Below are 56,672 nucleotides of genomic sequence, written 5' to 3' on the forward strand. Positions count from 1 at the left end.
GCGTTCCACGCCAGCACGCCCGCGAGGCGCCCCTTCTGGCCGCTATGCAGCGCGCCTCGCGCATCGATCGCGGCGGCGAGCACGCCCGCGCCCAGCAGCAGCCACAGCGTCGCCGGCACGCTGCCGGTCTGGATCATGGCCAGAGTCAGCGCGCCGTACGCGACGAACTCCCCCTGCGGTATGAAGATCACCCGCGTCACGGCAAACACCAGCACCAGCGCGAGCGCGAGCAGCGCATAGATCGCACCGTTGGTGATGCCGTCCTGTGCGAGCAACAGCGCTATCTGGAAATCCATGGACGAACCCCGACCGTCCGCGACAAGGCGCGGAAACACAAGAGATGGAAGGAAGAAAGCCGCGTGCGCGCCGCGGCCAGGCGCACGCTAGGCGGACTTCAGGGACGCCGTGCCGGAACGCAGGACAAGGGAACCGGGAACGGGTTCGCCGGGAGGGGGCCCGGCGGCGGGGGCGGTGGTCATTGCGTGTTGTCTCCGTTTTTTTGGCCGCACCGAAGCGGGTGCGGCGGGTGGCGGTCTCTGTGGCCGCTCTCGCGTCTTGCTCCCGCAGGCGTACGCCCTGACGGTGCCCGACCAAGCTACAGACTCGCAACAACCTTGTCAAACACTTGTTCAAGTAGTCTAATTACCAGCATGGGATCGCCGTGGCGCTACCCGCGCCCGGCAGTCTCCTCCGGACATGCAGCCCGGAGCCCTGCACGCTATGATTCCCGCCCGACAACCAATTTCCGCCACGCCCCTGATGACATCCGCTTCGGCCGTCACCCACGACGATTCGACTTCTTCCTCGACCGAGGCCGAGATCCTGCGGCTGTCGCGCGAGGAACCCGGACTCGGGCAGGCCGCCGTCGCGGAACGCCTGCGCCGCGCCGGCCTGACGATCTCCGCGTCGGGCGTGCGCTACATCTGGCAGAAGCACGGGCTGGAGACCACCGCCAAGCGCCTGCAGGCGCTCGTGGACGCCACCCCGACAGGCCTCGCCGCGCTCACCGACACCCAGCGCGAGCTCCTCGAACGCGGCACGCTCAGCGCGCAGCTCGCAAGCTGCGCCGGAGACGGTTCGGGTGACAAGGACGAGCCGCTCGATCGCCGCCAGATCATCCTCAGCGCCGCCGCCGAACTCTTCTCCGACCAGGGCTACGATCGCAGCTCGATCCGCGACATCGCGCGCAAGGTCGGCCTGCTGCCCGGCTCCGTCTACCACCACTTCGCATCCAAGGACGAGCTCTACCTCGCCGTCCACCGCGAAGGCTTCAAGCGCGTGATGAGCACGATCACACGGGAGATCGAAGCGCTTTCCGATCCCTGGGAGCGCCTGCGCCGCGCCTGCGAGGTGCACGTCGCGCAGATGATCGAAGGCCCGGCGGTCGAACGCATCACCGGGCACAACCTCGCGCTCATCGGCAATCAGGAGCTCCTCGCCAAGATCCAGCCCGCGCGCGAAGCCTACGAACAGCTCTTCCGCGACCTCATCAACGCCCTGCCCGTCGCAGCCGGCACCGACCGCTCGCTGCTGCGCCTCTTCCTGCTCGGCGGCATGAACTGGGTATACCTGTGGTATCGCGAAGGCCGCCGCACCCCCCGGCAGATCGCCGATGCGATGGTCGAGATGGTGCGCCGGGGCGTCGCGCCGTCCTGAGCCCCCACCACCACCGGGGCCGGCGCCCCGTTTCCTTGCCTTTCCGCCCCGATCCACCATAGTTGAAACGGATGATCGGAGACGGCCATGTTCAAGGACAGGGAAGACGCCGCACGCCAGCTCGCGGCAATGTTCAAGGGGCGCCCGCTGAAGGATCCGCTGGTGCTGGCGATACCGCGCGGCGGCGTCGTCACCGGCGCCGTGCTCGCACGCGAACTCGGTGCGGAACTGGACGTCGTCCTCGCCCGCAAGCTGCGCGCGCGCTATGACCCCGAACTCGCCGTCGGTGCGATCGGCGAGGACGGCGAGGAGTACCTCGCCGACTTTGCACGCTCGGTGATCGGCATCGATGACGAATACCTCCAGCGCGAGCGCGCCCACCAGATCGCCGAGATCGACCGCCGCAAGGAACGTTTCCGCGCCGTGCGCCCTGCGGCCGAAATCACCGGACGTTCGGTCATCGTCACCGACGACGGCGTGGCGACCGGCGCGACGATGCTCGCGGCGCTGCACGTGATCCGCGCGCAGCAACCGCACGAGCTGATCGTCGCTGTCCCGGTCGCACCGCCCGAAACGCTGGACACCCTCGCCCGCCACTGCGACCACGTCGAATGCGTGCTGAAGCCCGCGTGGCTCGGCGGCATCAGCGGCTTCTACGGCGACTTCACGCAGGTCGAGGACGAGGAGGCCTTGCGCCTGCTGCGCGACTACCGCCGTCCCGCACCCCAACCGTAGCCACAAGCGTCCCGATCGCGCGGCGGCGACTTGCGCCGCGCCCGACGCCGCAACCACGCCTTGCGTCCCTCCTCCAGCGCCACCATCGCGAGCGCCAGCGGCAGCATCCGCATCCACGTCCCGGCATCCAGCGGCGCCGTGCCGAAGATGGCATTGCCGACGGGCAGATAGACGATCGCGGCGATCAGCACGAGTTCCGACCCCAATCCCCACAGCAGCAGCGGATTGGCTGCCAGACCCGGGGGCCAGGCCGCCCGCCGCACGTCGCGGCACAGGAACAGGTTCGCGACCTGCATCACGACGATCGTCGCCAGGCAGGCCGTGGTCGCCTCAAGATACAAAGGATCCAGCCGGCCTAGCCCCACGCCGCGCACCCAGCCACCCGCCGCGAGCACACCGAAGAACACGGCGAGCGACGCGGCCGCCTCCAGCACGCCAAGGAAGAGGTAGGCACGCACGATCAGCGCCCCATCCACCAGACGTGCGCTGCGCGGGCGCGGCGGCCGCGTCATCAGTCCCGGTGATGGCTGCTCGGCGCCGAGCGCGAGCGCCGGCAGCATGTCGGTGCCGAGGTCGACGGCCAGGATCTGGATCACCGTCAACGGCAGGGGGACGCGCAGCAACACGAACACCAGGCCCGGGACCAGTTCGGGAATGTTGGACGTGAGGATGTAGGTCAGGAACTTACGCAGGTTCTCGAACACCGCGCGCCCTTCCTCGATCGCGCTGACGATGCTCGCGAAGTGGTCGTCCAGCAGCACCATGTCCGCTGCCTCCTTGGCGACGTCGGTGCCGCCGCGCCCCATTGCGATGCCGATGTCCGCCGCCCGCAGCGCCGGCGCATCGTTCACGCCGTCCCCCGTCACCGCGACCACCTCGCCGCGCCGCTGCAGGGCCTGGACGACGCGCAGCTTGTCCTCGGCCGTGACGCGCGCGCAGATCACCTCCGGGCTCTCCAGCGCCAAGGCGAGCTGTGCCGTGTTCATGCGCGCAAGATCCTCGCCGCGCAGCACCCGCGGGGCATCCCCGGTGAGGCCGATCTCGCGCCCGATCGCAACGGCCGTCGCCGCGTAGTCCCCGGTCACCATGATCACGCGGATGCCCGCCGCGCGGCAGCGGACCACGGCTTCGCGCACGTCCGGCCGCGGCGGATCCTCGATGCCGGCGAGTCCTTCGAGGATCAGGTCCCGCTCGGCCGTGTCGTCGGCCACCGTCTCGCCGGCATCGAGCCGGCGCCGCGCCAGCGCGATCACCCGCAGACCCCGCCGCGCCATTGCGTCCAGCGCGCCACGGATGACGTTCTCGTCCACCGCCGCGAGTCCTCCGTCGGGGGCGCGCTGCAGCGCGCAACGCGGCACGACGAGCTCTGGTGCCCCTTTGCACAGCAACCAGACGTCGCTTCCATCCTCCGCCGCCACCGACATGCGGTTGCGCCCCGTCTCGAACGGCAGCTCGGCGACCCGCATGCCCGACTCGCGCACGCCCCATGCCGCGGCACACTCGACCAGCGCGACTTCCATCGGATCCCCCGCGTAGCCGCCTTCGGCATCCGCGTCGGCCCGCAGGCTGTGGCACCCCGCCGCGACCGCCAGCAGCCCCGCCAGCTCCGCCGTCACGCCCGCCCCATTCGCGCCCTCCGCCCCTTCCGGGCGCGCCATCCGCACCCTGCCTCCGGCCATCAGGTTCACGACGCGCATGCGGTTCTCGGTCAGCGTCCCGGTCTTGTCGGTGCAGATCACCGTCGTCGCGCCGAGCGCCTCGACCGCCGGCAGGTGGCGCACCAGCGCATTGCGCCGCGCCATGCGCTGCGTCGCCATCGCGAGCGACAGGGTCACGGTCGGCAGCAGCCCCTCGGGCACGTTCGCAACGATGATCGCGATCGCGAACAGCGCGCTGTCCCAGAAGGGCACGCCGATCGCGCGCCCGACGAAGAAGAACACCACGCCCAGCGCCGTGGCCGCGAGCGCGACCAGCCGCGACAGGCGGGCGATCTCCAGCGCCAGCGGCGACGGCCGCTCCTCCGTGTGCTGGCTCAGGTGCGCGATGCGGCCGAACTCGGTGTGCATGCCGGTCGCGAAAACCACAGCCCGCGCACGTCCGGCCACGACGGAAGTCCCCGCAAGCACGAGGTTGCGCGCATCCTCGGCCCCTGCGGCCTCCACCGCTTCGGCCACCCGCCCCACCGGCCGCGACTCGCCCGTCACCGTCGCGGCATTCACGCGCAGGCCCAGTGCCTCGATCACGCGGCAGTCAGCCGGAACGTTGTCGCCCGCTTCCAACGCGATCACGTCGCCGGGCACGAGATCCTGCGCCAGCACCGTCTCCAGTTTCCCGTCGCGACAGGCCAGTGCGCGCTGCGGCAGCAGCGCCGCCAGCGCCTCGATCGCCCGCTCTGCGCGGTACTCCTGCCAGAACGAGAAGCCGCCGTTCACGAAGATCACGCCGACGATCGCCGCGGCAAGCGCACCCATGCCCTGCCCCGGATCGAACCGGTCGGCGACCAGCGCAAGCGCCGCGGCAATCCACAAGATAATCGCGAAAAAATGGGTGAATTCGCGGGCGAAACGCAGCGCGAGCAGCTGCCGCGGACGGGCCTCGACGCGGTTGCAGCCGAAGGTCGCAAGGCGACGCGCGGCCTCGGCGACGCCCAAGCCCTCGCGCCCCGTTGCGAGCCCCTCCAGCACCTGCTCGACCTGTCCGCGCCAGATATCCATCCCTGTCCCCGGTCCGCATCGTGCCGCAGGCTCCTCCTGCCCGACCCTTTCAGGCTCTGCGACCTGTTTTCAGCATGGACCGCGATAGCCGCTGCGCAATGGCCGCAGGGATCGGATCCGCGTGAAAATTGCACACTTCAACAAAATAAGCGTTGCCTTATGCCACGCAGGCCTACGTAGACGCCGAATCTTCCGTTACTATCACTTACAGATTACTATCGGCAGGCAGTAAGCGTGCGGCGCCCCCGGGCGAAGCGCGCAGGCGGCAGTACCCATCACGGACAGTGGGAATCGGCGATCGAATAATCGAGCCAATGCGCGATCTACAGCTTCCGCAAACCGTCACCGCTGCAATCGAAGGCGCGAACGTCCCCCCGTTGCCGCAGGTGCTGCTGCGCCTGATCCAGCAGCTCGACGACGAATCCTCGACGATCGACGCCCTCGCCACCATCGTGAGCCAGGATCCCGCGCTCAGCGCACGCATCCTGACCGCAGCCAATTCCGCCGCGTTTTACCGCAGCACCCCTGCGAGCGACATCAAGTCCTGCGTCTCCCTGCTCGGGACCCGCATGGTGCGCTCGATGGCCACCTGCCTCGCGGTCAAGCGCCTGTTCGACACCGACCCCGGAACCGTCGCCGTCGATCTCACCGACTTCTGGCGCCATTCGCTGCTGGTGGCCGAGACGAGCCGCGCGATGGCGGCCGCGACCGGCTATCCGCACCCCGGCGAGGCCTATCTCGCCGGGCTCCTGCACGATGTGGGCCAGCTCGTGCTCACATCGTCGCTGGGGGAACAGTACGCGTGGCTGCTCTCGCAGACCGGCGACGAAGACAAGCTGATCGAGCTCGAACGCGCCAGCCTGTCCACCGACCACTGCGAAGTGGGCACCTGGCTCGCCGACCAGTGGCGCCTCGACAGCGGTCTTGCCGATGCGCTGCTGTTCCACCATGCGAGTGCAGAGGAGATCGCCACCGCCTCGAACCTGCCCCGCCTGGTGTGGTTCGCCGACGCGCTCGCGCGCGGCGTGTCCGGCCTCGCCCCGTTCGAGGAACTCGCCGCGACGCTCTTCGGCACCGATTCGGGTTTCGACACGGGACGGATCCTGGCCCGCGCCCTCGACCACGTGCAGGTCATCGCCACCGCGATGGGAGTCGCGGCACGACCGGAGGCCGACGACGCCACCCCGCAGCGCACGCTCCCCAACGTCACGATCCTCGCCCCCGCCACAGCCCCCCATGAAGCGGACCGCGCGCTGGCCGAGCGCATCCGCGACATGGCGGTCATGCACCCCTTGCAGCAGGACCTGTTCGAACTCGCCAGCGAGACCGAACTGCTGAACGCCCTGCGCGAATCCGCGCGCATCCTGTTCGAACTGCCGCGCATGGGCTTCCTGCTCATCGACCGCGACTCGGGCGAGCTGACCGGCGGCGACATCGCCGGCCAGGCCGCCATCTTCCGCCAGACGCGCATCCCGCGCGGCACCGACGCCGGGCTCGCGACGCGCGCGATCGCCGAGCGCGAAGTCCGCAGCAGCTTCGACGACGCCCGACCGTCACGCGAATCCCTGCTCGACCGCCAGCTCGCGCGTGCGTTCGGCAGCGAAGGCGTCCTCGCGGTCCCGATGGTCGGCAAACGCCGCACCGTCGGCGTCATGCTTTTCGCCCTCGGCCACACCGACCAGATGCGGCTCAAGCGCCGCACGCCCTGGCTGCTGAACTTCGGCCGCATCGGCGGCGTGTGCGTCGAGGCGTGGCAGGACGCGACCGCCTGCCGCAAGCAGGCCGAGGACGAAGCATCCGCAGCCTTCCGCCGCCAGGCACGGCGCATCGTGCATGAAGCGGGCAACCCGCTCGGGATCATCAAGAGCTACCTGCGCATCCTCGACCAGAAGCTGCCGGAAAACAGCGACGTGCGACACGAGATCGACGTGCTGCGCGACGAGATCGACCGCGTTGCCGGCATCGTTCGGCGCATGAACGAGGTGCCGACACCGACCGGCACCACGACGTCCGTAGCGGTCAACGCGCTGGTGCGCGAACTGCTCGCCCTGTACGGCGCTCCGCTGTTCGGCGACAAGGGCATTGCCGTCACCAGCCGGTTCGGCGACGACGCAGAACACGCGGCCTGCGACCCCGACAGCCTGAAACAAATTCTCGTTAACCTGTGGAAGAACGCCGCCGAGGCGACGCCCCGAGGTGGGCGCTTCGATATCTCCGTGCTCGACGGCGTCGTGCAGAATGGGCGGCGATACGTCGAGATCCGCATGGAAGACACTGGTGCCGGGATGCCCGAGGAGGCGATCCGCAACCTGTCCTTCCCGGATCAGGCGCACAGCAGTGCCGACCGCGGCCACGGCCTGTCCATCGTGGGCAGCATCGCAGCCAGGATCGGATGCAGAATTACATGCCGCAGCAAGGCGGGCGCGGGCACGACGCTCTCGCTCCTGCTGCCGTGCGTCCAGGTTTCATGATGCTTGCGAGCCAGCGCGCTGCGTGACACTCGCTCCGGAGAAATTCCATGGAGATTGGCAAGAGCCTGTTCACGGCAGCCAAGGCCTCGACGGCCGCGCAATCCCTCGCGCGGGTGCTGATCGTCGACGACGAACCGCGCATACGTGACGCCTACGGAGCGCTCCTGGCCGCGGATGGACGCGAGATCCTCGCCTGCGCCAACGGCGCCGACGCCATCGCACAGCTCGGCAGCATCGACGTCGATGTCATGGTGCTGGACCTGCACCTGCCCGACATGCATGGCACCGAGATCATGGCGTGGATGGGCGATGCCGGCATCGACACCTCCGTAGTCGTCTTCAGCGGCGACGACGCGATCGATTCCGCGATCCTCGCAATGCGGCGCGGCGCCTGCGAGTTCATCCGCAAGCACGCCGACCCCGAGGACCTGATCCGCACGGTCGACAAGGCCATCAGCCGACGCCGCCTCGAACGCGAGAACGCGCGCATGACCGCGCGCCTCGAAGAGTCCGAACGCCTGCACCGCTTCCTCGTCGAATACTCGCCCGACATCATCTACACGCTCGACCCGGAAGGCCGCTTCGTCTTCCTCAACCGCCGCATCGAATCCCTGCTCGGCTACAACCGCGGCGAGCTGGTGGGCAAGCACTACTCCGTGATCGTGCACCCCATGGACCTGGAGCAGGCTCGCAGTGCCTTTGCCGAGCGCCGGGTCGGCCTGCGCGCGACGACCAACCAGGAAATCCGCCTGCGCTGCCGCAACCTCGACGTGCGCAGCTTCGAGAACCGCACCATCGTCGCGATGCTGAGTTCGCAGGGCATCTACCAGCAGGAAGTCGATGAAGGCGACCAAGGCGAAGCGAAGCGCTTCGTGGGCACGGCCGGCGTCCTGCGCGACATCACCGAGCGCAAGCACGCCGAGGAGACGATCAGCTACCAGACCTATCACGACCTCCTCACCGGCCTGCCCAACCGCGTCCTGTTCCGCGACCGCCTCAACCTCGCGATCAGCCAGGCGCGCCGGCGCGGCGAAGTGGTCGGGCTGATGTACATCGACCTCGACCGCTTCAAGCTCGTGAACGATACCCACGGTCAGCTCGAAGGCGACGAATTGCTCAAGAGCGTCGCCCGGCGCGTGCGCGAATGCCTGCGTGCCGGCGACACGATGTCGCGCCAGAGCGGCGACGAATTCACCATCCTGCTGCCGGACATCTCGGACGCGGAGGCCGTGCGCACGATCGCGGAAAAAATCACCGCGGCGCTGAAGACGCCGTTCACCGTCGGCGGGCGCGACTTCCGCTGCACGGCAAGCATCGGTATCGCGGTATTCCCCGACGACGCCGAAACGCCCGACCACCTGATGCGCGACGCCGACATCGCGATGTGCCAGGTCAAGGTGCAGGGCAAGAACGGCTTCCTGCGCTACACACCGGAGATGAGCCGCAATCACAGCGAGCGCGTGGACCTCGACAACGAGCTGCGCATCGCGATCGAAAGCGGCCAGCTGATACTGCATTACCAGCCGCAGGTCGACATCCGCCTCGGCCGCGTCACGGGCGTCGAGGCGCTAGTGCGCTGGGAACACCCAGAACGCGGCCTGCTCGGGCCCAACACCTTCATCCCGCTCGCCGAGGAAGGCGGCCTAATTTTTGCGATCAGCGACTGGGTCCTCGACGAAGCCTGCCGCCAGCAGGCGAGCTGGATCAAGCGCGGCCTCACCAACCTGAAGGTTGCCGTGAATATCTCGCCCCTGGAGTTCACCCGCGCCGACATCGTCGAGCGCATCCTGCAGCCCATCCGCACCCACCAGCTGCCACCCGGGAGCATCGAGATCGAGATCACCGAAAACATGCTGATGGATGACGCCGAAACGGTCATCGCGAAGGTCCAGGAGCTGCGCACGCATGGCCTGCGCATCTCGATAGACGACTTCGGCACGCGCTTCTCGTCGCTGAATTACCTGCGCCGCTTCCCCGTCAATACCATCAAGATCGACCAATCCTTCGTCCGCGACCTCGAGACCACCGGCAGCCAGTCGCCGGTGATCAGCGCGATCGTCGGCATCGCCCGCGGTTTCGGCCTCAACGTATTGGCCGAGGGCGTCGAAACGGAACATCAGATCGATGCGCTGCGGCTGCACGGCTGCGACGTGATGCAGGGCTTCCGCTTCAGCCGGCCGGTGCCGCCGGAGGAGGTCGTGCGCTACATCGCCGCCCAACAGGCGCTGGAAACCACCTGAACGCCGCGCGACGGAACGGCCCCATCAGCGCGCGGGCGCTGCGCCGACCTGCACGATTCCGCCTTCCACACGCACCGCAAAGGTCGCAACAGGCTCGCACGCCGGCGGCGTGAGCGCCGCGCCCGTAACCAGCGAGAAGCGGGCACCGTGGCGCGGGCAGATCACCTCGTCGCCCTCCGTCACGCCCCACGACAAGGCCTCCTCCTCGTGGCTGCAGCGGTCCTCAATCGCGTAGAAGCGCCCACCCACGTTGAACACGGCGACTTCGCGCCCGTCCTCCAGCGCGACGACACGAACCGTTCCGTCGGCGAAGTCCTCCACCTTCGCGACGTCCACCCATTCCGCCGTCACAGCAGCCCCAATTCGAGGCGCGCGGCCTCGCTCATCTGCGCGGCCGACCACGGGGGGTCCCACACCAGCTCGACACTCGCCTCGCTGACGCCCGCCACCTCCTCGACCGCGCATTGCACCGTGCCGGGGAAGGTCTCCGCGACCGGGCAGCCCGGCGCCGTGAGGGTCATGCGCACGGCGACCCTGCCGGACTCCTCATCGACGTCGAGCCCGTAGATCAGGCCGAGGTCGTAGATGTTGACGGGGATTTCCGGGTCGTAAACGGTGCGCAGCGCGGCGATGACCTCGGCCCGCAGGCCCGTCTCCGGCGCCCCCTTCGCCTCTTCGGCCTTCAGCTTCTCGGCGCGGTGCAGCCAATCGAAGATGCCCATCTTGCGCCTCTTTCCCTTCCGTTCCCGCTTATCCATCTGCCGCCGGGGGCGGTTCCGCGCCCTCTTGCTCGTCCCGCTCGGTCGTCACCGGCACGGACTGGTCGCGCAGCGCCGCGAGCAGCGTATGCCACGCGAGCGTCGCGCACTTCACGCGCGCGGGGAATTCCGCGACGCCCGCCAGCACCTCCAGTTTGCCGAGCGGCGCTTCCTCCGCGGCCCCCTGGCCGGTCACCAGCGCATGGAAACCATCGAACAGCGCCTGCGCCTGGGCCTCGGTCTTCCCCTTCAGCGCCTCGCTCATCAGCGACGCCGACGCCGTCGAGATCGCGCAGCCGGTGCCCTCGAAGCGCACGTCCTCGATCACCCCGTCGCGCGTCTTCACGAACAGCGTGATGCGGTCGCCACACAGCGGGTTGAAGCCCTCGGCCTTGTGATTGGCATCCGCGAGCGCGCCGAAATTGCGCGGGCGCCGGCCGTGATCGATGATGAGTTCCTGATACAGGTCGCGCAGTTCAGGCATCGCCGAACACCTCCCGCACCTTCTCCAGCGCGGCGAACAGCGCCGCGACGTCCTCGTGCGTGTTGTACAGCGCGAACGACGCGCGCACGGTCGCCGCGACGCCGAAGCGCTCCATCAGCGGCATCGCGCAGTGGTGCCCGGTACGCACGGCCACGCCCTCGTGGTCGAGGATGGAACCGACGTCGTGCGCATGCACGTCCGCGAGCACGAAGGACAGGATCGCGGCCTTCTCCCGCGCCGTGCCGATCAGGCGCAGCCCCGCAAACGCGCGCGCCCGCTCCGTCGCATCGCGCAGCAAGGCGCTTTCGTGGGCCGCGATCGCATCGAAGCCGACGTCGCGCACGTAGCGCATCGCCTCCGCCAGCGCGATCGCGCCGGCGATGTTGGGGGTACCCGCCTCGAACTTGTACGGCAGGTCATTGTAGGTCGTGCGCGCGAAACTGACCTGCCGGATCATGTCGCCGCCGCCCTGCCACGGCGGCATCGCCTCCAGCAGCGCACGGCGCCCGTACAGCACGCCGGTGCCGGTCGGCCCGTACAGCTTGTGGCCCGAGAAGGCGTAGAAGTCGCAATCCAGTGCCTGCACGTCGATCGCCAGATGCGGCACTGCCTGCGCGCCGTCGAGCAACGCCGGCACGCCGCGCGCGTGCGCCAGCGCGATCAGCTCGCGCACCGGGTTGATCGTGCCCAGCGCGTTCGACACATGCGTCAGTCCGACGATGCGCGTGCGCGGCGACAGCAGGGCCTCGAAGGCTGCCACATCCAGCTCGCCGCGGTCATCGACCGGCACCACCTTCAGTACCGCCCCGCTGCGTTCGCACACGAGCTGCCACGGCACGATGTTGGAATGGTGCTCCATGCCGGTGATCAGGATCTCGTCACCGGCGCGGAGACGCGCCCCGAAGCTGTTGGCTACGAGATTGATCGCCTCCGTGGTGCCGCGCACGAACACGATCTCCTCGCGCTGCTCCGCGTTGAGGAAGTCCCGCGCGGTGTCGCGCGCAGCCTCGTAGGCGTCGGTCGCCTCCTGGCTCAGGCGATGCACGCCGCGATGCACGTTGGCGTTGAGGTGCGCGTAGTAATGCGCCTCGGCATCGATCACGCACTGCGGCTTCTGGCTCGTCGCGCCGTTGTCGAGATACACCAGCGGCCGGTCGTTCACCGTGCGCGAAAGGATGGGAAAATCGGCACGCCGACGTGCAATCCCGCCCGCCGCGCCCCCGGCGACTTTCTCGGCCGCCCTGCCCAGCGCTGCACGTTCCTTCGGGTCGTCGTGCATGGTCGGCCTCCTCACATCGCCTCCGGCAGCGCGCCCGGCAACAGCGATTCGAGCCGCGCCCGCAACGGGCCGTGTTCGATACCCGCGAGCGCATCCGCGGCAAAGGCCCGGATCAGTAGCGCCCGCGCATCGCTTTCCCCGATGCCGCGCGCACGCAGGTAATGCAGCTGGTCCGCGTCGAGCTGCCCGACCGTCGCGCCGTGCGCGCACTTCACGTCGTCGGCCCAGATCTCGAGCTGCGGCTTGGTGTCCACTTCGGCCTCTTCGGACAGCAGCAGGTTGCGGTTCGACTGCAGCGCGTCGGTACGCTGCGCATCCGGCCGCACGATCACGCGGCCGTTGAACACCGCCCTCGCCGCCTCGTCGAGCACGCCCTTGTACAGCTCGCGGCTGGTGCCCCGCGGCGAGGCGTGGTCGATGCAGGTATGGTGGTCGATGTGCTGCCGCCCGCTCCCCACGTACAGGCCCGCGAGCTTCGCATCGCACCCTTCGGCGCCGAGACGGGTCGTGATCGCGGCGCGCGAAAGCTGTCCGCCGAAGGCGAGCGCGTGCGACAGGAAGGCGCTGTCGCGCCCCTGCTCGGCGGAGACGTTCGCGAGATGGAAGCTCCTGCGCCCTTCCTGCTGCAGTTTCGTGTGCGCAATGCGCGCGCCGCGGCCGAGCACGATGCGCGTCAGCGTATCGCTCAGATAGCTCGCGCCGTCCGGCCCGACATGATGCTCGATCACCGTCGCGCTCGCGCCGTCTCCGGCGCGGATCAGGTTGCGCGGGAAGTTCGCGATGTCGCCTCGAGTGGTAACGAAGAGCAGATGCACCGGCGCTTCGAGCGCGACGCCCGCGGCGAGGTCGATCCACGCACCGTCGCTCCAGAACACGGAGTTCAAGGCGGCAAAACCGTCCGCTGCCTCGTCAGCGGCAGCGAAGAAGGCCTCCGCATCCTCCGTCCACGTATCGAGCGCCTGCGCCAGACTACCGATCCTCGCACCCTCAGGTAGCGTTGCCGGCAGCGGCATCGGCTGCGACAATCCCGGCACGAAACGGCCATCGACGAACACCATGCGGTGCGTGCCCTCGATCGCGTGGTGCAGCACCACCGTGCGCGCGTTGCCCGGCACGTCGGCCACCGCGTCCACGCCGAACGTCCGCCGCGCGATCGCCGCGACGCTGGTGTATTTCCAGTCCTCGTCGCGCGTCGTCGGCAGGCCGAGCGCGGCAAACCGTTCAAGCGCCTCGTCGCGGCTGCGCCGCAACCACGGCAGGGCCGCCCCCGGAAGCTGCACCGCCAGCGACGGATACGCCGACAGGAATCCCGGCACGCAGGGTTCTTCCGGACCAATTCTCATCCCGGCCCCCCCACCGATGCGGCGTGGCGCTTCTGCGCTTCCGCCTCCACCCAACCATAACCGCGCCGCTCCAGCTCCTGCGCCAGATCCGGCCCGCCCGACAGCGCGATCCGCCCCAGCGCAAGCACATGCACGCGATCGGGCCGAATGTAGTCGAGCAGGCGCTGGTAGTGCGTCACGAGAACCATCGCACGCTCGGGGCTGCGCATCGCATTGACGCCGTTCGCGACGACCTTCAGCGCGTCGATGTCCAGGCCCGAATCGGTCTCGTCGAGTATCGCCAGCCGCGGCTCCAGGACGGCCATCTGCAGGATCTCATTGCGCTTCTTCTCGCCGCCCGAGAACCCCTCGTTCACCGCCCGGTACAACAGGCTCTCGTCCATGTCCATGAGCTTGAGCTTGCCCTTCACCAGCGCGAGGAAGTCCACCGCATCGAGCTCGGCCTCGCCGCGGTGCCGGCGCATCGCGTTGAGCGCCGCCTTCAGCAGATAGATGTTCGCGACCCCGGGGATCTCCACCGGATACTGGAATGCGAGGAAGATGCCCTCGCGCGCGCGTTCCTCCGGCGCCAGCGCGAGCAGGTCGCGCCCCATGTAGCGGATCTCCCCCTGCGTCACGACGTAGCCTTCGCGCCCCGCCAGCACGTGCGCGAGCGTGCTCTTGCCGGAACCGTTGGGCCCCATGATCGCGTGCACCTCGCCCGCACGCACCTCAAGGTCCAGTCCGCGCAGGATGGGCTTGTCGTCGACCGTGACGTGCAGATTGCGGATCTCGAGCATGGTGCTCTCCCTCAGTTGCGTCCCCTCATCCGATGCTCCCCTCCAGGCTCACACCCAGCAGCTTCTGCGCCTCGACCGCGAACTCCATCGGCAACTGCTTGAACACCTCCTTGCAGAAGCCGGACACGATCAGCGACACGGCATCCTCGGCCGAAATCCCGCGGCTCTGGCAGTAGAAGAGCTGGTCCTCGCCGATGCGTGAAGTGGAGGCCTCGTGCTCGACACGCGCCGTCGGGTTCTTCACCTCGATGTAGGGGAAGGTATGCGCCGCGCAGCGGTCGCCGAGCAGCAGCGAGTCGCACTGCGTGTAGTTGCGCGCCCCCACCGCACTCTTCGCGACCTTCACGAGACCGCGATAGGCGTTGCTGCCATGCCCCGCCGAGATGCCCTTGGAGAGGATCGTGCTCCGCGTGTTGCGCCCCAGATGGATCATCTTCGTGCCGGTGTCGGCCTGCTGCCAGTGGTTCGTCAGCGCCACCGAATGGAACTCGCCCACCGAATTGTCGCCGCGCAGGATCACGCTCGGATACTTCCACGTGATCGCCGAACCGGTCTCCACCTGAGTCCACGAAATCTTCGAGTTCGCCTCACGGCAGTCGCCGCGCTTGGTCACGAAATTGTAGATGCCGCCCTTGCCCTCCTTGTCGCCCGGATACCAGTTCTGCACCGTCGAATACTTGATCTGCGCCCCTTCGAGCGCGATCAGCTCGACGACGGCGGCGTGCAACTGGTTCTCGTCGCGCATCGGCGCCGTGCAACCTTCGAGGTAACTCACGTAGGCGCCGCGGTCGGCGATGATCAACGTACGCTCGAACTGTCCGGTGTTGCGCGCGTTGATGCGGAAGTAGGTGGACAGCTCCATCGGGCAACGCACACCCGGCGGGATGTAGCAGAAGGACCCATCCGAGAACACCGCCGAATTGAGCGCAGCGAAGAAGTTGTCGGTGTAGGGCACGACCGAGCCGAGGTACTGCTGCACGAGCTCCGGATGGCTCTGCACGGCCTCGGAAAAGGAGCAGAACACGATGCCCAGCGACGCGAGCTTGTCCTTGAAGGTCGTCGCCACCGACACGCTGTCGAACACCGCGTCCACGGCGACACCGGCAAGCAGCTCGCGCTCCTGCAGCGGCACGCCGAGCTTCTCGTAAGTGCGCAGCAGTTCGGGATCGACCTCGGCGAGACTCTTCGGCCCGTCCGCCTTTCCACGCGGCGCCGAGTAATACACGATGTCCTGGTAGTCGATCGCCGGATGGCGCACGGTCGCCCAGTGCGGTTCCGTCATCGTGAGCCAGTGGCGGAACGCCTTCAGCCGCCACTCGAGCATGAAGGCCGGCTCCTGCTTCTTCGCCGAGATCACGCGAATCACGTCCTCGGACAGGCCGCGGGGCACGGCATCGACGTCCATCGGCGTGTAGAAGCCGTGGCGGTATTCCTGGCTGATCAGCTCGTCGAGCTGCACGGGGCGCTTGCCCATTCCGCGATCCTCCATGTCCGAAGCGCATGGCCATCCTCGGTTGGTGGACCCGGTCGCCCGCGTTTCGTTCCGGGCCATTCCCACGCGCTTGGCATGGTCTCTGCAATTCATGAACAAATAGCTCGCAAACTATCGCCCCATCCAGTTTAATTACAAGTGAAGCACCGGAAATCCGGAACGAATATCTGGATGCAGGAGAACCATTGCGATGCCCGCCATTCCTCCGCTCGAGCCGCGACAGCTGTGCACCCGCTGCGCCTCCGAGTTCCTCGACTTCAAGACCACCGAAACCCTGCCCGAACCCGACGAGATCTTCGGCCAGGAACGCGCCGTCGACGCCGTGCGTCTGGCGCTGGAGATCGACGCTCCCGGCTACAACCTCTTCGTCCTCGGCGAACCCGGCGGCGGGCGCCACGCCGCGGTGCGCCGCCTGCTGGAAGCCCACGCCGCCACACAGCCCGCGCCCGGCGACTGGATCTACATCAACAACTTCGCCGAACCGAACTACCCCCACGCGTTGCAGCTGCCGCCCGGACGCGGCGCCCAGTTCCGCGACGACATGCAGCAATTCGTCTCCGAACTCGGCCAGGCCATCGCCGCCGGCTTCGACAGCGACGAATATCGCGCGCGCATCGAATCCATCCAGGACGAGTTCAAGCAGCGCGAGGAAAGCGCCCTGCGTGCACTGGGCGACGAAGCGAGCGACAAGGGCATCGCCTTCCTGCGCACCCCGCAGGGTTTCGCCTTCGTGCCGATGAAGGGTGAGGAGAGCCTGGACCCGGAAGCCTTCAACGCCCTGCCCGAGGACGAACGCGAACGCATCGGCAAGCTCATCGAAGGCCTGCGCGAAAAGCTGCACAAGCTGCTGCAGCAGTTCCCGCGCCAACGCCGCGAAATGCAGGCACGTATCCGCGACGCCAGCCGCGAGACGCTGGAGCTCGCGGTCGGCCACCTCATCGAGGAACTGAAGGAGCGCCACGCGGACCTGCCCGCGATCCAGACCTTCCTCGACAAGGTGCTGCGCGACGTCGTCGAAGTCGGCCAGGAACTGCGCGAACAGGCGAGCAAGAGCGATTCGTCCGGCCCGTCCGAGGGCGGCATCTCGGCGCAGCGCTACCAGGTCAACCTGGTCGTCGACCAGGATGGACGGAAGACTGCGCCGATCGTGTTCGAGGACCACCCGACCTTTCCCAACCTCGTCGGCCGCGTCGACCAGATCGCCCACATGGGCACCCTGGTCACCAATTTCACGCTGATCCGCGCCGGCGCCCTGCATCGCGCCAACGGTGGCTACCTGATCCTCGACGCCGAAAAAGTGCTGACCCAGGCCTATGCGTGGGAAGGCCTGAAGCGCTCGCTGAAGTCCGGACAGGTACGCATCGAGTCGCTCGCCCAGGTCTTCGGCTGGGTCGGCTCGCTCCCGCTGGAGCCGGACCCCATCCCGCTATCGGTTAAGGTCGTGCTGGTCGGCCTGCGCCGCCACTACTACCTGCTGAAGGCGCTCGACCCGGAATTCGACGAACTCTTCAAGATCGGCGCCGACTTCGAGGACGCCGTCGAGCGCAATCCCGACAACACGCGCCACTACCTGCGCAAGGCAGCTGCGCTCGCCCGCCAGCAAGGCCTGCTGCCGCTCGACCGCGACGCCGCCGGCCGCCTCGTCGAGTACGCCTCGCGCCTCGCCGAAGACGCCGGCAAGCTGTCGACCCGTACGCGCGAACTCGCCGACCTGTTGCGCGAAGCCGACCACGTCGCACGCGCCGCGGGCCACCCCGCCATGCAGCGCCCCGACATCGAGGCCGCACTCGCGGCCCGCATCGAACGCGCCGACCGCCTGCGCGATGCCGTCCACGACGCCGTCCTGCGCGACACCCTTCTTATCTCGACCAGCGGCGCCGAAGTGGGCCAGATCAACGGCCTCGCGGTCATCGACCTCGGCGACTTCATGTTCGGCCGCCCCACGCGCATCACTGCGACCGCACGGCTGGGCGACGGCGACGTCGTCGACATCGAGCGCAAGGCCGAACTCGGCAAGTCCATCCACACCAAGGGCGTGATGATCCTGTCGGCCTGTCTCGCGTCGCGCTACGCGCAGAATCGGCCCCTGTCGCTGTCAGCCAGCCTCGTGTTCGAACAGTCCTACGGCCCGGTCGAAGGCGACAGCGCCTCGCTCGCCGAACTGTGCGCACTGCTGTCCGCATTGTCGGGCGTGCCCATCCGCCAGTCGCTCGCGATCACCGGCTCGATCAACCAGCACGGCAAGGTGCAGGCGATCGGCGGCGTGAACGAGAAGATCGAGGGCTTCTTCGACATCTGCAAGGCACGCGGGCTCACCGGCGAGCAGGGCGTCCTCATCCCCTCCTCCAACATCAAACACCTGATGCTGCGCGACGACGTCGTGCAGGCGGCAGCCGCGGGGCGCTTCCACGTCTATCCAGTGACCACCGTCGACGAGGCGATCACGCTCCTCACCGGCATCGCGGCCGGCGAAGCCGATGCCCGGGGCGCCTACCCCGAAGGCAGCGTGAACCAGCGCATCGAGGCCCGCATCAACGAACTCATCGCCCTGCGCAAGGAATTCGGCGGCGGCAAGCGCAGCGCCAAGGGCAATGGCAAGAGCGCACGGACGCAGGAGCCGGATGGAGGTCTAAAGTAAGGGAATCGGCCCGACCCTGAACGCCCGTTCGGGCCGCGCCTGTCGAAGCCCCCCAATTGCCCTTCGACGAGATCCGGGCGAACGAAGGCGTATTGGACGCCGATTGGACGCCGGGCTGATGATGGAAAGACCCGAGGTGCACGATGCAAAGCCCCCCCGCACCGATCACCCTGCAGCCCGGCGATGCGCTGCTCATCGTCGATGTGCAGAACGACTTTCTCCCGGGCGGCAGCCTCGCCGTACGGCAGGGCGATGACGTCGTTGCGCCGCTGAACGCACTGATCGCCCGCTGCACGCAGCTCCGCCTGCCCATCGTCGCCACGCGCGACTGGCACCCGACGGACCACTGCTCGTTCCGCGAGCGCGGCGGTCCATGGCCGCCACACTGCGTCGCCGGCACCCCCGGCGCTGCCTTCGCGCTGCCCCTTGCCCTGCCCGGATCCGCCACCATCGTCTCCAAGGCGGTCACCCCGGACCTCGACGCCTACTCCGGCTTCGGCGGCACCGACCTGCACGACCGGCTCCAGGCCGCAGGCGTGCGCCGCCTGCTCGTCGGCGGGCTTGCCACCGACTACTGCATCCTGAACACCGTGCGCGACGGCCTCGCCAACGGCTACGAAGTGATTCTGCTCACCGACGCGATCCGCGCCGTAGACGTCACGCCCGGCGACGGTCAGCGCGCCATCGACGAAATGACGCGGCTCGGCGCACGCGCGATCGCATCCGCCGACATCGGGAATCCCGCATGAACCCGTCCGCCTCCGCGCTGCTCACCGACCTCTACCAGCTCACGATGCTGCAGGCCTATTTCGACGGCGGCATGACGAAGACGGCATCGTTCGAATTCTTCGTTCGACGGCTGCCCGAACACCGCAACTTCCTCGTCGCGGCCGGGTTGGAACAGGTCCTCGACTACCTCGAGACCCTGCGCTTCAGCGACGAGGAACTCGCGTGGCTCGCCGACTGCGGGCGCTTCCACCGCCGCTTCGTCGATTGGCTCGCAACGCTGCGCTTCACCGGCGACGTCGAAGCGATGCCCGAAGGCACGGTGTTCTTCGCCGACGAACCCATCCTGCGCGTCACCGCCCCCCTGCCCCAGGCACAGCTCGTCGAGACCCGCATCATCAACCTGCTGCAGTTCCAGACCATGGTCGCCTCCAAGGCCGCGCGCTGCACGCTCGCCGCCCACGGCCGCCTGCTGGTCGATTTCGGCCTGCGCCGCGCACACGGCGCCGAGGCGGGCCTGCTCTCCGCGCGCGCGAGCCATCTCGCCGGCTTCGACGGCACTGCGACGGTCGCGGCCGGCATGAAATGGAGCATCCCGCTGTACGGCACGATGGCCCACTCCTTCATCCAGGCCCACGACGACGAAGCCGTCGCGTTCGAGCACTTCGCCCGCTCGCAGCCCACGGCGAACACGATGCTCATCGACACCTACGACACCGAATCCGCCGCAAGCAAACTCGCCGCCCTGGCCGCCCGCCTCGCGCCCGACGGCATCGCGATCCAGGCCGTGCGCATCGACAGCGGCGACCTCGCCGAGCACGCCCGCCGCGTGCGCGCGATCCTCGACGGAGAAGGCCTGCCCAAGGTGCGCATCTTCGTCAGCGGCAACCTCGACGAATACGCCGTGCGCGATCTGGTCGCCTGCGGTGCGCCGATCGACGGCTTCGGTGTCGGCACGCGCATGAACACCTCGGCGGACCAGCCTTGGCTCGATTGCGCCTACAAGTTGCAGGAATACGACGGCCAGCCGCGGCGCAAGCGCTCGGAAGGCAAGGCGACGTGGCCCGGCCGCAAGCAGGTCTACCGGCACCGCGACACCGACGGCTGCCTCGCCGGCGACCTGCTCACGACCATCGACGATCCCGCGGACGGAGAGCCCCTGCTCGTCCCCGTGCTGCACGCCGGCAAACGCCTCGCCCCATCACCACCGCTCGCCGCGGTGCGCGCCCACGCTGCCGCAAACCTTGCGGCGCTCCCACCCCACCTGCGGCAGATCGCCCCCGCCGAAGCGCCGCCGGTCACCGTTTCCGAGACCCTGCACAAGCTCGCGGAAACCGTCGACCGGCGCCTGGAATCCACCTCGCCGTGGCGCACTGAAGCCGGCACCCGACAGGAGAACCCGTCATGAGCCTGACACTCACATCGATCGTCTTCGAACATGGAAAGGCGATACCGGCCGCGTACACCTGCGAAGGCCGCAACGTGTCGCCCCCGCTCGCCTGGAGCGGCGCCCCGCCGGGCACACGGAGTCTCGTACTGATCGTCGATGACCCCGACGCCCCCGATCCCGCTGCGCCCAAGATGACCTGGGTACACTGGGTGCTGTACAACATCCCCACGACTGCGGAAGGTCTGCCCGAAGCCGTTGCAACGGCAGCCCTGCCGCCCGGCTCGCTCGAAGGCCTCAACGACTGGAAACGCACCGGCTACGGCGGCCCCTGCCCGCCCATCGGCCGTCACCGCTACTTCCACAAGCTCTACGCGCTTGATACCGTCCTGCCCGATCTCGCGCACCCGACGAAGACCCGCCTCGAAACCGAAATGCGCGGCCACGTCCTTGCGCAGACAGAACTCATCGGTACCTTCCAGCGCCACTAGCGCGAAGACGATCAGTCCGGCAACTGCAGACTCAGATCGCCGACCGGCACGTCCCCATCGAGCACGCGCAGGACCACCTCACAATGGTCGTGCGCGCCGAGTTCAATCTGCACAGTGGCGAGCGAACGGTCCGAATCCCCTTGCAAGGCGAGATGCCCGCCCTGGCGTGTGCTTGAGCGACCGGAGGGCCCTTCCTTGCTCGTGCTCATTTCGTAGCGGAGCGCGCGGCCCGCATCTGCGGCAACGTGAGGCACCACCGTCCACCGGTTGCCGTCCCTCGTCACCTCTGCCCAGAGACGCACCCCGGAAGATGCAGCCATGGCGTCAATCCCTCCCGCCAACAGCAAGATCAGAGCACATCGCCACCACGGCACGTCCATGGAATAACCGCCGACAGACTTCATTGGTCGGGTGTTCCCGGGGGCCAATCCCCCGGCAACACCCTCCGGATCAGGAAAGATCAGTTCTGCACGACCTTCGCGAAGTTGCCACCACCACCCGACTGATTGACGGTCGCGACATGATTGAAACCGCTCTGATCCACGATCGCCAGATTATGGCTCGACGATCCACCGAAGCCCGACTGGTTGATGGTCGCCACCAGCAGGGTTCCGGTCTGCGAAATCGCCGCGTCATTGAACAGGCCGGACTGATTGACCGTCGCCAGGTTATCCGCACCGAGCTGGCTGATCTGAGCCGTGGAATTGATTGCGTTGGTCTGTGTCACGACAGCGCCGTTGAGATCCCCCGTCTGAACGATCGAGGCACTCGAGCCATCGCTGATCGCGGTCTGCGACACCGACGCGTTGTTGCCGGTCCCCGTCTGCGAAATCGAAGCGGAGGCGAACCACGAATCGTCCTGCAGCGTCGACGCATGCTGGTTGGCCCCCAGCTGGTTGATGGTCGCACTATCCCCCTGCGTCACGTTCTGGACGATCGTCGCCGAACTGTCCGGCCCCGTCTGATTGATCAACGCCGTATTGGTCGCGGTACCCCCGCCGAATGCCACGCCACTCTGCGTGATCGAAGCGACGGAACGTTGCGAGAGATCGATCTGGTTGATCGTGCCCACCGCATTGGTCGCCCCGTTCACTTGATTGATGCTCGCGACGGCTCCATCCGTCATCGCGCCGCCGGTATTGGTACCGAGCTGGTTGATCGTCGCATTATCGTTGCTGCCCTGTTGAAGAATCGCGGCACTGGCCACGTTCGCCCAACCGGCGGGAGAATTGTCCTGCGTGATCGCTGCAGCATTCGCCGTGCCCGCCTGGCTGATCGAGGCCTGGGCGGCAATCAGGTCGTGCTGACTGATGGTCGCGGTGTTGAAGGAGCCCGTGCTCGACACGTTCGCCGCCGGACCATTGACGAAGATCTGGTTCACCGTGGCCGTATTGGACGTACCGTCCTGCATTACCGTTGCCGTCGTCAGCAAACCAAAGTTGGCATTGCTTTGCGTAACGTTGGCGACGTTGTCCGCCCCGTTCTGGCTCACCGTGGATTCCGCCGCCCAAGCGGACGAAGCCATCCCATAGGCGGCAAGAATGGCGAATGCGATCGTGCTGAGTTTTCTTTTCATGATTGAATCTCCGGACCTTTGTTGGCTGACTGCTCATGTTTTGGGGAAAGTCCCTAAGCTCGGCCTTCCCCGACCCCTTGCTCGAATTCAGGGCCGAGCACCCCTTGTTCAATTCTGTTGCGTGACCCGCGCCACGTTGTTGTTGCCCGTCTGCGTAACGATTGCCCGCAGCCCCTCGCCCAACTGGATGATCTGTACGAGGTTATTGACGCCCCGCTGTGTCACCACCGCCTCGTCGCCCGAACCTGCCTGAACGACACCCGCCTGGTTGCCACGCCCGTCCTGGGAGAGAAACACCTTGTTGAAGTCCCCCGACTGGACGATTTCAGCCAGGTTGCGATCGCCGACCTGACGCGCGGCGATCACATGCTGCCCGCCCGTCTGTACCGCGGAGAGCTCATTCGCCTTGCCCGCCTGCAGGATGTCGGCCACGCTCTGGCCTGACGAAACGCTGCCGCCGAGCTGGGTCGCTTGAAGACTCGCGGCACCCGCCAGTTCGTCATCGGGCGCCAGATCCCCAAGCATCCCGGCGGCGACCGGAGGCGATGCAACCAGCGACGCCAGCAAAGTGCCGACGACCATTGCCTGACGGACGAAAGGAAGAATCACCGAATGCCCCTGCGCGATTACGATGGGCGCAGCTTGCTCCGCCGTCGCCGGCCCGCACAATCAGGCAAGCAGCGGTGGCAACCGGTGGTCAGGTACTACGATGTTTTTCCGAATACCGAAAACGCGCCTCGGAATAAGGCATGAGAGCAGCCGCCAGGCGGCAACGAACTCTGTTCATGCAAGAGCGGGTAGATGCCCTATGCGGACGTCCCCGAGCGCGATTCCGCCTCCGACTTTCGTCGTAAGACGATCGGGTGAAGTATCACCATCACCATTTTCTAATGCCATGTAAATAGCCAAGAAAATGTGAAATCAGTAACATTATGTAACTGTGATACATGTCACGCACATACGAAAGAAAAAAACACTGACCTGAGCGGTCCCACTAATGTGTATCGGACTCGATCACAGATGATCTGGATCGCCCCCGAGACAGACCTTTCCGGCAACGCCTCACTGCAGGACGCAGGCAGGGCTGCCCGTGAGCATTTCTTGCCCGTGGTTGCCGAAAGGACGACAAGGGAGATCCGGGATGAATTGCGGCCGTCCTTCAAGGAACAAGCCGGTTTGCGCCACCGGCAGAAAACGGGGCCGGGACAGCGATCCGTAACGGGCGGCCACCGATGGAAACAGGAGAATCATGTCGACACATGCGCCCAACACCGCCTTCACGGTGACTAAAGGCGTGGTTATCGTCGGCCGCCCCAGCCTGCAGAACAAGCTGCTGGCCACGCTCCTGGAGCGCCATCTGGGAAGCCGGTGCGTCGTTGCCACCCTTGATGAGGCCGGGTGGCCGCAGCATACGGCCGAGTCCGTCGCCCTGCTCGATATCGGCCTATCGGCGAACGACCAGATCGACACCCAGATGGCGGTGCTCGGCGACGATACCTTGGTCAGTGCGGTTGCACTGTTCAATGCCGACCGCGACATACCGAGCGCACGGCTGCTTCGCTGGCCCAAGTTCAAGGGCCTGTTTCATCGCGACACGTCGGAGGAGCAACTCCTCAAGGGCGTTCAGGCAATCAGCAACAACGACTGGTGGGTACCGCGCAAGATGCTCACCGATTACGTCGAAGACACGCGCTCCGCGCGGCGCCTGCAGCCCGCCGGTGCCACCCCCCTTACTCCCAAGGAAATGCAGAGTCTGCGCCTGATGAGCGAAGGGGCCAGCAATGCGGACATCGCCCGCACCCTGAAAGTCAGTCCCCACACGGTGAAAACCCACGTCTACAACCTGTTCAGGAAGATCAAGGTCACCAACCGGGTGCAGGCAGCGTCCTGGGCCATGGAAAACCTCGAGCCGATGGCACGGGATGGCAAATGATCAGGATTATCCGGGCCGCAGCGCTTCTGATCTGCTTGTGCCCACCGCTTCCGACGGTCGCCGCGGACGAAGATGAACCGATCGACAGCGGCGCCCTGACTGAATTGGCCAACGGCACCCTGGAGCAGGCCACAGGCTTCATTGTCGATCGGACGATCACCCATTTCGGCGGGGAATTCGTACGGCAATTCGCGCAATTCTGGCGCGCCCAGGCGGATACCGGATCGGTCGACCTCACCATCGTCGAGAAACCGTCCGCCCGCTGGGGCAGCACGATATTCGTCGAGCACAACAACCGGCCTGTCGCACGGGTATTCCTGCAGGCTGGCAGCAGCAACTCCATCCGGCCGCTGGCCCAGAACACGGCGCAGTACATGGCGGGGCGCATCGCCAACATCGCCCTGCTCAGCCGCCTCTCGGTCGATCCGGATCTTGGAAAAGAGGAACTGCCGTAAGCGCCACGCGAGCGATACGGCCCTTGTCATTCCCCACGGAGAAACAGCATGAAGCACTGCCTGAATAAAGGCACGGCAAAGATATTGACGGCCTTGACCCTGTGCAGCTGTCCGCCCGCGGTCTTGGCAACGAACCTCGTCTATGCGCCGGTAAACCCGTCGTTCGGCGGCAATCCGATCAACGGATCCGTACTGCTGAACAACGCAAACGCCCAGAATCGCCATACGGATCCATCGGCGAACAAGAGCGCCTCGGGCTACAAGCCACCCACGGCGCTGGAAACGTTCAATCAGCGGCTGCAATCGATGATCCTCGATCGCATCGCCACGAGCGTCACCGGAAGCATCTTCGACAGCAATGGCGACCTGAAGGCCGGCACGGTGGAGACAGACGCCTTCAGCGTTTCCATCGTGGACCTCGGCGGAGGCGTGCTGAAGATCACCACCATGGACAAGGCGACCGGAGCGTCGTCGACATTCGAAATCGGCACGGCGCCTTGAGGAGGAGGGCCATGAACCAAAGAAAGAACCACCGTTTGCAGGCTCGGTTACGGCCGCTTCTGGGAACCATCGCCGGCGTACTCCTGCTTTCGGGCTGCTCCGTCCTCGACACGCAACGCCAGGCGGTCCTCGACGCCAGGGGACAGCCGGCCGAACTCACGCCGGGCACCGGGATGAGCCGCGACCTTGCCAGCCTGCCGCCACCCAAAGGAAAGATTGCCGCCGCAGTCTATGGATTCCGGGACCAGACCGGACAATACAAACCCACCCCCGACAGCTCCTTTTCCACGGCTGTCACGCAGGGCGCGGCGTCCTTGCTGATCAAGGCAATGATGGACTCGAATTGGTTCATTCCGGTCGAGCGCGAGGGTTTGCAGAACGTCCTCACGGAACGCAGGATCGTCCGGGCCCTCGACACGCAGCAGGCCAACGGCGCCAATCTGGTGGGATTATTGCCGGCCAGCATTCTCCTCGAAGGCGGCATCATCACCTACGAGACGAACGTGCGGACCGGTGGAGCCGGCGCCCGCTACATGGGCGTCGGGGCGTCCGAGGAATACCGCACCGATCAGGTGACACTCAACCTGCGCGCCGTAGATATCCGCACCAGCCAGATCCTCGTGAGCACATCCACGACCAAGACGATCTATTCTTATAAACTGAGTGCCGATGTATTTCGCTTCGTATCCTTCAAACGACTGCTTGAAGGGGAAATCGGATACACGCGCAACGAGCCGGCTCAGTTGTGTGTCCAAGAAGCCATCGAGGCAGCCCTGGTCAACCTGATCGTCCAGGGCGTCAAGGACAACCACTGGTCGCTGAAGAATCCGGAGGACATGAATTCGCCACTACTCCAGCACTATCTGGCGACCCAGAACCGGTGGCTCGACAAGGCCGACGAAGGCCGCCTGCCACAGCCCCTAGAGGTGCCGGCGATTCCGCCTCCGTACGGCAGTTAGGACACCGCGCGGGCTGAGCGCGGGCACCCAGGCGATCGAAGGAGGTGATTTCCATGAAACAACTACCAATCATCGCGACACTGCTAACCTTGGCCATTTCACTCCCGGCACAGCCCGCGGCCGCACAGGACGCCGCCCTGCAACAGGGCGAATTTCAAGGTGTGCCCTACCTCTCCGGCGGCGTGAGTCTCGAAGAGCGCGAGCAGCTGTTCTTCACGGCTGCCGACTACAACCTCAGGCTTCTCTTCGCGGAGAAAGGCGGCTCTTACCTCTCGGATACCGAAGTCGTCGTGACGACCCGCGACGGACGCAAGGTGCTCGAACTCATTGCGCAAGGCCCGTTCGTATTCGCCCGCCTGCCGGCCGGCGAATACCGCGTCGCCGCAACCAACGCCGGAAAGCAGCAGGTGCGCGACCTGCAGCTTTCCACCAAGGGCCAGCGGCAAGCAGCGTTCTACTGGTAAGGACGGCCGGTCCGTATGCTCCCGGCCGGTCCCCCGACGCTCAGGACGAGCGGCAGACCTCCTCGAGGACGCGGCGCACCCGCATCATCGCCTCCTGCAGCACCACCTCGATGCTGCTGAACTGGATCCCGGTCTCACTCGCGCCGCGACCGGCGGCGAAGTTCGCAACCACGTTGATCGCCGCGTAAGGCAGGTCCAGCTCTCGCGCCAGGGCCGCCTCGGGCATTCCCGTCATCCCGACCAGATCGGCGCCGTCACGCTCCAGGCGGTTGATCTCGGCCGCCGTCTCGAGACGCGGCCCCTGCGTCGCCGCATACACGCCGCCGTCGTACATCGCCTCGCCTACTGCTGCCGCAGCCGCGAGGATGCGCTGGCGCAGCGGCTCGTCGTAGGGATGGGTGAAATCGATGTGATGCACCGCCGACTCGCCGCCTTCGAAAAAGGTGCTCTTGCGGCCCCACGTGTAGTCGATGATCTGGTTCGGAATCACCATCGCCCCCGGCCCGAATTCCGGACGGATGCCGCCCACCGACGCGACCGACACGATCGCCGACACCTTCGCATGCTTCAGCGCCCAGATATTGGCCCGGTAGTTCACCTGGTGCGGAGGAATCGTGTGGCCGTAGCCGTGGCGCGCGAGGAACACGACCGGCTTTTCCGCCAGCTTGCCGAACGTGAGCGCACCGGACGGTTCACCATAGGGCGTGCGCGCAACTTCGCGCCGGGTAATTTCGAGGGTCGAAAGCTGGGTGAGTCCGGTCCCGCCGATGATCGCGAGCATGAAGCCTGTCTCCTTGGAAAACGGCGCAGATTCTAGCATGCGGCCCTCGCCGACCTCGGCCGGAGGCGCAGGCAATCCTCCTGCGTCCGCCTCCGACAGCCCCCGCGGAAGCCCGTTCCGGAACCACCGCGACGCTCCCGCCACCGACGTCACATGCTGCGACGCCGCACCGCGTGCTAAAATTAAAAACTTTTCAAAGACTTCCGGCCCCAAATGTCCCGCTCCATCCGCAACATCGCCATCATCGCCCACGTCGACCACGGCAAGACCACGCTCGTCGACCAGCTCCTGCGCCAATCCGGCACCTTCCGCGAGAACCAGCAGGTCTCCGAACGCGTGATGGACTCCAACGACCTGGAGAAGGAGCGCGGCATCACCATCCTCGCCAAGAACTGTGCAGTCCAGTACGGCGATACCCACATCAATATCATCGACACCCCGGGACACGCCGACTTCGGCGGCGAAGTCGAACGCGTGTTGTCGATGGTCGACGGCGTGCTGCTGCTGGTCGATGCGGTCGAAGGCCCGATGCCCCAGACCCGCTTCGTCACCCGCAAGGCACTCGCCCTGGGCCTCAAGCCCATCGTCGTGATCAACAAGATCGACCGTCCGGGCAGCCGTCCGGACTGGGTCATCAACCACACCTTCGATCTGTTCGACAAGCTCGGCGCCACCGAAGAGCAGCTCGATTTCCCAGTCGTCTACGCCTCCGCGCTGAACGGCTACGCGATGCTCGACGCCAGCCAGCCGGGCACCGACATGAAGCCGCTGTACGAAGCGATCCTCGAACACGTGCCGCAGCCTGAAGTCGACGCCAACGGCCCGCTGCAACTGCAGGTCTGCTCGCTCGACTACTCGACCTACATCGGCCAGCTCGGCATCGGCCGCATCAAGCGCGGCAGCGTCCGTCCGAACCAGGAAGTCGTCGTGATGTACGGCGAGGAAAACCGCGGCAAGGCAAAGATCGGTCAGATCCTCACCTTCAAGGGCCTCGAGCGCAGCCAGGCCGACTACGCCGAGGCAGGCGATATCGTGCTCATCTCGGGCATCGACCAGGTCAACATCGGCGTCACGATCTGCCACCCGGACAAGCTCGAGGGTCTCAAGCCGATCGCCGTCGACGAGCCGACCCTGACCATGAACTTCATGGTCAACTCGTCACCGCTCGCCGGCCGCGAAGGCAAGTTCGTCACCAGCCGCCAGATCCGCGAGCGTCTCGAAAAGGAACTGCTCAAGAACGTCGCGCTGCGCGTCGAATACACCAACGACTCCGACGTGTTCCTGGTCTCCGGCCGCGGTGAGCTGCACCTCACCATCCTGCTCGAGAACATGCGCCGCGAAGGCTTCGAACTCGCAGTCGGCCGTCCGCGCGTGGTGTTCCGCGACATCGACGGCGTGAAGTGCGAGCCGTACGAAATGCTCACCGTCGACGTCGAGGAAGAGCACCAGGGCGGCGTCATGGAAGAGCTCGGCCGCCGCCGCGGCGAACTGCAGGACATGCAGTCCGACAGCAAGGGCCGCACCCGTCTCGAATACCGCATCCCCGCCCGCGGCCTGATCGGCTTCCAGGGCGAATTCCTGACACTGACGCGCGGCACCGGCCTCGCCAGCCACGTGTTCGACGACTACGGTCCGATGGCGGGCGCGATGGGCGAACGCCGCAACGGCGTCCTCATCTCGCAGGACGACGGCCAGGCCGTCGCCTACGCGCTGTGGAAGCTGCAGGACCGCGGTCGCATGTTCGTCACGCACAACGATCCGGTGTACGAAGGCATGATCATCGGCATCCACTCGCGCGACAACGACCTCGTCGTGAACCCGATCAAGGGCAAGCAGCTCACCAACGTGCGTGCCTCGGGCACTGACGAAGCGGTGCGCCTCGTCCCGGCGATCCAGCTGACGCTGGAATCCGCGATCGAGTTCATCGCCGACGACGAACTGGTCGAAATCACGCCGAAGTCGATCCGCCTGCGCAAGCGCTACCTGACCGAAAACGAGCGCAAGCGCGCCGCGAAGGCCGAGTCGATGTAAGAACACCGTCTCCGGTTTGTTGGAGACGTGAAAAAAAGGCGCTGCGATGCAGCGCCTTTTTTGTTTCCGGGAGCCGGGAAGCCTGGCCTCCCTCGCTCCGTCTTTCGCGCTTACTTGCGCCCGGCCAGATAGGCCGCGAAATCCGCGCCGATCTCGGGATGGCGCAGGCCCAGTTCGACCGTCGCCTTCAGGTAGCCGAGCTTCGAGCCGCAGTCGTAGCGCACGCCATCGAATTGGTAGGACAGCACCGCCTCTTCCTTCAGCAGCGAGGCGATCGCATCGGTGAGCTGCAGCTCGCCGCCCGCGCCCGGCTTGATCGAGCGCAGGTGATCGAAGATGTGCGGCGTCAGGATGTAGCGGCCGACCACCGCCTGGGTCGTCGGCGCATCCTCGGGCTTCGGCTTCTCGATGATGCCGGTCACGCGCTGCACGTTGCCCTGCTGGCTATCCGTACTGACGATACCGTACTGGCGGGTATCCTCGCGTGGCACGTTCATCGTGCCCAGCACCGAGCAGCGGTGGTAGTTATACACGCCCACCATCTGCTGCATGATCGGCTCGGCCCCGTGGTTGTCCAGCAGGTCGTCCGCGAGGATCACCGCAAACGCCTCGTCGCCCACCACGGGCGCCGCGCACAGCACCGCATGGCCGAGACCCAGCGCCTCCGACTGGCGGATATACACGCAGTTCACGCCCTTCGGCACGGTCTTCTTGACGATCTCCAGCAGCTCCTTCTTGCCGCGCGCCTCGAGCTCGGTTTCCAGCTCGTAGGCCTTGTCGAAGTGGTCCTCGATGGAGCGCTTCGTGCGGCCGGTGATGAAGATCATGTCGGTGATGCCCGCCGCGACCGCTTCCTCGACCGCATACTGGATCAACGGCTTGTCGACGATCGGCAGCATTTCCTTCGGGCTGGCCTTCGTGGCCGGCAGGAAGCGTGTGCCCATCCCGGCTACCGGGAATACCGCCTTGGTGACCTTTTTCATTGGATGACTCTCCCTTGTTTCGTCTTTTGGTTCAGCGCGGCGTATGGTCCGTGCCATATCTTCAACCTTGTTCGAGCAGGCGTCGCAGTCCATCCTCGTCGAGGATCGCGACGCCCAGTTCTTCCGCCTTCGCGAGCTTGGAACCGGCTTCCTCGCCCGCAACCACGTAATCCGTCTTCTTCGACACCGACCCGCTGACCTTGCCGCCGTGCGCCTCGATCAGGGCCTTCGCCTCGTCGCGACTCATCGTTGGCAAGGTACCGGTCAGCACGAAGACCTTGCCGCTCGCGCTGCCCGAGACCGGAGCCGCGGGTTCGCCCTCTTCCCACGTCACCCCCGCCGCGCGCAACTGCTCGATCACCTCGCGGTTGTGCGCCTCAGCGAAGAAGCCGGCAATGCTCTGCGCGACCACTGGCCCGACATCCGGCACTTCGACCAGGCGCTCGGGCACCGCATCCATCAGCGCGTCCAGCGAACCGAAATGCCGCGCCAGATCCTTTGCCGTGGCCTCGCCGACATTGCGGATGCCTAGCGCGAAGATGAAGCGCGCCAAGGTCGTGTGCCGGCTCTTCTCGATCGCCGCAAGCAGGTTGGCCGCCGACTTCTCGGCCATGCGCTGCAGGTTCGCCAGTGCCAGCACGCCCAGCTTGTACAAGTCGGCCGGCGTCTTCACGATGCCGGCCTCGACGAGCTGGTCGACCAGCTTGTCGCCCAGCCCCTCGATGTCCATCGCGCGCCGCCCGGCGAAATGCAGCAGGGCCTGCTTGCGCTGCGCGGGACAGAACAGCCCGCCCGTGCAGCGTGCCACCACTTCGTCCTCGGCCTTCTCGACGTGCGACGCGCACACCGGGCAGCGCGTCGGCATCACGAAGACCCGCTCGCTGCCATTGCGCCGTTCGACGACCGGACCGACGACCTCCGGTATAACGTCGCCGGCCCGCCGCACGATGACCTGATCGCCGATCAGCACGCCCTTGCGCAGGATTTCCTCTTCGTTATGCAGGGTCGCGTTGGTCACCGTGACGCCGCCGACGAACACCGGCTTGAGGCGCGCGACCGGCGTCAGCGCGCCGGTGCGGCCGACCTGCACCTCGATGTCGAGGAGCTCGGTGATCTCCTCCTGCGCCGGGTACTTGTGCGCGACCGCCCAGCGCGGCTCGCGCGTGACGAAGCCGAGCTCACGCTGCAGGTCGAAGCGGTTGACCTTGTACACGACGCCGTCGATGTCGTACGGCAGCCTGTCGCGCAGCGCTGCGATGCGGTCGTGGAATTCGCACAGCCCCTCGACACCGGCCGCGACGACGCGGTGCTCGCACACCGGCAGGCCGAAAGCCGCAAACGCGTCGAGCAGCTCCGCCTGCGTCGGCGGCAGCACCCAGTCGCCGATCTCGCCCAGTCCGTAGGCGAAGAAGGACAGCGGGCGTTTCGCCGCGATGCGCGGATCGAGCTGTCGCACCGCGCCGGCCGCAGTATTGCGCGGATTGATGAACAGTTTTTCGCCGGCCTGTTCCTGACGCGCATTCAGACGCTGGAAATCGTCGCGGCGCATGTAGATCTCGCCGCGCACTTCCAGCAGCGCCGGCGGCCTGCCCGACAGGCGCAGCGGAATCTGGCGGATCGTGCGCACGTTGTGCGTCACGTCCTCGCCGGTCTCGCCGTCGCCGCGGGTTGCCGCACGCACCAGCACGCCCTGCTCGTAGCGCAGGTTGATCGCCAGCCCGTCGAACTTCAGCTCGCCGAGGTATTCGACCGGCGCGTCGGCGGGACCGAGTCCCAGCGCGTTGCGCACGCGCGTGTCGAAGGCGACGACACCGCCGTTCGTGGTATCGGTCTCGGTGCGGATGGACAGCATCGGCACCGCATGCCGCACCGGCGCGAGTTCGGGCATCGGCGCCCCCCCGACCCGCTGTGTCGGCGAATCGGGCGTGGCCAGCTCCGGAAACGCCTGCTCCAGTGCCTCCAGCTCGCGGAACAGGCGGTCGTATTCCGCGTCCGGGATCGTCGGCGCATCGAGGACGTAGTAGGCGTGATTGTGGGCTTCGAGCTCGCGCCGCAATTGCGCGGCGCGCTCGAATGTCTGGGCCGAAGCGATCATCAGGCGGAGAATAGGCGCTGCGCCAGCGGGCCGCCCGCCGGCACGTCGCCGCTCGCCATCTGTGCCTGGAAGTGCTGGATCTGGCTGCGGATCATCGCCGCTGCCTCGGCGCCGAAGGGCGCGCGATTGTCGTCAACGACCGCGCCCTGCAGCGCATCGGCCATCTGCATGGCCTGGCGCATCATGCGCTCGAAGGCGAACACGCCGTTGGGCACGCGCGGCACGTCGATCACCAGCGTCAGGCCGCTGGTGCTCAGGTCGCGCATCTCTTCGGCGGCGAACAGCGCCGGCTCCATGTTGCCCAGCGTGTAGAGCGTGTTGCCGTCCTCGTCGCGTGCGTGGAAGGAGCCGTCCGGGCCCAGCGTCATGCCGTGCGACTCGGCCAGCGCACGGATCTTGGTGCCGACGAAGGGCTGGCCGTTGCTGACGACGTTGATGCCGATCTGCACGTCGACGTTGGCGCAGAACTTGTCCAGCTCGGCCGCATGGCGCAGCGATTCGCCGCGGGCCGGCAGGTCCGCCGGCACCGCGAGGAACTGTTCGGCCACGCGCTGCATGCCGCCCGAGAAGTGCAGGAAATCGTTCTCGCTGATCGGACCGCGTCGGTCAACCGTCTGCATCGCCGCACAGAACCAGTGGAAGGCGCCCGCGCTGTGCGCATCGAGGGGACGCCACAGGTTGACGGCATCGTCGAAGGCGAACCAGCGCACCGGCTTGGAAATCCCCGCCAGCTGCTCGCTCTGCGCAGCCCACAGGCGCGGCGCCTCCAGCGGCTCGATCGCCTCGATGCGGATCACGCAGTCGATGCGCTGATCGACGTAATCCGGCACCCCCGGCGTCACCTTGCGCACGCCCGGGTCGTGTGCCGCCGTCGTCGGGCGCCGGTGTTCGGCGGCCTCGCCCATCGAGGGCTCCACGCGCTCGCCGGAGACCTCGTCCGCAACCCCCTCCGCGGGCTCCAGCAACACGTCGCGGTGATCCGATCTGAAAGCCTGCTCGGCCTCGCGGCGATGCTTGCGTTCCTGCCACTTGTTGTAGGCGACGATCCCGACGACCGAAGCCACCCCCAGCGTCGCCAACCCGATCTGCAATTCGTTATCCATCTTCCTTCCCGTTGTCGGTCCCGCCGCGTTGCGCAGCGGGCCTCGCAATTCCCTGGGCTTCGCAATCCACCTTGCCACCGCATCCCCGTTCGAGGGCGCAGCGGCGCTCATGTTCAGGCCGCTGCCGGCTCCGCCAGGCGCAGCGCCTCTTCCATATCCACTTCCACCACGCGCGAGACGCCCTGCTCCTGCATCGTCACGCCCACCAATTGCTGCGCGATCTCCATCGTGATCTTGCTGTGGCTGATGAAGACGAACTGCGTCTGCGATGACATGCGCTTCACCATCTGGCAATAACGCTCGGTATTCGTATCGTCCAGCGGCGCATCCACCTCGTCAAGCATGCAGAACGGTGCAGGATTCAGCTGGAACATCGAGAACACCAGCGCAATCGCCGTCAGCGCCTTCTCTCCGCCGGACAGCAGGTGGATGGAGGTGTTCTTCTTCCCCGGCGGCTGGGCGACGATCTGGATCCCCGCATCGAGGATCTCGTCGCCCGTAAGCACCAGCCGCGCCTGCCCGCCGCCGAAGAGCTGCGGGAAGAGCGTGCCGAAATGCTGCGTGACCGTATTGTAGGTGTCCTGCAACTGCTCCCGCGTCTCGCGGTCGATGCGCCGGATGGCATCCTCCAGCGTCTCGATCGCCTGCATCAGGTCGTCGAATTGAGCATCCAGATAGCCTTTGCGTTCCTGGGCGCTGCGCAATTCGTCCAGCGCCGCGAGGTTGACCTGGCCCAGCTCCGCGATTTCGCGCGCCAGCCGGCCGACTTCCCGTACCAGCGAACCTTCGCGCAGGTCGGGCACGAGCAGGGGCAGCAGCGCGGCCTCGTCGGCCTGCGCCTCGGCCAGCCGCTCATCGAACTGCCCCGCCGCGAGTTCCGCCGCCTGCACGGCGAGCCGCAATTCGGCAACCCGTCCGCGCGCAGGCGCCGCCTCCTGCTCGGTGCGCAGGCGCAGCTCCTCGGTCTGCTTCAGCCGCATCGCCGCCGTTTCCAGCGCATCGCGCCGTGCCGCAAGCGCCGCCTCGCGGCTCGCCCGCAGTTCGAGCGCCTCCTGCAGCGCATCACGGCTGCGGCCGCTGTCGGTCGCGTCGAGCTCGGCCCGGCGCGCCTCGACCTCCACCGCGATCCGTCCGAGCTGCTCGCCGGCCAGCTGCAGGTTGCGCTCGACGTCTTCGATCTTGCCCGCGCATTCGCGCTCCGAGAAGCGTGCCTCCTGCAGATCGCGCGCGAGCGCCTGCTCGAGCGAGCGCGTTTCGCGCAGCACGTTGTCACGCTCCGCCAGCACCTCCAGCGCGCCGTCGAGACGCTCGCGCTGCAGCTCGGCGAGTTCCGCCGCGCGCGCCTGCTCCATCTCCGCTCGGGCGAGGTGTTCGCGCTCGGTCGATTCGAGGTGGACGATGTCCTCTAGGTCGCGCGCGAGCTGCGCACGGCGCTCCTCGGCGCGCTGCCGCGCCTGCGTGAGCTTCAGCAGCTCGACCTGTTCGGCATGCACCTGCTGCTGCGCCGCCTGCAGCTCCCGCCGCAGCACGTTGCCGCGCTCCTGCAGCCCGGCCGCCACGCCCTCGGCTGCAATCAGCGCATCGTGGGCGATGTGGGCCTCCATTTCGAGCCCGCCTTGCTGCTCTGCGAGGCCGTCGATCTCGCGCTGGCGCTCCATCACCCCGTGCGTGCGGCTGTCGGGTGCGTAATGGACCAGCGCGTGCCGCGTGAGGATCTGGCCACGCGGCCCCACGAGGCACTGGTACGCGGCAAGCTCCCCGCGCCGCCCGAGCCAGGACTCAAGCGCGTCGGTGGCAAGGCAGCCGCGCAGCCAGTCGGCGACGACCGGCCGCAGCCCCTCGTCGACGAAGGAGATCTTGTCCATCAGCGCGAAGGTTCCGGGCAGCGGCACGGGCTCCGCGGCCGCCTCCACCCCGTCGCCGAAAGCCAGGGCGAAGGATCCCGGCGGTGCGTCGTCGAACATCGCGCGCGCGGCCTCGCTCACGTCGCCGGTCAGCGCCGCCAGCCGCTCGCGCAGCACGGCCTCGACCGCCATCTCCCAGCCCGGCTCGACCCGCAGGCCGCGCCACAGCGGCGGCAGCTCGGCCAGCTTGTGGCGCTTCAGCCAGTCGCCGAGCTGCCCCTGCGACTGCACCTTGGCCTGCAGCTGCACCAGCGCGTCGCGTCGCGCCCGCAATTCGGTGAGGCGCCGCTGCACCTGCCGTTCGTTCTCCAGCGCGGCCTTCAGCGCGGCCTGCGCCTCCGGCAGCCGCATCTGGACGGCACCGAGTTCTTCCTGCTGGCGCTCCTGCGCCTCGCGCAGGGCTTCGAGTCGCGCCTCCTGCTGCGCGACGACCGCCTCGTCCGGCCCTTCGATGCCGCCCGACTCACCCGCCAGGCGCCCGCGACGCTGGTCCAGCGCATCGATCGCGCGCACGGCGCTGGCGCGCTTGGTCTCCTCGACGCGCAGTTGCTGCTCGGTTTGCGCGAGCTCGCGGCGTGCCGCCGCGACGGTGGTATCGGCAGCCTGCCGCGCCGCCTCCGCCTCGGGCAGGCGCTCGGCGATCTCCGCATGGCGCGCCTCGGCCTGCTCGGCGCGCATCGCCGCGTTGTCGAGGAGCCCCGTCCAGCGCTCACGCTCCGTTGCCAGCGTAGCCTGGCGCTCCTGCCAGTGCGCCTCGTCGGTCGCGAGCTGCGCGAGCCGCGCTTCGAGGCGCTTGCGCGCATCGTCCAGATGCCGCAGTTCCGCTTCCAGCCGCGTGACCTCCGCCGACACCGCAAAGAGATCCGACTGCGCTGCATGCGTGGTCTCCGACGCTTCGAAGTGCCCCGCGCGCGCCTCCTCGACCGCGTTTTCCAGCTCCTGCAGGCGCGCGCTGTCGGCCTCCATCTTGGACGACAGCTGGTTGAGCTCGCCCTCGAGCCGCGCCTGCTCGTCCCGCGCCTCCTTGCGCTTGAGCAGCCATAGCAGCTGCTGGCGCTGCGTGTGCGCGGCGTTCAGGTCGCGGTAGCGCGCGGCAATCTCCGCCTGCACTTCGAGGTGGCCGATGCGCTCGCCCAGCTCCATGCGGATGTCTTCGAGGCGGGCGAGGTTGTCGCGTGCATCCGAGAGCCGGCCTTCAGTCTCGCGCCGGCGTTCGCGATACTTCGTGACGCCCGCAGCCTCCTCGAGAAAGCCGCGCACTTCCTCGGGACGTGCCTCGATGATGCGCGAGATCATGCCCTGCTCGATGATCGCGTAGGCGCGCGGACCGAGGCCGGTGCCGAGGAAGAGGTCGATGACGTCCTTCCGCCGGACCTGGACGTTATTGAGGAAATAAGTCGACTCGCCGCTGCGGTCGAGCACGCGCTTCACCGAGATCTCCGCATAGCGCGACCACTGCCCCGCCGCGCGGCCCTCGGCGTTGTCGAACACCAGCTCGACGCTGGCGCGCGACACCGGCTTGCGCGTCGTCGAGCCGTTGAAGATGACGTCCTGCATCGACTCGCCGCGCAGCGCGCTCGCGCGCGTCTCGCCCAGCACCCAGCGCACGGCATCGATGATGTTCGACTTGCCGCAGCCGTTCGGGCCCACCACGCCGACGAGATTGCCGGGGGTGAGCACGGTGGTCGGATCGACAAAGGTCTTGAAACCGGCGAGTTTGAGCTTGGAGAGACGCACTTCGGGACGGAGCCGGATCGAATCGGAACTGGAGTTGTGGCGGGAGCGGGCCGACCGGGGCCGGCGAAAGCGCGTCATGATAACATCGCGCGCTCGATGCCCTTGCCTTCAGGCACCGGCGCATGTCCATAGAAACAAGCCGAAACAGTCCGCCGTGAATCCGAACCTCGACCGCCTCCAGCCCTATCCCTTCGAAAAACTGCGCGCGCTGCTCGACGGCGTCGTTCCCCCGGCCGACCTGAAGCTGATCCGCCTGTCCATCGGCGAACCGCAACATCCCACGCCCCCCTTCATCATGCAGGCGCTCACCGACAACCTGCAGGGGCTCGCGAACTACCCCGCAACGATAGGCGGCGACCCCTTGCGCGTCGCCATCGCCGGCTGGCTGGAGCGCCGCTTCGACCTGCCCAAGGTCGATCCGGCGACCCAGGTGCTGCCGGTCAACGGCTCGCGCGAGGCGCTGTTCGCCTTCGCCCAAGCGGTCATCGACGGCAGCCGCCCCGGCGTCAAGGTGCTGAGCCCGAACCCCTTCTACCAGATCTACGAAGGCGCGGCCCTGCTCGCCGGAGCCGAGCCGGTGTTCCTCAACAACCTGCCGGAGAACGGTTTCGGCTCGGATTTCGACGGCATTCCCGAATCGGTGTGGCGCGACGTCCAGCTCGTGTTCGTGTGCTCGCCGGGCAATCCGACCGGCCGCATGCTGTCGCAGGCGGAATGGGCACGCCTGTTCGAGCTATCGGACCGCTATGGCTTCGTGATCGCGGCCGACGAATGCTATTCGGAGATCTACTTCGACGACGACGCGCCCCCGGTCGGCGCGCTGCAGGCCGCCCACGCGCTCGGGCGCACGGATTTCCGCAACCTGGTGATGTTCTCAAGCCTCTCGAAACGCTCGAACGTGCCGGGCATGCGCTCGGGCTTCGTCGCGGGCGACGCGAAGGTGCTGAAGGGCTTCCTGCGCTACCGCACCTACCACGGCTGCGCGATGAGCCTGCCCATCCAGGCCGCCTCGGTGGCCGCGTGGAACGACGAAGCACACGTCGTCGAGAACCGCCGCCTGTACCGCGAGAAGTTCGACCGCGCGATGCCCATCATCGCCAAACACCTGAAGGTGCAAAAACCTGACGCCGGCTTCTACCTGTGGGCGCAGACCCCCATCCCCGACACCGAGTTCGCCCGCCGCCTGCAGGCTGCATATAATGTGACGGTTCTGCCGGGCAGCTTCCTCGCCCGGGAATCGAACGGCGTCAATCCGGGCGCCGGGTTCGTGCGCATCGCCCTCGTGGCCGAAACGGCCGAATGCGTCGAGGCGGCCGAGCGCATCGCCACTTTCTGCCAAACTCTTTGAAATAAAACGGAAACCCCCATGCAAGACGTGCAAAAGATCATCGACGACGCCTTCGAGAACCGCGCCAGCCTCTCGCCCTCCTCGGCTCCCGCGATCGTGCGCGACGCCGTTGCCGCCGTCATCGACGGACTGGACAGCGGCAAGCTGCGCGTCGCCGAGAAGATCGACGGCAACTGGACCGTCAACCAGTGGATCAAGAAGGCCGTGCTGATCTCCTTCCGCCTGCGCGACAACGAGCTGCAGTCGGCCGGCGCGCTCAACTTCTTCGACAAGGTCCCGACCAAGTTCGGCGACTACACGCCGGAACAGTTCCGCGAAGGCGGCTTCCGCGTCGTGCCGCCCGCCGTCGCGCGCAAGGGCAGCTACATCGGCAAGAACGTGGTGCTGATGCCGTCCTACGTGAACATCGGCGCCTACGTCGATGAAGGCTCGATGGTCGACACCTGGGCGACCGTCGGCTCCTGCGCCCAGATCGGCAAGAACGTGCACCTGTCGGGCGGCGTCGGCATCGGCGGCGTGCTCGAGCCCGTGCAGGCCGGCCCCGTCATCATCGAGGACAACGTCTTCGTCGGCGCCCGCTCGGAAGTGGTCGAAGGCGTGATCATCGAGGAAAACGCCGTGCTGTCGATGGGTGTCTACATCGGCCAGAGCACCAAGATCTACGACCGCCAGACCGGAGAGGTCACCTACGGCCGCGTCCCGTCCGGCGCCGTCGTCGTGCCGGGCAGCCTGCCCTCGGCCGACGGCAAGTACAGCCTGTACTGCGCCGTGATCGTCAAGCGCGTCGACGCCCAGACCCGCGCCAAGACCGGCATCAACGAACTGCTGCGCGGCGCCTGATCACCCTCCCCGGGGCGGCCGAACAAGGCTGCCCCGACCCCGAAGTCCGCCCAACCACGCCCAGGAGAATCCCCGGATGATTTTCGACAAGCTGTTCCAACTGATGGCGGAAAAGCTCGCTTCGGACATCTTCATCTCGGCCGGCGCGCCGATCCACATCAAGATCCAGGGCATCACGATGCCGATCAACCAGCAGGTCATGGACCCCTCCATGATCAAGCGGATGATCTACGAGATGATGAGCCCGGAGCAGATCGAGACCTTCGAGCGCGACAAGGAACTCAACCTGTCCTTCGGACGGCGCGACTTCGGCAACTTCCGGGTCAACGTCTTCTGGCAGCGCCACAGCATCGGCATCGTGGTGCGCTACATCCAGGGCGAGATCCCCTCGCTGGAATCCCTGGGCCTGCCGCCCGTGCTGTCCGAAGTCGTCACCGAGAAACGCGGCCTGATCCTCGTTGTCGGCGCGACCGGCTCCGGTAAATCGACGACGCTCGCGTCGATGATCGACCACCGCAACCGCAACCGCTCCGGCCACATTCTCACCGTCGAAGACCCGATCGAATACCTGTTCAAGCACCGCAAGTCGGTCGTGAACCAGCGCGAGGTCGGCATCGACACCCTGAGCTGGCACGATGCCCTGCGCAACGCGATGCGCCAGGCGCCGGACTGCATCCTGATCGGCGAAATCCGCGACCGCGAGACCATGCAGGCCGCCCTGTCCTACTCGCAGACCGGCCACCTGTGCCTCGCGACGCTGCACGCCAACAACGCCTACCACGCGCTCAACCGCATCGTTAACTTCTTCCCGCTGGAAAACCGCTCGCTGCTGTACCTCGACCTGGCGGTCGCGCTCAAATGCATCATCTCCCAGCGCCTCGTGCGCAAGCCCGACGGCATGCGCATCCCGGCGGTCGAGATCCTGATGAACACCCGCCACGTGTCGGAGCTTGTCGAGCGCGGAGAACTGAACGAGGTCAAGGAGGCAATGCAACAGAGCCTCGCGCCTGGGTCGCAGACCTTCGAGCAGGACCTGCACCGGCTCTACCGCGAGGGCATCATCAGCTTCGAAGAGGCGCTTGCGAACGCCGACTCGCCGACCAACCTCGCGTGGCTCATCAACAACGCGCAGATCAACGCCGCGCCAGCGTCGGATGGCGCCGAGGCTCCGCCTTCGGTCGACTTCGAACCCCAAAACAAGAATGCCGACGGCGCCTCGTTCAGCGAATTCGCGCTGCACCTGGACGACGGTCCGGCACACTGAGCGCCCCTGGCGCCCCCAACCCCGAACCCCGAATCCGGGGCGGCACCTGCCGCCCGATGGCAATGATGAACTCTTCCCCGAACACCACGTTCGCGCTCACCTGCGAACTCATTTCCCGCCCCTCGGTAACGCCCGACGACAGCGGTTGCCTGGACCTCATCGCCACGCGCCTCGCCCCGCTCGGCTTCCGCTTCGAGCGCATCGACACCGGCGGCGTGTCGAACCTGTGGGCGCGCCGCGGCGACACCGGCCCGGTGCTGTGCCTCGCCGGTCACACCGACGTCGTCCCGACCGGCCCGCTCGAATCCTGGACCTCGCATCCCTTCGAGCCGACCGTGCGCGACGCCCACCTCTACGGCCGCGGCGCCGCCGACATGAAGACCTCGCTGGCCGCCTTCGTCACCGCCATCGAACGCTTCGTCGCCGCTCACCCCGACCACCACGGTTCGATCGCGCTGCTGCTGACATCCGATGAGGAAGGAATCGCCACCCACGGCACCGTGAAGGTCGTCGAGGCACTGGCAGCCCGCGGCGAAACCCTCGACTACTGCATCGTCGGCGAGCCGACCTCGGTGAAGACGGTCGGCGACATGATCAAGAACGGGCGCCGCGGCTCGCTCTCCGGCACGCTGCGCGTCAAGGGCGTGCAAGGCCACGTCGCCTACCCGCAACTCGCGCGCAACCCGATCCACGAGTTCGCGCCGGCGCTCGCCGAACTCGCCGCAACGCGCTGGGACGAAGGCAACGAATTCTTCCCGCCGACGACCTGGCAGGTGTCCAACATCCACGCCGGCACCGGCGCGAACAACGTGATTCCGGGCGAGTGCGAAGTGCTGTTCAACTTCCGCTTCGCCTCGGTCAGCACGGCCGACGAACTCAAGCAGCGCACCCACGCCGTGCTCGACCGCCACGGCCTCGACTACACGCTGGACTGGCATCTCTCCGGCAAGCCCTTCCTGACCGGCCGCGGCAAGCTCGTCGAGGCGATCGGCAACTCCATCCGCGAGACGGTGGGCGTCGAGACCGAGCTGTCGACCACCGGCGGCACCTCGGACGGGCGCTTCATCGCCGACATCTGCAAGGAAGTCGTCGAGTTCGGTCCCGTCAACGCCACTATCCACAAGCTCGACGAACGCGTCGCCATCGACGCGATCGAACCGCTTTCCCTGATCTACGAACGCACCCTGCGCGCCCTCCTCGCGCGCTGACGAGACCCGACATGAGCGAACACTGCGAACACTGTGACAATGGCGAAGAGCACGTGCACGAACACGAGAGCGGCCCGCTCGCCGAACTCGTGACCCTGCGCGACTGGCTGCGCTACGCTGTCACCCGCTTCAACCGCGCCGGCCTGTTCTTCGGCCACGGCTGCGCCGACGCCTACGACGAGGCCGTGTGGCTGCTGCTGCACACCCTGTCGCTACCCCTTGATCGACTGGAACCCTTCCTCGACGCCTGCATCACCGCCGACGAACGCGAAGCCCTGTTCGCAGTCATCGAGCGCCGCGCCGAAGAGCGCGTCCCGGCCGCCTACCTCACCGGCGAGGCCTGGCTGGGCGATTTCCGCTTCCACGTCGACGAGCGCGTGATCGTGCCGCGCTCCTTCTTCGCGGAGATGCTCGAAAACGGCTTCGCGCCCTGGATCGAGGATGCAGACCGCGTCGACAGCGCGCTGGACCTGTGCACCGGCTCCGGCTGCCTGGCGATCCTGATGGCACACGCCTTCCCGAACGCCGACGTGGTCGGCGCCGACCTGTCCGACGATGCGCTAGAGGTGGCCCAACTCAACGTCGCCGAATACGGCCTCGAGAAGCAGGTCGAGCTTGTGAAGAGCGATGTGTTCGACGGTCTCGCCGGACGCCGTTTCGACCTCATCATCAGCAACCCGCCCTACGTCACCGCCGATTCGATGGAGACGCTGCCGGCCGAATACCTCCACGAGCCGCGGATGGCACTGGCGGCAGGAGAGGACGGTCTCGACGTAGTGCGCCGCATCCTCGCGGAAGGGCGCACGCACCTCAATCCCGGTGGCGTGCTTGCCGTCGAAGTGGGGCATAATCGTCATATCGTGGAAGCGGCCTTCCCCGACCTGCCCTTCGTCTGGCTGTCTTCCAGCGGCGGCGACGACATGGTCTTCCTGCTGCGCGCCGAGGAACTGCCCGAAGCCCAGGCCTGAAGCCCGCGGACGGCTTGAGCCGCCTGGCCACGACTCGTCCGGAATGCGGAGGCGGCGGCATGGCTGGCGGCACGGTTGGCGGTAGTTTCGTACTGCTGGTGGAAGGAGACCCGGACCACGAGGCCCGGGCGCTCGCCTCACTGCGCGCGAGCGGTTTCGCCAACCGTATCGTCGTCGCGCGCGACGGCATCGAGGCCCTCGCATTCCTGTCCGGCGAAAACGATCACCCGAAGCCGGTGAGCCCGCCGGCCGTTGTCGTGCTCGATCCCGACCTTGCCCGGATCGACGGCCTCGAGGTGCTGCGCCGCATCCGGGCCGAGGTCAGGACCTCGCTGATACCGGTCGTGATGTTCGCCAAGTCCTGCACGGCTGAAGATATCCGCGAGGCCTACCGGCTCGGCGCCAACAGCTACGTCCGGAAACCGGTCGACGCACAGGAATTCGAGCGCGCGACCGCGCTGATCGCCCGCTACTGGCTCGGCCTGAACGAAGCCCCGGACGACACCACCCGCTTCTGAAGCGGCGACGCGGGCCGGCGATTCCCTGGCCGTTCAGGCCACTTCGTCGATCCACGCCTGCTGGATGGCCTCCAGCACGCGCTCGCCGCAGTGCGCCGGATCGTCCTCGAACTCGGGAAGGGCCATCACCCAGTTCATCAGGTCGACAAAATTGACGCGCGTCGGGTCCGCCTCGGGAAACTTGTCCGCGAGCTGGATGGCGATCTCCTGAACCTCGGTCCACTTCATCAGTGCTTCCCCTCCCGGGCCATGTTGATCGTGTAGCGGGGAATCTCGACCACCAGCGGCGTTTCCGCGACGACCGCCTGGCAGGAAAGCCGCGACTGCGACTCCAAGCCCCAGGCCTTGTCGAGGAGATCCTCTTCCTCTTCCTCGGCCTCGTTGAGCGACCCGAAGCCCTCGCGCACGATCACGTGGCAGGTCGTGCAGGCACAGGACTGCTCGCACGCGTGCTCGATCTCGATGCCGTTGTGCAGTAGCGCGTCGCAGATCGACGTACCCGGCTCCGCCTCGATAACCGTCCCGTCCGGACAGAGTTCCACGTGCGGCAATACGATGATCTGCGTCATACCTGAATCTCATCCACCTTGTGACCCGCCAGCGCCTGACGGATGCTCTTGTCCATGCGGCGGGCGGCAAATTCGTTGGTCGCACGGGAGAGAGCTTCCGTGCTGCGCTTGATGGCACGCGGGTCATGACCCGCTGCGGTTTCACGGGCTTCGCCGATGGCCGCGTCGATCGCCGCGCGCTCCTCCGCGCTCAGCAGATCGCCATCCTGCTCCAGCGCGACGAGAGTCGCCTCGATCACGCGGTCGGCCTCGACCTGCTGCTCGCGCAACGCGCGCGCGTCGATATCCTCCGACGCGCGCTCGACGCCGTCGCGCAGCATGCCGGCGATCTCGTCATCCGTGAGGCCATAGGACGGCTTCACGAGCACGCTGGCCTCGACGCCCGACGACATCTCGCGGGCCGATACCGACAGCAGGCCATCGGCATCGACCTGGAAGGTCACGCGAATGCGCGCCGCACCGGCCGCCATCGGCGGGATGCCGCGCAGCTCGAAGCGCGCCAGCGAACGGCAATCGGCGACGAGCTCACGCTCGCCCTGCACGACGTGGAAGGCCATGGCCGTCTGGCCGTCCTTGTAGGTCGTGAACTCCTGCGCGCGCGCGATCGGTAGGGTCGAATTGCGCGGCACGACCTTCTCCGTGAGCCCCCCCATCATCTCGAGTCCGAGCGACAGCGGGATCACGTCGAGCAGCAGCCAGTCCTCCTCGTCCTTGCGGTTGCCCGCCAGCACGTTGGCCTGGATCGCCGCGCCGAGCGCGACGACCTTGTCCGGATCGAGGTTCGTCAGCGGCTCCTGACCGAAGAATTCGGCCACCGCGCGCTGTACGTGCGGCATGCGCGTGGCGCCGCCGACCATCACGACGCCCTTGATGTCCTCGGGAGCGAGCCCCGCATCGCGCAGCACCTTGCGCATCGGCGCGACGGTCTTCTGCACGAGGTGCTTCGTCATGTCGGCGAACTGGTCGCGCGTGACGACGAGATCGACCTTTTCGCCGGATCCCAGCGCCGCCTTGATCGACGCCTCCTCGCACGCGGTCAGCAATTCCTTCGCCTCGCGCGCCTTCAGCAGCAGACGGCGGGCGTCTTCGCTCGACGGCGGATCGATCTCGCTCTGGTCCAGCGCCCAGCAGAACAGCCGGTGGTCGAAGTCGTCGCCACCGAGCGCCGCATCGCCATTGGTCGCCAGCACCTCGAAGATGCCGCGGGAAAGCTTGAGAATGGACAGGTCGAAGGTGCCGCCGCCGAGGTCGTAAACCGCGTAGACGCCTTCGGCCGCGTTGTCGAGGCCGTATGCGACCGCCGCTGCGGTGGGTTCATTGAGCAGCCGCAGGACGTTGATGCCGGCGAGCTTCGCCGCATCCTTCGTCGCCTGGCGCTGCGCGTCGTCGAAATAGGCGGGCACGGTGATCACCGCGCCCGTGAGTTCCCCGGCGAGGCTCGCCTGCGCGCGCGCCGCCAGCACCTTGAGAACCTCCGCCGAGACCTCCACGGGCGACTTCACGCCCTGCACGGTACGCAGGCGCAGCATCCCGCCCGCATCGACGAAGTCATAAGGCATCGATTCGATGTAGGCGACGTCCTTGAGGCCGCGCCCCATGAAGCGCTTCACCGAGATGATCGTGTTCCTGGGATCGGTCGCGTGGGCCACCGCCGCACTGCGGCCGACCTCGACCCGGCCGTCGGCATGGTATCGGACGATGGACGGAAGCATCGCGCGCCCTTCCTCATCGACGAGGCACACGGCGATGCCATTGCGCACCGTCGCAACGAGCGAGTTGGTCGTGCCGAGGTCTATGCCCACGGCCAGGCGGTGCTTGTGCGGCTCGGTCGACAGACCGGGTTCGGCGATTTGCAGAAGTGCCATCAGCTCTCCAGCGCCTCGAGGGCGTCGTCGATCTCGTGTTGTAATTTTTCCATGAACATCAGCCGGCGCAGGGTTTCCGCGGCAGCGGAATAATCATGCTCGTCGTCGCACTGCCGGGCGAGCTCGTCGAACACCTCGCGCGAGTGCTGGCGCAGGCGCGTGTGAAGTTGCGCGAGTTCTTCCGCTTCACCCGCGGCCCGCGCCTCCTCGACCGCCTCGCGCCATTCCATCTGTTCCATCAGGAAGGCCGGCGACATCGCGGTGTTCGTGTGCAGCCCGGCGTCGACGCCCATCAGCTCGAGGAGGTAGGTGGCACGCGACAACGGCTTGCGCAGCGTGCGGAAGCCTTCATTCACCTGCGTCGCCCATTGCATCGACAGGCGCTTCTCGCTGTCGGGCAGATGTGCGAAACGGTCGGGATGCACGCGCCCCTGCAGATCATGATAGGCGAACTCGAGCGCCGCCTCGTCGATGCGAAACCGGCGGGGCAGCCCGAACAGCCCGAAGAAATCCTGCAGGAGGTCGATGCTCATCGGATCCGGATCGCGGGTTTCAGACGTTGAAGCTCTCGCCGCAGCCGCACGAGTCCTTGACGTTCGGGTTGTTGAACTTGAAGCCTTCGTTCAGGCCCTCGCGGACGAAATCGAGTTCGGTGCCATCCAGGTAGGCCAGGCTCTTCTGGTCGACGATAACCTTCACGCCGTTGCTCTCGAACACCACGTCGTCGTCATGCGTCTCGTCGACGAATTCGAGGCGGTAGGCCATACCCGAACAGCCCGAGGTGCGGACACCGAGACGGATACCGAGACCCTTGCCGCGCTTGGCGATGAAAGTCGAAACGTGCTTGGCTGCGCTCGTGCTGACAGTGACGCTCATGATTTCGCCTCCCGGTTTCAGCCTTCGTGTTTCTTTTTATAGTCTGCCACGGCCGCCTTGATGGCGTCCTCGGCGAGGATCGAACAATGGATCTTGACCGGCGGCAGCGCGAGCTCTTCGGCGATCTGCGTGTTCTTGATCTCGAGCGCCTGCTCGACCGTCTTGCCCTTGACCCATTCGGTCACCAGCGAGCTCGACGCGATCGCGGAACCACAGCCGTAAGTCTTGAACTTGGCATCTTCGATGACGCCGTCCTTGCCCACCTTGATCTGCAGCTTCATCACGTCGCCACAGGCCGGTGCGCCGACCATGCCGGTGCCAACGCCTTCGTCTTCCTTCGAGAAGGCGCCGACGTTGCGGGGATTCTCGTAGTGATCGAGGACTTTTTCACTGTATGCCATTATCGTTCTCCTGTCTCGGGATGCTCAGTGGGCTGCCCACTGCACGGTATTCAGATCGACGCCTTCCTGCACCATTTCCCACAGCGGCGACAGTTCGCGCAGCTTGCCGATCTTCTTGTGCATGAGGTCGATGGTGTAGTCGATTTCCTCTTCGGTCGTGAAGCGGCCGATCGAGAAACGGATCGAGCTATGGGCGAGTTCGTCGTTGCGCCCGAGCGCGCGCAGCACGTAGGACGGCTCCAGGCTCGCCGACGTACAGGCCGAACCGCTCGATACCGCGATGTCCTTGACTGCCATGATCATCGATTCGCCTTCGACATAGGCGAAGGAAATGTTGAGGTTGTGCGGCACGCGCTGCTCGAGATCGCCGTTCACATAGGTCGCATCGATGTCCTGCAGGCCCTTGAGCAGACGGTCGCGCAGCATGCGGACGCGTTCGTTCTCGACCTTCATCTCCTCGCGCGCGATGCGGAAGGCTTCACCCATGCCGACGATCTGGTGCGTCGCGAGGGTGCCCGAACGCAGGCCGCGTTCATGACCGCCGCCGTGCATCTGTGCCTCGAGGCGCGCACGCGGCTTGCGGCGCACGTACAGCGCGCCGATACCCTTCGGGCCGTAGGTCTTGTGCGCGGAGAAGGACATCAGATCGACCTTCAGCTTCTGCAGGTCGATATCGACCTTACCCGTCGCCTGCGCGGCATCGACGTGGAAAGTGATGCCCTTTTCGCGGCAGATCTCGCCGATCTCGGCGATCGGCTGGATCACGCCGACCTCGTTATTCACGAACATCACCGACACGAGGACCGTGTCCGGGCGTAGCGCGTCGCGGAACGCGGCCAGATCGATCAGGCCGTTCTCCTGCACGTCGAGATAGGTTGCCTCGAAGCCCTGACGCTCGAGTTCGCGGAAGGTGTCGAGCACGGCCTTGTGCTCGGTCTTGACCGTGATGATGTGCTTGCCCTTGCCCTTGTAGAACTGCGCGGCCCCCTTGATCGCAAGGTTGTTCGACTCGGTCGCGCCTGAAGTCCACACGATTTCCTTGGGATCGGCATTCACCAGCGCCGCGACCTGCTCGCGCGCATCCTCGACCGCCTTCTCGGCTTCCCAGCCGTAGGCGTGCGAGCGGCTCGCCGGGTTGCCGAAATGCTCGGTGAGCCACGGGATCATCGCCTGCGCGACGCGCGGATCGACCGGCGTGGTAGCGGAATAGTCCAGGTAAATCGGAAACTTCAGCATCGGTACTCCTCCGTCGCTCATTGAACCGCCACGGCGGTCAGATTGTTCAATTCGCTCATCTGCTGCTCGAGGCAGGCCAGAAAATCGACTACATGCTTTTCCTGCGTATCGCGCCCCAGGCTGACGCGCACCGCACCGCGCGCCGTCTCGCGCTCGACGCCCATCGCCAGCAGGGTGTGCGACGGTTCCGGATTCGCGCTCGAACACGCCGACCCGCTCGCACACGCAAACCCTGCGCGATCGAGCCGCGCCACCAGGGTCTCGCCATCCACGCCTTCGGCGGCGAAGAACACGGTATTCGGCAGGCGCGGCACACCGGCCGAGAAAATCCGCATGCCGTGCGCTGCCAGCCCCGCTTCCAGCGTATCCCGCAGGCCGCACAAGCGTGCATTTTCTCCGGACACACGGGCCGCTGCCAACTCGCACGCGACGCCGAAGCCGACGATCGCGGCGACATTCTCCGTACCGGAGCGCAGACCGCGCTCCTGCCCGCCACCGGCGAGCAGCGGCGCCAACTCCAGCCGCTTGTCCACGATCAGGGCACCCGCCCCCAGCGGACCGCCAATCTTGTGCGCCGACAGCGTCATCGCATTGACGCCCAGCGCACGGAAATCGACACCGATCTTGCCCAGCGCCTGCACCGCGTCGGTATGAAACCAGGCACCGGCTTCCTTCGCCTCGCGGGCGAGCGTCGCGACGTCCTGCAGCACGCCCGTCTCGTTGTTGGCGAGCATCACCGACACGAGCACCGGTTTCGCCGCCAGCACGGCCAGCCAGTCGGTGCGCTTGACCAGCCCCGCACGATCGACGGCGATTTCACGCACTGTCCAGTCGGCGCGCCGCAGCTGTTTCGCCGGTTCGCGCACGCAGGGATGCTCGATCGCGCTGATCGCGATCAGCCCCGGCTTCATCAGGCCCGCCGCACCCTTCACGAACAGGTTGTTCGCCTCGGTGCCGCCGCTAGTGAAAACCACTTCGGTCGCGTGGGCGCCGACTGCCGCAGCAACCCTCGCACGCGCCTCGTCTACCGCAGCACGCGCCTGCCGCCCGTATTCGTGCCGGCTCGACGCATTGCCGAAGCGGCTGCCGAGCCACGGCAGCATCGCCTCACGCACCGCCGGCTCAAGCGGCGCAGTGGAGTTCCAGTCGAGATAGACGGGGGCGAACACGCTGGCACCGTTCCGTCAGGCCGCCGCAGCCTCGCGCATCGCGACCATCGCGCGCCGGCGCACGTCCTTGAGGACGCTCATGTCCGGATCGGGCTTGATCTCGCGATGGACCAGCGCATTCAGCGTCACCGAGTCGAGATACTCGTACATGCGCTTGTTGAGGTTGGCCCACAGGTCGTGGGTCAGGCAGCGATGTTCATCCTGACAGTTCTGCTTGCCGCCGCACTGAGTCGCATCGAGCGGCTCGTCCACCGCGACGATGATGTCGGCAACGGTGATGCGTCCCATGTCGCGCGCCAGCCGGTAGCCTCCGCCGGGACCACGCACGCTGGTCACCAGCTTGTGGCGGCGCAGCTTGCCGAACAACTGCTCGAGATACGACAGGGAGATCTTCTGCCGGTCGGCGATGCCGGCCAGCGTCACCGGCCCTTCGGCTTGGCGCGATGCCAGATCGATCATCGCGGTGACTGCAAAACGTCCTTTGGTGGTCAGTCTCATGTCGGAGCTCCTTCTGTCGCGGAGATTCTCGCCCGGGGGAATACCCGAACGTTTCGCTCAACTATACGGAGCCCGACAAAATCAGTCAACTAATCGGATGTCACTCAATCAACCATCTTCGATAGGCGCTCTGCGTCGAATTCGTCGCTCTTCTCGATCGCTATGTCGAGGCTGAATCCGGCCTTCTCCAGACGCTCCACCAGCATCTGGATGCGACGGTCGGTCTCGACCGCGTGATCGAGCAGCCCGTGCAGGGCCTTGGTCAGCGGGTCGTCCATCTGCTTCGTCACGCCATAGGCGGAGAAGCCCATCTGCTCGGCCTTCTGCTCGCGCGCACGGTCCCGCGCATTATCCCGGTCCGGCTCGATGACGCGGGCCGGGTTGCCGACCGCGGTGGCCCCGACCGGCACCGGCTTGACGACCACCGCGTTGGAGCCGACCCGTGCGCCGTCACCGACCGTGAAACCGCCGAGCACTTTGGCACCGGCGCCGATCACGACCCCATTGCCCAGCGTCGGATGGCGTTTCGTCCCGCGATACAGCGAAGTCCCCCCGAGCGTCACACCCTGATAGATCGTGCAGTCGTCCCCGATCTCGGCCGTCTCGCCAATGACGACGCCCATGCCGTGGTCGATGAAGACACGCCGGCCTATCGTCGCCCCCGGATGGATCTCGATGCCGGTGAGGAAACGGCCGACGTGGCTGACGAACCGCCCTACCCAATAGAAGCCGCGCTTCCACGCGCCGTGCGCGAAGCGGTGCAGGAACAGCGCATGCACGCCGGGATAACAGGTCAGCACTTCCCAGGTCGAGCGGGCGGCGGGGTCGCGTTCGCGAACGCTGGCCAGATCTTCGCGCAGACGTCTGAACATGAGTGGTTTGCTCCGGTGTCTCGTTATTTTATTTCCGAGTATTTTACTCAGCTTTGCGCTCAAGCGCACTAATGATGCCGCGGAGGATATTCACCTCCTCCTTCTCAAGCCTTATGCGGCCGAACAGGCGACGCACGCGCTGCAACAGGCGCTTCGGATTTGCCGGGTTATAGAAACCGCTGACCGTCATCGCCCGTTCCAGATGACGATGGAAACCTTCGATATCCTCGAACGCCGCCAAATCCGGGAGCGGCTCTGCGGGCGGGACAGGATCCAGCGCCGCCATGCGCAGCTCGTAACACAGCAACTGCACCGCGGCGCCGAGATTGAGCGACGAAAATGCGGGATTCGCTGGAATCGTCACAGGCGTCGAGCAGAGCCCGACCTCCTCGTTCGTGAGTCCGCTCGTTTCGTTGCCGAACACCAATGCGACCTCGCCCTTTTCGGCAAACGACACCAGCTCCGGAGCCGCCTCGCGCGCATTGCGCACGGGCACGGAGCGCTCGCGCCGCCTTGCCGTGACGGCGGCGGACAGGATCGTGCCCTCGAGCGCCTCCTCCAGCGAACCGACCACCCGTGCGGTCGCGAGGAGGTCGCCGGCACCGGAAGCACGCGCCTCCGCAACCGGATCGGGGAAAGACGCTGGCTGGACCAGCACGAGCCGACCCAGCCCCATCGTCTTCATCGCGCGCGCAGCGGCGCCGATGTTGCCGGGATGGCTGGTACGGGAAAGTACGATGCGGACGCGGTCGAGCGCGATGGCTCCGTTCATATTAAAATACTTCGTTTTATTGGAATTCTTTCGAGCGGGACGCTCTCCGGGCCCCCGACTCCAGCGAGACCGACGCGCATGAACCCCACCCTGAACATCGCAGTGAAAGCCGCCCGCCGCGCGGGCTCCATCATCAATCGCGCCTCACTGCAGCTGGACCAGGTTTCGGTCCAGGCCAAGTCCCCGAACGATTTCGTCACCGAGGTCGATCAGGCCGCCGAGGCCGCCATCATCGAGGTTCTGCGCGAAGCATACCCGGAGCACGGCATTCTAGCAGAGGAGTCCGGCGCCTCCGCGGAGTCCTCCGACAGCGAATACCAGTGGATCATCGACCCGATCGACGGCACGACGAACTTCATCCACGGCTTTCCCCAGTACGCGATCTCGATCGCGCTGGCCAAAAACGGCGTGCTCGAACAGGGCGTCGTCTACGACGTGACGCGCAACGAATTGTTCACCGCCAGCAAGGGCCGCGGCGCCTTCCTCAATGACCGGCGCATGCGTGTTTCCAAGCGCATCCGCCTGAACGAATCGCTGATCGGCACGGGCTTTCCGTTCCGCGAGTTCGACCATGTCGACGCCTACCTGGCAATGTTCAAGGACCTGACGCAGAAGACCGCCGGTATCCGCCGCCCCGGCGCCGCCTCGCTCGATCTCGCCTACGTGGCCTGCGGGCGCCTCGACGGCTTCTGGGAGATGGGCCTGCAACCCTGGGACATGGCCGCCGGCGCACTGCTGATCCAGGAGGCGGGCGGTCTGGTGAGCGACCTCGCCGGCGAAGGCACCTACATGGAAACCGGCAATGTCGTCGCCGGCAGCCCCAAGATCTTCGGGCAGATCCTGCCCATCATCCAGGCCCACTGCACCGCAGCGCTGCGCGCCTGAGCGGGCCCAGGCGGACCGGGCAATCCGGTCCGCATTCGCGGGCTGTCAACGCCACACCGGGCGAACTCGGTACGATGCACGCACAGCCGGTACGTCCCCCCATCTCCCCCACTCTCGGACGCCCATGAATCCCGCCATCGAATCCTTTGCCCAGCTCGAGCTGAGCCCTCCGATCCTCGAAGCCCTCGCCGGCATCGGATATGAAACGCCCTCCCCGATCCAGGCAGCCTGCATCCCGCTCCTCCTCGCGGGGCACGACCTGCTGGGCGAGGCCCAGACCGGCACCGGCAAGACGGCGGCCTTCGCGCTGCCGCTGCTCGACCGCCTCGACCTCTCCGCCCGCAAGCCGCAAATCCTCGTGCTCACCCCGACCCGCGAACTCGCGATCCAGGTCGCGGAAGCCTTCCAGCGCTATGCGAAGAACCTGCCCGGCTTCCACGTGCTGCCGATCTACGGCGGCCAGAGCATGGTCGTGCAGCTGCGCCAGCTGAGCCGCGGCGCGCATGTCGTCGTGGGCACCCCGGGACGCGTGATGGACCACCTCGAACGCGCGAGCCTCAACCTCGACGGCCTCAAGACGCTGGTGCTCGACGAGGCCGACGAGATGCTGCGCATGGGCTTCATCGACGACGTCGAATGGATCCTCGAGCACGTCCCGGCCGAACGGCAGACCGCGCTGTTCTCCGCGACGATGCCGGACGCCATCCGGCGAGTGGCCCACCGCTACCTGCGCGAGCCGCGCGAAGTGAAGATCAAGACCGCCACGACCACCGTGACGACGATCCGCCAGCGCTTCTGCCAGATCGCCGTCGCGCACAAGCTCGACGCCCTCACGCGCATCCTCGAGGTCGAGGAAGAGTTCGACGCCGCGATCGTCTTCGTGCGCACCAAGACCGCTACCGTCGAGCTCGCCGAGAAGCTCGAGGCGCGCGGCTATGCAGCTGCCGCACTGAACGGCGACATGACCCAGCAGCTGCGCGAACGCGTCATCGAACAACTCAAGGGCGGCAGCCTCGATATCGTCGTCGCGACCGACGTCGCCGCACGCGGCCTTGACGTGCCCCGCATCAGCCACGTCATCAACTACGACATCCCCTACGACACCGAGGCCTATGTTCACCGCATCGGCCGCACGGGTCGCGCAGGCCGTACCGGTAGCGCCATCCTCTTCGTCGCGCCGCGCGAGATGCGCATGCTGAAGGTGATCGAACGGGCGACGCGCCAGCCGATCGAGCCGCTGCAACTGCCGTCACGCGAAGCCGTCGCCGACAAGCGCGTGACCGCCTTCCGCCAACAGGTGGCAACCGTGCTCGAATCCGAAGACCTCGACTTCTTTCGCGAGGTCGTCGCCGGCATGGAAGGCAGCCACGACGCCGACATCCACGACATTGCCGCCGCCCTTGCCTTCCTCGCACAGCGCGAACGCCCCCTGCAATTGCCGCGGAGCGCCGGCCCGGACATCGCCGCCGCTCAATCCGCCCCGCGCGCGGAGCGCCCCCCGCGCGAGAACCGCGACGCCATCCTCGAGCGCCGCCGCGATTTCGCCGACGGACGACTGCAGCGCTACCGCATCGAGGTCGGCCGCAACCAGCAGGCGACCCCCAAGGACATCGTCGGCGCGATCGCGAACGAAGCCGGCATCGAAAGCCGCTTCATCGGCCAGATCAACCTGTACGAGGATTACAGCACGGTCGAACTGCCGGGCGACCTGCCTCACGACGTCCTGGACATCCTGCGTCGCGTGCGTGTGCGACAGCGCCAGCTGAACATCCGCCCGCTGGACCACGAAGAGGCACAGCGCGACGCCGCACGCCCCCGCCCCGGCCCGGGGCCGCGTTTCGGCGCGAAGCCCGCTCCCCGCAGCGAGGACGCACCCCGCAAGCCCTTCGCGAAACCGTGGGACAAGCCCGCCGGCAAGCCGGGCGGAGATCGCCCGCACGGAGGCAAGCCCTTCCACTCCGACCGTCGCGATACGCCGGCCACCGGCTTCAAACCGGGAAAGAAGAAGCCCCAGCGCGATCACTGAAAACAGGATTGCAGAGGCAGTTGACACCGCCAGATTACGACCTATAATGGCGGTCTTTCGCGGGAATAGCTCAGTTGGTAGAGCGCAACCTTGCCAAGGTTGAGGTCGCGAGTTCGAGACTCGTTTCCCGCTCCAAATTCTCGGAAAGGCTCCGTAAAGCCTTTCCACCCGATAGAGGCGTATCGGGGTCAGGGCAGACAAACGGCGCGATAGCAAAGCGGTTATGCACCGGATTGCAAATCCGTGTAGGTCGGTTCGACTCCGGCTCGCGCCTCCAGAAGTACACGCGGGAATAGCTCAGTTGGTAGAGCGCAACCTTGCCAAGGTTGAGGTCGCGAGTTCGAGACTCGTTTCCCGCTCCAGTATTTGACAAAGGGAAGGTGCCGGCGCACCTTCCCTTTTTGTCTTTCTGTCGCCTATTTTCATGTCCCGCTCCCGGCTGCCCGCCCCGTCCGATCTGCCAGGCATTGAGCTGCCGCACAATGCTGTGCTTCCCGACTATCGCAACGGCGGCCTGTTCGGGCTGATCCGCAATGTGCGGGCTTATCTCGACGGCCACCCCTGGCACGCACCCGGGCCGTCCGCCCCCCCAGCCCCCGACGCCACCCCGCGCAAGCTCGTCTTCATCCTCATCGACGGCCTCGGCGACATGTTCCTGCAGCGCACCGGCGCCGAGGGAACCCTGCTCGCCCACCGGACGGGCCGCCTCACCTCCGTGTTCCCGAGCACCACCGCAAGCGCCGTCACGACGACGATGACGGGCCTCCCGCCGGCCCGCCATGGCCTGACGGGGTGGTTCATCCACGATCGGCGCTTCGGCGGCGTCATCGCACCGCTGCCGGCCATCCAGCGCGGAGGCGCGCCCTTGAGGGGGCCGCTGGCCGTGCCCCGGCTCTTTGCCTATCGCACGCTCTTCCAGCGCTGCAAACGCCCTGCGGTCTTCATTTCGCCCCGCGACCTGGCATCCTCGCCCTACTCGCGCCGTCACAGCCGCGGAGCCAGCACCGTGGGCTACAAGGGCCTGCAAGGAATGATCGATGCGATCGCCGCGACGATCGGGGCAAGCGGAAGCCATCCGATCCTCGTGCATGCCTACTATCCGACCTTCGACGGTCTCAGTCACGCTTATGGCTGCAACTCGAAGGAGGTGCACACTCACTTCGAGCGCATCGACGCCGCCTTCGGGCAGCTCCTCGAACGACTGCGCGGAAGCGGGACCGACATCGTCCTCACCGCCGATCACGGCTTCATCGACTCGCCGCCGGAACGCGTGATCGATCTCGACGCCCTGCCCGGACTGCAAACGCTGCTGGCAGCCCCGCTGTTCGGCGAACGGCGTACTGCCTTCTGCGCCGTGCGCCGCGGAGCAGAGCGGGATTTCGAGCGGATGGCACGCGAATGCCTGACGGGAAAGGCCGCCGTGACGCGGTCGGAAGATCTGATCGGCCTCGGTGTCTTTGGCCCGGGCAAGCCCCATCGGCGCCTGCAGGAGCGTGTCGGGACTCATGTACTGCTGATGGAACCGGGCTGGACCATTCGCGACCACGTTGCGGGCGAACAGGAACACGCGATGATCGGCGTTCACGGCGGTCTGTCGCCCGACGAAATGTGGATCCCGCTGATTCAGGCGCGCTGCTGACAA

51 protein-coding genes and 3 tRNA genes are annotated in these 56,672 nt (G+C 66.6%); 26 read left to right on the top strand and 28 right to left on the bottom strand.

All coding sequences use genetic code 11. The annotated features are described in order from the left end of the window. A partial coding sequence (locus F464_RS29370) for an ABC transporter permease subunit (RefSeq protein WP_026295878.1) occupies positions 1 to 296 on the bottom strand: 296 nt, incomplete at its 3' end. A 463-nt stretch (positions 297 to 759) separates the two neighbouring features. On the opposite strand from F464_RS29370, the gene F464_RS0123230 reads away from it, so the two are divergent. Both F464_RS0123230 and F464_RS0123235 read left to right on the top strand, forming a co-directional pair. After that, entirely contained in the window at positions 760 to 1,656 is an 897-nt protein-coding gene (locus F464_RS0123230) for a TetR/AcrR family transcriptional regulator (protein WP_018992260.1), read from the top strand. Positions 1,657 to 1,743: 87 nt separating this feature from the next. Then, positions 1,744 to 2,391: a phosphoribosyltransferase gene (locus tag F464_RS0123235; RefSeq protein ID WP_018992261.1), complete on the top strand. Its 648-nt coding sequence runs from the start codon at positions 1,744 to 1,746 to the stop codon at positions 2,389 to 2,391. Here F464_RS0123235 and F464_RS0123240 read toward each other — a convergent pair. Then, positions 2,364 to 5,105 carry a cation-translocating P-type ATPase gene (locus F464_RS0123240; RefSeq protein ID WP_018992262.1) on the bottom strand — a complete coding sequence of 914 codons (2,742 nt, stop codon included), beginning with the start codon at positions 5,103 to 5,105 and terminating at the stop codon, positions 2,364 to 2,366. The genes F464_RS0123235 and F464_RS0123240 overlap by 28 nt on opposite strands. A gap of 314 nt (positions 5,106 to 5,419) precedes the next feature. Here F464_RS0123240 and F464_RS0123245 point away from each other — a divergent pair, with 314 nt between their 5' ends. Together F464_RS0123245 and F464_RS0123250 are read left to right on the top strand one after the other, a co-directional pair. Further along, on the top strand, positions 5,420 to 7,576 hold the full coding sequence (locus F464_RS0123245) for an HDOD domain-containing protein (RefSeq protein WP_018992263.1): 2,157 nt from the start codon (positions 5,420 to 5,422) through the stop codon (positions 7,574 to 7,576). 47 nt (positions 7,577 to 7,623) lie between these two features. Beyond that, positions 7,624 to 9,816: a putative bifunctional diguanylate cyclase/phosphodiesterase gene (locus F464_RS0123250; RefSeq protein WP_018992264.1), complete on the top strand. Its 2,193-nt coding sequence runs from the start codon at positions 7,624 to 7,626 to the stop codon at positions 9,814 to 9,816. Positions 9,817 to 9,840: 24 nt separating this feature from the next. Here the strand turns inward: F464_RS0123250 and F464_RS0123255 are convergent, their stop codons facing one another. From F464_RS0123255 to sufB, 7 genes are read right to left on the bottom strand one after another with little or no spacing between them, the layout of a single operon-like run. Further along, on the bottom strand, positions 9,841 to 10,152 hold the full coding sequence (locus F464_RS0123255) for a Rieske (2Fe-2S) protein (protein WP_232429020.1): 312 nt from the start codon (positions 10,150 to 10,152) through the stop codon (positions 9,841 to 9,843). An 11-nt stretch (positions 10,153 to 10,163) separates the two neighbouring features. Then, complete coding sequence (locus F464_RS0123260) at positions 10,164 to 10,538, bottom strand: SUF system Fe-S cluster assembly protein (RefSeq protein ID WP_018992266.1); 375 nt, start codon at positions 10,536 to 10,538, stop codon at positions 10,164 to 10,166. A 28-nt stretch (positions 10,539 to 10,566) separates the two neighbouring features. Further along, positions 10,567 to 11,058, bottom strand: coding sequence for a Fe-S cluster assembly sulfur transfer protein SufU (gene sufU / locus F464_RS0123265; protein ID WP_018992267.1), 492 nt, complete (start codon positions 11,056 to 11,058; stop codon positions 10,567 to 10,569). Then, entirely contained in the window at positions 11,051 to 12,337 is a 1,287-nt protein-coding gene (locus tag F464_RS0123270) for a cysteine desulfurase (protein WP_018992268.1), read from the bottom strand. Before F464_RS0123270 ends, sufU begins: the two co-directional genes overlap by 8 nt. Before the next feature lie 11 nt (positions 12,338 to 12,348). After that, a complete protein-coding gene (sufD, locus tag F464_RS0123275) occupies positions 12,349 to 13,680 on the bottom strand; it encodes a Fe-S cluster assembly protein SufD (RefSeq protein WP_051092344.1) in 1,332 nt (443 codons plus the stop codon). After that, on the bottom strand, positions 13,677 to 14,459 hold the full coding sequence (gene sufC / locus F464_RS0123280; RefSeq protein WP_018992270.1) for a Fe-S cluster assembly ATPase SufC: 783 nt from the start codon (positions 14,457 to 14,459) through the stop codon (positions 13,677 to 13,679). The genes sufD and sufC overlap by 4 nt, the downstream gene beginning before the upstream one ends. Before the next feature lie 25 nt (positions 14,460 to 14,484). After that, positions 14,485 to 15,933, bottom strand: coding sequence for a Fe-S cluster assembly protein SufB (gene sufB / locus F464_RS0123285; RefSeq protein ID WP_018992271.1), 1,449 nt, complete (start codon positions 15,931 to 15,933; stop codon positions 14,485 to 14,487). Between the two features lie 208 nt (positions 15,934 to 16,141). Between sufB and F464_RS29375 the strand changes: the two genes are divergently transcribed. From F464_RS29375 to F464_RS0123305, 4 genes are all read left to right on the top strand, one after another. Then, positions 16,142 to 18,589: a Lon protease family protein gene (locus tag F464_RS29375; protein ID WP_018992272.1), complete on the top strand. Its 2,448-nt coding sequence runs from the start codon at positions 16,142 to 16,144 to the stop codon at positions 18,587 to 18,589. A gap of 143 nt (positions 18,590 to 18,732) precedes the next feature. Beyond that, complete coding sequence (locus F464_RS0123295; protein ID WP_018992273.1) at positions 18,733 to 19,338, top strand: isochorismatase family protein; 606 nt, start codon at positions 18,733 to 18,735, stop codon at positions 19,336 to 19,338. Then, positions 19,335 to 20,723 carry a nicotinate phosphoribosyltransferase gene (locus tag F464_RS0123300; protein ID WP_018992274.1) on the top strand — a complete coding sequence of 463 codons (1,389 nt, stop codon included), beginning with the start codon at positions 19,335 to 19,337 and terminating at the stop codon, positions 20,721 to 20,723. Before F464_RS0123295 ends, F464_RS0123300 begins: the two co-directional genes overlap by 4 nt. After that, positions 20,720 to 21,193 carry a YbhB/YbcL family Raf kinase inhibitor-like protein gene (locus F464_RS0123305; protein WP_018992275.1) on the top strand — a complete coding sequence of 158 codons (474 nt, stop codon included), beginning with the start codon at positions 20,720 to 20,722 and terminating at the stop codon, positions 21,191 to 21,193. Before F464_RS0123300 ends, F464_RS0123305 begins: the two co-directional genes overlap by 4 nt. An 11-nt stretch (positions 21,194 to 21,204) precedes the next feature. Here the strand turns inward: F464_RS0123305 and csgH are convergent, their stop codons facing one another. The 3 genes from csgH to F464_RS29380 form a co-directional block, all read right to left on the bottom strand. Further along, entirely contained in the window at positions 21,205 to 21,597 is a 393-nt protein-coding gene (gene csgH, locus F464_RS0123310; RefSeq protein ID WP_018992276.1) for a curli-like amyloid fiber formation chaperone CsgH, read from the bottom strand. Between the two features lie 56 nt (positions 21,598 to 21,653). Then, positions 21,654 to 22,769: a hypothetical protein gene (locus F464_RS0123315; RefSeq protein ID WP_018992277.1), complete on the bottom strand. Its 1,116-nt coding sequence runs from the start codon at positions 22,767 to 22,769 to the stop codon at positions 21,654 to 21,656. A 108-nt stretch (positions 22,770 to 22,877) separates the two neighbouring features. Next, positions 22,878 to 23,378, bottom strand: a complete 501-nt coding sequence (locus tag F464_RS29380) for a hypothetical protein (RefSeq protein ID WP_157354116.1) — start codon at positions 23,376 to 23,378, stop codon at positions 22,878 to 22,880. Positions 23,379 to 24,018: 640 nt separating this feature from the next. Here F464_RS29380 and F464_RS30070 point away from each other — a divergent pair. From F464_RS30070 to F464_RS0123345, 5 genes are read left to right on the top strand one after another with little or no spacing between them, the layout of a single operon-like run. Then, positions 24,019 to 24,702, top strand: a complete 684-nt coding sequence (locus F464_RS30070) for a LuxR C-terminal-related transcriptional regulator (RefSeq protein WP_018992279.1) — start codon at positions 24,019 to 24,021, stop codon at positions 24,700 to 24,702. Beyond that, on the top strand, positions 24,699 to 25,157 hold the full coding sequence (locus F464_RS0123330) for a CsgE family curli-type amyloid fiber assembly protein (protein WP_018992280.1): 459 nt from the start codon (positions 24,699 to 24,701) through the stop codon (positions 25,155 to 25,157). Before F464_RS30070 ends, F464_RS0123330 begins: the two co-directional genes overlap by 4 nt. A gap of 48 nt (positions 25,158 to 25,205) precedes the next feature. Then, positions 25,206 to 25,658, top strand: a complete 453-nt coding sequence (locus F464_RS0123335) for a curli assembly protein CsgF (protein WP_018992281.1) — start codon at positions 25,206 to 25,208, stop codon at positions 25,656 to 25,658. An 11-nt stretch (positions 25,659 to 25,669) separates the two neighbouring features. Beyond that, positions 25,670 to 26,617: a CsgG/HfaB family protein gene (locus F464_RS0123340; RefSeq protein WP_018992282.1), complete on the top strand. Its 948-nt coding sequence runs from the start codon at positions 25,670 to 25,672 to the stop codon at positions 26,615 to 26,617. Positions 26,618 to 26,670: 53 nt separating this feature from the next. After that, entirely contained in the window at positions 26,671 to 27,081 is a 411-nt protein-coding gene (locus tag F464_RS0123345) for a hypothetical protein (protein ID WP_026296262.1), read from the top strand. 40 nt (positions 27,082 to 27,121) lie between these two features. On the opposite strand, the gene F464_RS0123350 is transcribed toward F464_RS0123345, so the two are convergent. Further along, the gene (locus F464_RS0123350) at positions 27,122 to 27,862 is read right to left on the bottom strand and encodes an S-methyl-5'-thioinosine phosphorylase (protein ID WP_018992284.1); all 741 of its coding nucleotides are present in this window, start codon (positions 27,860 to 27,862) and stop codon (positions 27,122 to 27,124) included. Between the two features lie 213 nt (positions 27,863 to 28,075). Between F464_RS0123350 and typA the strand changes: the two genes are divergently transcribed. After that, a complete protein-coding gene (gene typA / locus F464_RS0123355; protein ID WP_018992285.1) occupies positions 28,076 to 29,893 on the top strand; it encodes a translational GTPase TypA in 1,818 nt (605 codons plus the stop codon). 110 nt (positions 29,894 to 30,003) lie between these two features. On the opposite strand, the gene galU is transcribed toward typA, so the two are convergent. From galU to smc, 4 genes are all read right to left on the bottom strand, one after another. Further along, on the bottom strand, positions 30,004 to 30,876 hold the full coding sequence (galU, locus tag F464_RS0123360; protein ID WP_018992286.1) for a UTP--glucose-1-phosphate uridylyltransferase GalU: 873 nt from the start codon (positions 30,874 to 30,876) through the stop codon (positions 30,004 to 30,006). Between the two features lie 61 nt (positions 30,877 to 30,937). Next, positions 30,938 to 32,971 carry an NAD-dependent DNA ligase LigA gene (gene ligA, locus F464_RS0123365; protein WP_018992287.1) on the bottom strand — a complete coding sequence of 678 codons (2,034 nt, stop codon included), beginning with the start codon at positions 32,969 to 32,971 and terminating at the stop codon, positions 30,938 to 30,940. After that, on the bottom strand, positions 32,971 to 34,074 hold the full coding sequence (locus F464_RS0123370) for a cell division protein ZipA (protein WP_018992288.1): 1,104 nt from the start codon (positions 34,072 to 34,074) through the stop codon (positions 32,971 to 32,973). Before F464_RS0123370 ends, ligA begins: the two co-directional genes overlap by 1 nt. Positions 34,075 to 34,187: 113 nt before the next feature. Further along, positions 34,188 to 37,715, bottom strand: a complete 3,528-nt coding sequence (gene smc / locus F464_RS0123375) for a chromosome segregation protein SMC (RefSeq protein WP_026296263.1) — start codon at positions 37,713 to 37,715, stop codon at positions 34,188 to 34,190. A 154-nt stretch (positions 37,716 to 37,869) separates the two neighbouring features. Between smc and dapC the strand changes: the two genes are divergently transcribed. The 6 genes from dapC to F464_RS0123405 all read left to right on the top strand — a co-directional run bounded on the left by dapC (position 37,870) and on the right by F464_RS0123405 (position 43,861). After that, the gene (gene dapC / locus F464_RS0123380) at positions 37,870 to 39,063 is read left to right on the top strand and encodes a succinyldiaminopimelate transaminase (protein ID WP_018992290.1); all 1,194 of its coding nucleotides are present in this window, start codon (positions 37,870 to 37,872) and stop codon (positions 39,061 to 39,063) included. An 18-nt stretch (positions 39,064 to 39,081) separates the two neighbouring features. Then, positions 39,082 to 39,903, top strand: coding sequence for a 2,3,4,5-tetrahydropyridine-2,6-dicarboxylate N-succinyltransferase (gene dapD / locus F464_RS0123385; RefSeq protein WP_018992291.1), 822 nt, complete (start codon positions 39,082 to 39,084; stop codon positions 39,901 to 39,903). A gap of 76 nt (positions 39,904 to 39,979) precedes the next feature. Further along, positions 39,980 to 41,167 (top strand): PilT/PilU family type 4a pilus ATPase, encoded by a 1,188-nt coding sequence (locus tag F464_RS0123390; protein WP_018992292.1) that lies wholly within the window; start codon positions 39,980 to 39,982, stop codon positions 41,165 to 41,167. A gap of 65 nt (positions 41,168 to 41,232) precedes the next feature. Further along, positions 41,233 to 42,375, top strand: coding sequence for a succinyl-diaminopimelate desuccinylase (dapE, locus tag F464_RS0123395; protein ID WP_026296264.1), 1,143 nt, complete (start codon positions 41,233 to 41,235; stop codon positions 42,373 to 42,375). A gap of 11 nt (positions 42,376 to 42,386) precedes the next feature. After that, positions 42,387 to 43,343, top strand: coding sequence for a 50S ribosomal protein L3 N(5)-glutamine methyltransferase (gene prmB / locus F464_RS0123400; RefSeq protein WP_018992294.1), 957 nt, complete (start codon positions 42,387 to 42,389; stop codon positions 43,341 to 43,343). 59 nt (positions 43,344 to 43,402) lie between these two features. Beyond that, on the top strand, positions 43,403 to 43,861 hold the full coding sequence (locus F464_RS0123405; RefSeq protein ID WP_018992295.1) for a response regulator: 459 nt from the start codon (positions 43,403 to 43,405) through the stop codon (positions 43,859 to 43,861). 33 nt (positions 43,862 to 43,894) lie between these two features. Here the strand turns inward: F464_RS0123405 and iscX are convergent, their stop codons facing one another. From iscX to F464_RS0123460, 11 genes are all read right to left on the bottom strand, one after another. Beyond that, positions 43,895 to 44,089 carry a Fe-S cluster assembly protein IscX gene (gene iscX, locus F464_RS0123410; protein WP_018992296.1) on the bottom strand — a complete coding sequence of 65 codons (195 nt, stop codon included), beginning with the start codon at positions 44,087 to 44,089 and terminating at the stop codon, positions 43,895 to 43,897. After that, the gene (fdx, locus tag F464_RS0123415; protein ID WP_018992297.1) at positions 44,089 to 44,430 is read right to left on the bottom strand and encodes an ISC system 2Fe-2S type ferredoxin; all 342 of its coding nucleotides are present in this window, start codon (positions 44,428 to 44,430) and stop codon (positions 44,089 to 44,091) included. The genes iscX and fdx overlap by 1 nt, the downstream gene beginning before the upstream one ends. Further along, positions 44,427 to 46,295 carry a Fe-S protein assembly chaperone HscA gene (gene hscA / locus F464_RS0123420; RefSeq protein WP_018992298.1) on the bottom strand — a complete coding sequence of 623 codons (1,869 nt, stop codon included), beginning with the start codon at positions 46,293 to 46,295 and terminating at the stop codon, positions 44,427 to 44,429. Before hscA ends, fdx begins: the two co-directional genes overlap by 4 nt. Then, positions 46,295 to 46,828 carry a Fe-S protein assembly co-chaperone HscB gene (hscB, locus tag F464_RS0123425; protein ID WP_018992299.1) on the bottom strand — a complete coding sequence of 178 codons (534 nt, stop codon included), beginning with the start codon at positions 46,826 to 46,828 and terminating at the stop codon, positions 46,295 to 46,297. The genes hscA and hscB overlap by 1 nt, the downstream gene beginning before the upstream one ends. 19 nt (positions 46,829 to 46,847) lie before the next feature. Next, positions 46,848 to 47,171, bottom strand: coding sequence for an iron-sulfur cluster assembly protein IscA (gene iscA, locus F464_RS0123430; RefSeq protein WP_018992300.1), 324 nt, complete (start codon positions 47,169 to 47,171; stop codon positions 46,848 to 46,850). A 17-nt stretch (positions 47,172 to 47,188) separates the two neighbouring features. Continuing rightward, entirely contained in the window at positions 47,189 to 47,572 is a 384-nt protein-coding gene (gene iscU / locus F464_RS0123435) for a Fe-S cluster assembly scaffold IscU (protein WP_018992301.1), read from the bottom strand. A 24-nt stretch (positions 47,573 to 47,596) separates the two neighbouring features. Further along, positions 47,597 to 48,808 carry an IscS subfamily cysteine desulfurase gene (locus tag F464_RS0123440; RefSeq protein WP_018992302.1) on the bottom strand — a complete coding sequence of 404 codons (1,212 nt, stop codon included), beginning with the start codon at positions 48,806 to 48,808 and terminating at the stop codon, positions 47,597 to 47,599. Positions 48,809 to 48,825: 17 nt separating this feature from the next. Further along, positions 48,826 to 49,977 carry a cysteine desulfurase family protein gene (locus F464_RS0123445; RefSeq protein ID WP_018992303.1) on the bottom strand — a complete coding sequence of 384 codons (1,152 nt, stop codon included), beginning with the start codon at positions 49,975 to 49,977 and terminating at the stop codon, positions 48,826 to 48,828. Positions 49,978 to 49,992: 15 nt separating this feature from the next. Continuing rightward, a complete protein-coding gene (gene iscR, locus F464_RS0123450; protein ID WP_018992304.1) occupies positions 49,993 to 50,475 on the bottom strand; it encodes a Fe-S cluster assembly transcriptional regulator IscR in 483 nt (160 codons plus the stop codon). Between the two features lie 104 nt (positions 50,476 to 50,579). Further along, complete coding sequence (gene cysE / locus F464_RS0123455) at positions 50,580 to 51,347, bottom strand: serine O-acetyltransferase (protein ID WP_018992305.1); 768 nt, start codon at positions 51,345 to 51,347, stop codon at positions 50,580 to 50,582. Positions 51,348 to 51,390: 43 nt separating this feature from the next. Further along, positions 51,391 to 52,119 (bottom strand): RNA methyltransferase, encoded by a 729-nt coding sequence (locus F464_RS0123460; RefSeq protein WP_018992306.1) that lies wholly within the window; start codon positions 52,117 to 52,119, stop codon positions 51,391 to 51,393. Between the two features lie 78 nt (positions 52,120 to 52,197). On the opposite strand from F464_RS0123460, the gene F464_RS0123465 reads away from it, so the two are divergent. The 6 genes from F464_RS0123465 (at position 52,198) to F464_RS0123490 (ending at position 56,669) form a co-directional block, all read left to right on the top strand. After that, complete coding sequence (locus F464_RS0123465; protein WP_018992307.1) at positions 52,198 to 53,004, top strand: inositol monophosphatase family protein; 807 nt, start codon at positions 52,198 to 52,200, stop codon at positions 53,002 to 53,004. Between the two features lie 124 nt (positions 53,005 to 53,128). Then, positions 53,129 to 55,030 (top strand): DEAD/DEAH box helicase, encoded by a 1,902-nt coding sequence (locus F464_RS0123470; RefSeq protein WP_018992308.1) that lies wholly within the window; start codon positions 53,129 to 53,131, stop codon positions 55,028 to 55,030. A gap of 59 nt (positions 55,031 to 55,089) precedes the next feature. Next, positions 55,090 to 55,165: transfer RNA gene (locus F464_RS0123475), tRNA-Gly, on the top strand. Positions 55,166 to 55,233: 68 nt separating this feature from the next. Continuing rightward, positions 55,234 to 55,307: transfer RNA gene (locus tag F464_RS0123480), tRNA-Cys, on the top strand. Positions 55,308 to 55,316: 9 nt separating this feature from the next. Then, a tRNA-Gly gene (locus F464_RS0123485) sits at positions 55,317 to 55,392 on the top strand. Between the two features lie 62 nt (positions 55,393 to 55,454). Beyond that, positions 55,455 to 56,669: an alkaline phosphatase family protein gene (locus F464_RS0123490; RefSeq protein ID WP_018992309.1), complete on the top strand. Its 1,215-nt coding sequence runs from the start codon at positions 55,455 to 55,457 to the stop codon at positions 56,667 to 56,669. Positions 56,670 to 56,672: the final 3 nt, after the last annotated feature.

This window comes from Aromatoleum toluclasticum ATCC 700605, assembly GCF_000378245.1.
GTDB classification, from domain to species: Bacteria; Pseudomonadota; Gammaproteobacteria; order Burkholderiales; family Rhodocyclaceae; genus Aromatoleum; species Aromatoleum toluclasticum.

What these genes read in the sequence shown, in the direction of transcription:
- F464_RS0123300 (WP_018992274.1), top strand. Translation starts at nt 19,335, where the DNA reads ATGAACCCGTCCGCCTCCGCGCTGCTCACCGACCTCTACCAGCTCACG.
- F464_RS0123330 (WP_018992280.1), top strand. Translation starts at nt 24,699, where the DNA reads ATGATCAGGATTATCCGGGCCGCAGCGCTTCTGATCTGCTTGTGCCCA.
- F464_RS0123270 (WP_018992268.1), bottom strand. Translation starts at nt 12,337, where the DNA reads ATGCACGACGACCCGAAGGAACGTGCAGCGCTGGGCAGGGCGGCCGAG.
- fdx (WP_018992297.1), bottom strand. Translation starts at nt 44,430, where the DNA reads ATGACGCAGATCATCGTATTGCCGCACGTGGAACTCTGTCCGGACGGG.
- sufU (WP_018992267.1), bottom strand. Translation starts at nt 11,058, where the DNA reads ATGCCTGAACTGCGCGACCTGTATCAGGAACTCATCATCGATCACGGC.
- F464_RS0123335 (WP_018992281.1), top strand. Translation starts at nt 25,206, where the DNA reads ATGAAGCACTGCCTGAATAAAGGCACGGCAAAGATATTGACGGCCTTG.
- F464_RS0123460 (WP_018992306.1), bottom strand. Translation starts at nt 52,119, where the DNA reads ATGAACGGAGCCATCGCGCTCGACCGCGTCCGCATCGTACTTTCCCGT.
- F464_RS0123340 (WP_018992282.1), top strand. Translation starts at nt 25,670, where the DNA reads ATGAACCAAAGAAAGAACCACCGTTTGCAGGCTCGGTTACGGCCGCTT.
- iscX (WP_018992296.1), bottom strand. Translation starts at nt 44,089, where the DNA reads ATGAAGTGGACCGAGGTTCAGGAGATCGCCATCCAGCTCGCGGACAAG.
- sufC (WP_018992270.1), bottom strand. Translation starts at nt 14,459, where the DNA reads ATGCTCGAGATCCGCAATCTGCACGTCACGGTCGACGACAAGCCCATC.
- F464_RS0123240 (WP_018992262.1), bottom strand. Translation starts at nt 5,105, where the DNA reads ATGGATATCTGGCGCGGACAGGTCGAGCAGGTGCTGGAGGGGCTCGCA.
- F464_RS0123305 (WP_018992275.1), top strand. Translation starts at nt 20,720, where the DNA reads ATGAGCCTGACACTCACATCGATCGTCTTCGAACATGGAAAGGCGATA.
- ligA (WP_018992287.1), bottom strand. Translation starts at nt 32,971, where the DNA reads ATGATCGCTTCGGCCCAGACATTCGAGCGCGCCGCGCAATTGCGGCGC.
- F464_RS0123295 (WP_018992273.1), top strand. Translation starts at nt 18,733, where the DNA reads ATGCAAAGCCCCCCCGCACCGATCACCCTGCAGCCCGGCGATGCGCTG.
- F464_RS0123315 (WP_018992277.1), bottom strand. Translation starts at nt 22,769, where the DNA reads ATGAAAAGAAAACTCAGCACGATCGCATTCGCCATTCTTGCCGCCTAT.
- F464_RS0123345 (WP_026296262.1), top strand. Translation starts at nt 26,671, where the DNA reads ATGAAACAACTACCAATCATCGCGACACTGCTAACCTTGGCCATTTCA.
- F464_RS0123250 (WP_018992264.1), top strand. Translation starts at nt 7,624, where the DNA reads ATGGAGATTGGCAAGAGCCTGTTCACGGCAGCCAAGGCCTCGACGGCC.
- iscA (WP_018992300.1), bottom strand. Translation starts at nt 47,171, where the DNA reads ATGAGCGTCACTGTCAGCACGAGCGCAGCCAAGCACGTTTCGACTTTC.
- F464_RS0123490 (WP_018992309.1), top strand. Translation starts at nt 55,455, where the DNA reads ATGTCCCGCTCCCGGCTGCCCGCCCCGTCCGATCTGCCAGGCATTGAG.
- hscB (WP_018992299.1), bottom strand. Translation starts at nt 46,828, where the DNA reads ATGAGCATCGACCTCCTGCAGGATTTCTTCGGGCTGTTCGGGCTGCCC.
- csgH (WP_018992276.1), bottom strand. Translation starts at nt 21,597, where the DNA reads ATGAAGTCTGTCGGCGGTTATTCCATGGACGTGCCGTGGTGGCGATGT.
- hscA (WP_018992298.1), bottom strand. Translation starts at nt 46,295, where the DNA reads ATGGCACTTCTGCAAATCGCCGAACCCGGTCTGTCGACCGAGCCGCAC.
- F464_RS0123465 (WP_018992307.1), top strand. Translation starts at nt 52,198, where the DNA reads ATGAACCCCACCCTGAACATCGCAGTGAAAGCCGCCCGCCGCGCGGGC.
- F464_RS30070 (WP_018992279.1), top strand. Translation starts at nt 24,019, where the DNA reads ATGTCGACACATGCGCCCAACACCGCCTTCACGGTGACTAAAGGCGTG.
- F464_RS0123440 (WP_018992302.1), bottom strand. Translation starts at nt 48,808, where the DNA reads ATGCTGAAGTTTCCGATTTACCTGGACTATTCCGCTACCACGCCGGTC.
- sufD (WP_051092344.1), bottom strand. Translation starts at nt 13,680, where the DNA reads ATGAGAATTGGTCCGGAAGAACCCTGCGTGCCGGGATTCCTGTCGGCG.
- F464_RS0123370 (WP_018992288.1), bottom strand. Translation starts at nt 34,074, where the DNA reads ATGGATAACGAATTGCAGATCGGGTTGGCGACGCTGGGGGTGGCTTCG.
- F464_RS0123390 (WP_018992292.1), top strand. Translation starts at nt 39,980, where the DNA reads ATGATTTTCGACAAGCTGTTCCAACTGATGGCGGAAAAGCTCGCTTCG.
- F464_RS0123350 (WP_018992284.1), bottom strand. Translation starts at nt 27,862, where the DNA reads ATGCTCGCGATCATCGGCGGGACCGGACTCACCCAGCTTTCGACCCTC.
- F464_RS0123230 (WP_018992260.1), top strand. Translation starts at nt 760, where the DNA reads ATGACATCCGCTTCGGCCGTCACCCACGACGATTCGACTTCTTCCTCG.
- dapE (WP_026296264.1), top strand. Translation starts at nt 41,233, where the DNA reads ATGAACTCTTCCCCGAACACCACGTTCGCGCTCACCTGCGAACTCATT.
- iscR (WP_018992304.1), bottom strand. Translation starts at nt 50,475, where the DNA reads ATGAGACTGACCACCAAAGGACGTTTTGCAGTCACCGCGATGATCGAT.
- dapD (WP_018992291.1), top strand. Translation starts at nt 39,082, where the DNA reads ATGCAAGACGTGCAAAAGATCATCGACGACGCCTTCGAGAACCGCGCC.
- prmB (WP_018992294.1), top strand. Translation starts at nt 42,387, where the DNA reads ATGAGCGAACACTGCGAACACTGTGACAATGGCGAAGAGCACGTGCAC.
- F464_RS0123235 (WP_018992261.1), top strand. Translation starts at nt 1,744, where the DNA reads ATGTTCAAGGACAGGGAAGACGCCGCACGCCAGCTCGCGGCAATGTTC.
- F464_RS29375 (WP_018992272.1), top strand. Translation starts at nt 16,142, where the DNA reads ATGCCCGCCATTCCTCCGCTCGAGCCGCGACAGCTGTGCACCCGCTGC.
- F464_RS0123245 (WP_018992263.1), top strand. Translation starts at nt 5,420, where the DNA reads ATGCGCGATCTACAGCTTCCGCAAACCGTCACCGCTGCAATCGAAGGC.
- F464_RS0123260 (WP_018992266.1), bottom strand. Translation starts at nt 10,538, where the DNA reads ATGGGCATCTTCGATTGGCTGCACCGCGCCGAGAAGCTGAAGGCCGAA.
- typA (WP_018992285.1), top strand. Translation starts at nt 28,076, where the DNA reads ATGTCCCGCTCCATCCGCAACATCGCCATCATCGCCCACGTCGACCAC.
- iscU (WP_018992301.1), bottom strand. Translation starts at nt 47,572, where the DNA reads ATGGCATACAGTGAAAAAGTCCTCGATCACTACGAGAATCCCCGCAAC.
- cysE (WP_018992305.1), bottom strand. Translation starts at nt 51,347, where the DNA reads ATGTTCAGACGTCTGCGCGAAGATCTGGCCAGCGTTCGCGAACGCGAC.
- F464_RS0123470 (WP_018992308.1), top strand. Translation starts at nt 53,129, where the DNA reads ATGAATCCCGCCATCGAATCCTTTGCCCAGCTCGAGCTGAGCCCTCCG.
- F464_RS0123405 (WP_018992295.1), top strand. Translation starts at nt 43,403, where the DNA reads ATGGCTGGCGGCACGGTTGGCGGTAGTTTCGTACTGCTGGTGGAAGGA.
- sufB (WP_018992271.1), bottom strand. Translation starts at nt 15,933, where the DNA reads ATGGGCAAGCGCCCCGTGCAGCTCGACGAGCTGATCAGCCAGGAATAC.
- galU (WP_018992286.1), bottom strand. Translation starts at nt 30,876, where the DNA reads ATGAAAAAGGTCACCAAGGCGGTATTCCCGGTAGCCGGGATGGGCACA.